Here is a 56,395-nt window from a genome sequence, read left to right as displayed (position 1 = left end):
GACCACGCCGGCGGCAATCGCGTGCCCGAGGGCGGCGGCCAGAAAATTCGATCCGCCCGGCTGGTTGACGATCACCACCTGGCGGGCCTTTTTGAGCTTTCTGAGTTTTTTCTTGAGCTTTTTCTTGCCCACGGGGCGGCTCCGGTCAGTGGACGCGCCGATCGGTCTCGTCGGTATGGGCTTTTTTGCCCGAACGGGCCTTGCCGTCATGCTTGTCACGATGGTCGCGCAGGGCATCGAGAAAAGCGTGGGTGGCGTCCGATACGGCGCGGCCGAGAGCCGAAGTGGCGTCACCCGTGGTATCGGCGAACCGGGCGCCAGCATCGTGCAGGCCGTGTTCGGCCCGCCGGCCGGCGCCGCTGTCACCAGCGCGGCGCGAAGCTGCGGCACCCACGTGATAGATGACCTCCGAGATCAGCGCGACGCCCACGGGCGAGGCCAGAACGGCCGCCAGCGCGCCGCTGCGATACTGCTTGGGAATTTTGAAGCCCAGGATTTTCTTGGGCAGCTTGTTCTTCTTTTTCTTGGCCATTTTCGGTCCATTCCTCGTGTGTGGTGGAATGGACTAACGGCCGGCGGGGGCACTTCGTTCGACCCCGCCGGCAAATTATCACAATTCAATGACAGTGCTTAACCGAGCACCGCCTTGACCGCCGCGGCGGTTTTTTCCACCACGATGTCGGCCTCCTCGCGCGAGAGGCAGAGCGGGGGCGCAAAGCCGATGATGTCGCCCTGGGGCATGGCGCGGGCGATGACGCCCGACTTGACCATTTCGGCGACGATGCGGATGGCGACCTTTTCGCTCGGGTCGAAGAAACTGGTGTTGTCGCGATCCTTGACCAGTTCGACGGCGCACAGCATGCCCTCGCCGCGCACTTCAGCGACATGGGGATGATCGGCGAGCGCGGCCTTCATCTGGGTGTTGAGATATCCACCGGTTTTCCCCGCGTTTTCCACAAGGCCCAGGCTATCGACGAGGTTGAGATTGGCGATGCCGGCGGCGGCGCCAATGGGGTGGGCGGAATAGGTCCAGCCATGGCCGATGGGGCCGTTCTCGTCGGTGCCTTGTTCGAGCACTTTCCAGAGCCTGTCACCGATGATCGAGCCCGAAAGCGGCGCGTAGGCCGAGGTCAGCCCCTTGGCGATGGTGATGATATCGGGACGCAGGCCGTAATGATCAGAACCCATCATCGAGCCCAGGCGACCGAAGCCGGTGACCACCTCGTCAACGATGAGGAGAATGTCGTGGCGGTCGAGCACCTGCTGGATGGCATCCCAATAGCCGGCAGGGGGCGGGACGATGCCGCCGGTGCCCAGAACCGGCTCGCCGATGAAGGCGGCGATGGTGTCGGCGCCCTCGCGCTCGATCAGCGCTTCGAGTTCGGCGGCGCAATGGAGGACGAATTCGGCCTCGCTCATGTTCTGGCGCGGGCGGCGAAGATAGTAGGGGGCTTCGGTGTGCAGGACCTGGGGGAGCGGAAGATCGAACTTGTTGTGGAAGCTCGAAAGGCCGGTCAATGAGCCGGTCATCAGGCCCGAGCCATGATAGCCGCGCCAGCGGGAGATGATCTTCTTTTTCTCCGGACGGCCCAGGATGTTGTTGTAGTACCAGACGAGCTTGATGTTGGTCTCGTTGGCATCCGAGCCGCCGAGGCCGAAATAAACCTTGCTCATGCCGGCGGGCGCGCGGTCGAGGATCATCTTCGAGAGCGTGATCGAGGCTTCGGTGCCGTGGCCGACATAGGCATGGTAATAGGCGAGCTCGCGCGCCTGTTGCGCGATGGCGTCGGTGATTTCGGTGCGGCCATAGCCGACATTGACGCAGTAGAGGCCCGCGAACGCATCGAGCAGGCGATTGCCGTCACGATCCTCGATATAGACGCCCTGCCCGCCGGTGACGATCCGATTGGGGGTTTCGCCGCGGGCGTGCTGGGCGAGATGGGTGGAGGGGTGGAAGAAATTTTCCCGGTCCCAGCGGTCGAGTTGATCGTTTGAAAGCATTGGTTGGTCCTTAGATTTTATTCTCGAGTTTAGTGTTCCGCGGCTGGCTCAGAGCCCCCCTCATCCGACCTTTCGCTTTCAGCGAAAGCCCACCTTCTCCCACCAGGGGAGAAGGGTATTTCGGGGCAGCGTCACGGCAAGAACCGAGGCGCTGCAACAAGAGTCCCCCTCTCCCCTGATGGGAGAGAGGACGGGGGTGAGAAGGTGCTGAGGACGTGGCGATCACGGCGCTACGCCCAGTCGCGGCAGACATATTTGACCTCGGTGAACTCCTCCATGCCCAGCCGGGCGCCTTCGCGGCCCATGCCGGATTGCTTGAAACCGCCGAAGGGGATGGGGGCGCCGGTGACCTTGGTGCGGTTGACGGCGACCATGCCGAACTGGAGCTGGCGGGAGGCGCGGTAGATGCGGCGGGGGTCCATGGTGTGGAGGTAGGCGATCAGCCCGTATTCGGTGGCGTTGGCGCGGGCGATGGCTTCTTCCTCGCTGTCGAAGGGGGAAAGCGCCGCGACCGGGCCGAAAGTTTCCTCAGCCATGATCAGCGCATCGGTGGGGACGTCGGCGAGGACGGTGGGCTGGAAGAACAAAGGTCCCTGCCCGTCCACCTTGCCGCCAATGAGGCATTTGGCGCCCTTGGCTATCGCGTCCTCCACATGGGAGACCTGCTTGGCCACGGCCTTTTCGTTCATCAGCGGACCGATATCGGGATCGGTGATGCCGGGGCCGATGGAGAGGGCGGCGGTTGCCTCGACGAAGCGGTCGCAGAAGGCCCGGTAGATGCGACGGTCGATCAGGAAGCGGTTGGCGCCCAGGCAATCCTGGCCAGAGGTGGCGAATTTGGCCTTGATGGCTTCTTCGACCGCCTGATCGAGATCGGCATCGGAAAAGACGATGAAGGGGGCATGGCCGCCAAGCTCCATCACCAGGCGTTTCACCGTATCGGCGGACTGGCGGTACAGCAGCTTGCCGATTTCGGTGGAGCCGGTGAAGGAAAGGACGCGTACGCGGGTGTCCGAAGTCCAGGGCTCGACGATCGTGGCGGCCTTGCCGGTGACGACGTTGAAGGCGCCTGCGGGAATGCCGGCGCGGGCTGCGAGGATAGCCAGAGCAGTCGCCGAGAACGGGGTTTCCGAGGAGGGATGCACAAGGCAGGTGCAGCCGGCGGCGAGCGCTGCGGCGGCCTTGCGGGTGATCATGGCCGAGGGAAAGTTCCAGGGCGTTATCAGCGCGGCGACGCCGGCGGGTTCGCGCCAGATTTCGACCTCCGCGTCGGGGAGGTGCGAAGTGACGGATTCGATATTGGGGCGCTTGGCTTCCTCGGCGAAGAATTCGACGAAGGAAGCGGCATAGGCGATCTCTCCGCGTGCTTCGGTGATGGGCTTGCCCTGCTCGGCGACCATGATACGCGCGAGGTCCTCGCGGGCGTCCATGATCAGATCGTACCAGCGGCGCAGGATGGCGGAGCGCTCCTGCGGCAGCAGCGAGGACCACGGCAGGAAGGCCTGCTGGGCGGCATCGATGGCGGCGCGGGATTGCTCGGGGGAGAGCGCGGGAATGAACCCGATGGTTTCTCCGGTTGCTGGATCGGTGACGGGGATATCCTCGCCCGTGTCCGAAGCGACCAACTGGCCCGCCACATGCGCGGCCTGGCACAGGAGTTCGGGATCGGCGAGATCGGCGGCAAGGCCGGAAGGCGCGTATTTGGCGGACAGGCTCGACATGGCGGAAACTCCAAGGAGATGACGCGACCATATCGGGGAACCGGGAGAGGCTGGCGCCAAAGTTGGGGGCGCGGAGGCGATGGTTCTGCTGGTGGAGGGCGGGTTGGGGCGAAAATTACTCTGCCTTGCGGCCGATGGCGCCCAGATGGGTGTGGGAGAAGGCGGACGCATATTTCAGCCCATACCCCAGGCTTCGGTCAAAGCCCGCGTGGGCCGCAACGATGAGGGCGATCTGCCAAAGGGGCTCGATCTCCAGGCTCCAGCCCGCACCGGCCAGGGCCAGAGGCAGAATGTAGGTGTGTACGGCATTGTAGGCGGCCGCTCCGACCCGCGCATTGATCACATAGGCGAGAAAACTGAGGTCTGGCATGAAAAAGACGATAGCGAAGAGCCAGGGATTGCCGCCGGCGAGGAAATAAACCGATGTGGCGGCGGCAAGGACCGCCAGGCCCTCGAGCCGCAGCATCAGGCGCACGCCTCCGGTCGCGGCCCCTTCCGAAGGCGAGATGGGGTTTGGTGCATCGTTCATTGGTTATCCTAGAGCCGTTCAGGATTTGATTGAATCAAATCCTTGGCTCTAACCCTTTGTTTTATCGCGTGTCCGAACCGTAAAACCGTTTCTACTTTTGCTGGATACGCTCTAGGATGCGTTAAGCTTGCAGCCCCATTTGGACGAGGGAAGCGCGGCTTTGCAGATTAGTCCTGGAGTATAGCTGAATAGTCGCGCCCGCCGCTAAAGATACCGATGATATCCACCCGGTCATCGTAGACAGAATATGCGATCATCACGTTCCGTCTATGGGCCAGCATACGGATGCCGGGGCGCAGATCCGGCCGTGATACGCCTTGGTACGGGTGATGCGCCAACGTTTCGCACAAGTCCATTAAACGACCGAGATACGCATTTGCTATTTGCGCCGAAGCCTCAGTCGCGAGGTATTGGTAAAGATCGGCCAGATCTTTGTCGGCTTCAGGTGAATAGATTACGCGATAAACGCTCATCCTTTTTGTTCGACAGTCCGCCGATGAAGCTCAGCGATCCTGGATCGCACTTGTTGAGCCGAAAAGCCGCGTTCCGGGTCAGCCTTCATGGCATCATAGGCAGGAACGACTTCATTACGAAGCCAAGCCTCCATGGCCTTTTCGCGAGCGGCCAATACCCGCAAGCCGTCGCGAATGACTTCGCTTTCGCTAGCATATTCGCCCGAAGTCACTTTGGCTTTGACCATGTCTGCCATTTCATTGGGAAGCGTGACGCTCATCTGGCGGGTGGTGCGCATGATCCCGACTCCTATGGTAGGATTAAATCCTACCATAGTTGACTAGGACTTCAAATGCCCCTTATCCCGCTTCGGCAATCGCCGTGACCGGGAGTGGCGTGTCCTTTACGGGGGCGGTGACGACGTAGGAATAGTAGCGGCGGACGCCGATGCGGGCGGCGAGGAGGTTTTCGATCAGGCGCTGATATTCTTCGAGGTCGCGGGTGATGACCTTGACCATGTAATCGATGCCGCCGCCCACCGCCCAGCATTCGACGATCTGGTCGATCTTTTTGATCGCCGCCTCGAAGCGGGTGAAATCCTCGGCCTGGTGGCTTTCGAGTTCGATCTGGACGAAAACGATGGTCAGAGGCCCAAAGGCGCGAAGCGAGATGCGGGCGCCATAGCTTTCGATGATGCCCGCGTCCTCGAGGCGTTTCAAACGCTCCCAGCAGGGGGTGGGGGTGAGATTGACGCGTTCGGCAAGCGTAGCCTTGGGTATGCGGCCCTCGCGCTGGAGGATCGAGAGGATTTTCAGGTCCCGGTCATCGAGCTTGAGTTGAGCCTTTTGAATGGCAGCGCCCCTTGCGGCTAAAAGCTGGTGCATGACGCAAAGCTATATCCGCCGGGGGGCAGGCGTCCAGCGCTCCCGGATAAAAAATATGCAGGTGCCCGCCAGCGGTTAAACCGCGGGCGCTGCGGCGGCCGCGATCCCGGCGTGACCCCGGGCAACAGGAGGCGAGGCAGAGGCCCCTACCCTGTTGCGCCTCAATTGCCTTCCAGAACCGCTTTCAAGAATTCGCGCGTGCGCTCTTCCTTGGGGTTGGTGAACAGTTCCTCGGGGGGAGCCTGTTCGAGCACCTTGCCGCGATCGAAAAAGCAAACGCGATCGGAAATCTGGCGCGCGAAATTCATCTCATGGGTGACCAGAAGCATGGTCAGGTCGTGCTCTTCGGCCAGGCGCCGGATGACGCCGAGCACTTCGCCCACAAGTTCGGGATCGAGCGCCGAAGTGGGCTCGTCGAACAGCATGATCTTGGGGCGCATGGCGAGCGCGCGGGCGATGCCGACGCGCTGTTGCTGGCCGCCGGAAAGCTGGTGCGGGTATTTGTCGGCCTGGTCGGTCAGCCCCACCATTTCGAGCAATTCGTCGGCGCGCTCCCTCGCCTCGGGCTTGGAAACGCCGAGCACCTGCACCGGAGCTTCGGTTAAATTGCGCCGCACCGTCATGTGCGGGAAGAGATTGAACTGCTGGAACACCATGCCCATTTTCTCGCGCATCCTGCGCAGATGGGCCTCGCTGGCCGGCTTGAGGCTGCCGTCGGCGGCCTTCTCGTGCCAGAGCGTTTCTCCATCCACATAAACGACGCCGCCCGAAATGGGCTCAAGGGTCATCAGGATCCGCAGCACGGTGGACTTGCCCGAGCCCGAGGGGCCGATGATGGTGACTTTTTCGCCCGGCTGAACCTCGAAATCGAGTTCGTTGATCACGGTGAACGTGTCGAAGCGTTTGACGACCTTGTCGAACTTGATGATGGGGTCGGTCATTTGAGCGGAATTCCTCTTTTGGGCAACGCGCGATCCAGAAGGCGAACGGCAGCGGAGGCCAGCAACGTCATGATCAGATAGATGCCGCCCACCATCGAGAGCGGAATGAGATAGTTGAAGGTGCGGTCGCCGATGATCTGGGCGACGCCCAGCAGCTCAAGAACGGTCACCACGGAAAGCAGCGGTACGTCCTTCATGATCGAGACCAGATAATTGCCCATGGCGGGCACGATGCGCGGAATGGCCTGGGGAACGATCACATGGGTGAAGGTACGCAACCCCTTGAGGTTGAGCGCCCGCGCGGCCTCATGCTGGCCGCGCGCCACCGCCTCGATGCCGGCGCGGTACACCTCGGAGGTATAGGCCGAATATTGCAGCCCCAGCGCCAGGGCGCCGGTCAGGAAGGCGGGGAGGATGAGGCCGTATTCGGGCAGCACGTAGTAAAGAAAGAAGAGCTGGATCAGGAGCGGCGTGTCGCGCAGGAACTCGACGATGACCGCAACGGGCCAGGAGACGATCTTGAGCGGCACCGACTTGAGCGCTGCCCAGACGAGCCCGAGCGCCAAGGCGATGGCAAAGCCGACCACCGTGGCCTGCAGCGTCACCAACAGGCCCCGCAGCAGAATGGGCAGGATGGAGATTGCGAAGGTCCAGTTGCTGGTAGTGTCCCATTCGATTCCAAACAGCATGGGGCTACCTCGCTCCTGCGCGCCAGCGGCCAACGAACCGCTCGAGCAGCTTCATCATGGCGGTCAGGACGAGAGCGAGGCCGAAATACATCAGCAGCGTCATCGTATAGATCGTCGTCGAATCCTGGGTGAAATTGCGTAACTGCTCGGCGCGGAAGGCCAAATCGGAGAGCGAAATCAGCGAGACGAGCGCGGTGTCCTTCAAATTCTGGATGGCCAGATTGCCGAAGGGTGGCATCATCTCGGGGATGGCCTGGGGCAGCGCGATGCGCCAGAGCGTCTTGCGCGGGGTGAAATTCAAAGCCTTGGCCGCCTCGTACTGGTCCTTCGAGACAGCCTCTATGGCGCCGCGCACCACTTCTGCCCCATAGGCGCCGATGTTGAGGGACAGGGCCAAAACGCCCGCCACCACGGGGGGAAGCCGCAAATCGATACCGATCGCCTGCCCCAGAACCGGCATGGCGAAATAGAGCCAGAAGAGCTGCACCAGGAGCGAGGTGCCCCTGAAGATCTCGATATAGGCGATCGATATGGATTTGATCAGCGGGTTATGGGCGAGTTTGCCGATGCCGGCGGCGAAAGCGAGAATGGCGCCCAGTATCGTCGAATAGACGGTGAGCTCTATGGTGACCCAAGCCCCTTGCATGAGGGGATTGAGATAAGCGGTCCAATCCATGGATACGGTCTCGGCTTCTTGTTCTTGTTGAGCTCAACCGGGAAGCCGGCGGGCGTTGCCGCCCACCGGCCAGATCACGTCATGCGCCAAGGCGCTTATGCTTACTCGCCGCAAAGATCGGCGGTGGTCATATCGAACGAGCGCGAGACGTCGGCGTCGGTGAAGCCGTAGCCGGTCACGACCTCTTCCCATTCGGGCGTCTGCTTGTATTCGGCCAGCACCTCGTTGACCGCATCGCGCAGTTCCTCATTGCCCTGGGCGAAGACGAAACCGCCCCAGGAACGCTGTTCCTCGCCATCGATCACCGGGTCGGTGAAGCCTTCGGCGACTTCCACCGCATCGCTCTGGCCAGCCAGCTCGCTGGCGGTGAGGCCGGTGGCGGCGTAAGCGTCGGCACGGCCGGTCGAAACCGTCGAAATGGCGTCGGCGTTGGACGAAATGGTGACGAGCTGGTTCTCGGCAACGCCGAGGGCCTGGAACATGTCGAGCTGGTTGGCGCCGGCCATGATGGCGACGGTCAGATCGGAGTTTTCGGCAAACTGCTCGTAGGAATTGAGCCCTTCGGGGTTGCCGGCCGGGACCAGCAGGCCCTCACCATAAGAGGTGTTGGGTTCCGAATAGATGACGGTCGCGCAGCGGGTGGGAATGATGGCCATTTCGGCGGCGACCATGTCGAACCGGTCGGCCTGCAGGCCCGGGATCAGGGACGAGAATTCGGTGGTGACCCACTCGATGTTTTCGATGCCGAGCTGTTCAACGATGTGCTTGGCGACATCGGGACCGGCGCCCATGGTTTCCCCGCTCACCGGATCGACATAGCCATAGGGGATTTCGTTGGCGACAGCGATGCGGATGGTGCCGCTCTCCTGAATTTCGGCGAGCGATGCGGCCTGGGCAGCCCCTGCCAGCCCGAGCGCAGCGGCGCCGGCGAGAAGGGCAGCCTTGAGAGTTTTGGAAGTTGTCTTGCGCATAACGGCTCCTGTCCTTTGAAATTTTTTCGAGTCTGTATTCAGGGCTATGCAGATGACCGGCAATAACAGCCCAGATCACCCCAAGACGGACGGCATCGCTCCCTGTGACATTGGGGAGCAAAAACCATCCGATCACTGCTGAACCAAAGCGTTCGGTTCAGTTAATGCTTGAACGAGCTCAAGGGTTGCCAACTTCTGGCCACAAGTCGAGGGGCGATGCGTCTTTTTGAGAGAGCGATGGCAGCAAGACCATCTGCCAGCGGCCGCTCAAATTGGAAGGACCGCCGGCTCGGGCGGCTGCATAGTCCTAAAGATCGAATTCGCCGGAAAAGCCCGAAACGAGGCGCATAGGCCGGCGGCGACGGGGTGTATAAAAAGTCGCTAGGGGAACCGCGCATGGCCGACGCCGTGACAATGGTTGATGTGCTGGAGGCGCGCAGGCGCATCGGTTCCCTCGTCCACCGCACTTCACTTTCCCAAAGCGCCGCGCTGACGCAACGGACCGGGCATCCGATCCTCCTCAAGAACGAGCACCAGCAACTGACCGGCAGCTTCAAGCTGCGCGGGGCGACAAATGCCGTGCTTGCGCTGTCCGATGACGAGCGCAGGCGCGGGGTGGCGGCTGCGTCCACCGGCAATCACGGGCGGGCGCTGGCCCATGCCGCCAAAGCTGCCGGGTCACGGGCGGTGATCTGCATGTCCTCGCTGGTGCCCGCCAACAAGGTGGAGGCGATCAAGGCGCTGGGGGCCGATGCGCGGATCATCGGCATGAGCCAGGACGATGCTCAGGTCGAGGTGGACAGGCTGGTCCGCGAGGAGGGACTTATAGAGGTCCCGCCGTTCGATAAGGCCGAGGTGATCGCCGGACAGGGCACGCTTGGCCTGGAGATCGTCAAGGATGTTCCCGCGCTCGACGCGGTGCTGGTGCCGCTTTCGGGCGGCGGGCTGATCGCCGGGGTGGCGCTGGCCGTCAAGGCGTTATCGCCCAAAACGCGGGTGATCGGGGTTTCGATGGAGCGCGGGGCGGCGATGGTGGCCTGCCTTGCGGCGGGCAAGCCGGTGATCGTGGAGGAGCTGGAAACGCTGGCGGATTCGCTGGGCGGCGGGATCGGGCTGGAGAACAGACATACCTTCTCCATGGTGCGCGAGTTGGTGGACGAGACGGTGCTGCTGACCGAGCGGGAGATCGCGGCGGGGATTGCCCATGCCTACAATGAGGAGCGCGAGGTGATCGAAGGGGCGGCAGCCGTGGGGATCGGGGCGATCCTGGCGGGGAAATTCGCGCCGGTCGGCCCAACTGCCGTCGTTCTTTCGGGCAAGAATATCGATATGGGCGTGCATGGGCAGATCGTCGCCGGCACGCATCCGGTGTTCGGGGAGCTGGCGTGATGGCGGAGATTCAGATCCTCACCGAAGCGGAATTGCGCGAGCTCGTGCGGCTGGATCTGGCGGCCATAGATTGCGTCGAGCAGGCGTTCCGGGCGCTGGCCGGGGGCAAGGTGGTGATGCCGCCGATATTGCGGCTCGACATCACCGATGCCAATGGCGAGGTGGACGTCAAGACGGCTTACCTGCCGGGCGTGGAGAGCTTTGCCATCAAGGTGAGCCCCGGGTTTTTCGATAATCCCAAGATCGGATTGCCCTCGACCAATGGGTTGATGGTGGTGCTCTCCGCCAGGACCGGGTTGGTCGAGGCGCTGCTGCTCGACAATGGATACCTCACCGACGTGCGCACGGCGGCAGCCGGCGCGGTAGCGGCAAGGCACCTGGCGCGCGAGGATGCGCAATCGGTTGCGATCATCGGGGCCGGGATGCAGGCGCGAATGCAGCTCGAAGCGCTGACACTGGTGCGCGACATCAATTCGGCGCGCATCTGGGCGCGGGATGCCGAAAAGGCGCAGGCTTTTGCGCGGCGGGCTTCTTCCGAGCTTGGGATTGACGTAACGGCGGCCGAAACTGCCGAGGCGGCGGTGCGTGGCGCCGATATCGTAGTGACGACGACGCCGGCCACGGAACCGCTGATACTGGCCGAGTGGATGACGCCCGGGCAGCACCTGACCGCCATGGGATCGGACGCCGAGCACAAGAACGAGATCGACCCGGCACTGGTGCCGCGCGTTGAGCTTTACGTGGCCGACAGCCTTGCCCAGACGCGGCGCCTGGGGGAGTTGCATCATGCGATCGATGCGGGGTTCGTGGCGCCCGACCAGAGATTTGCCGAGTTGGGGCAAATCATTGCCGGCAGCATGGCGGGGCGCCAGACGGCGACCGATATCACCTATGCCGATCTGACCGGCACGGGCGTGCAGGACACGGCGATCGCCGCCCTGGCCCGAACCCGCGCGCGGACGAGCGACGCGGGCACCAAATTCTCGACCTGATCGTCAGGTCTTTCCCTGGAGCGCAAAGGCAAATGCCGAACACCCGCCTGCCCTTTACCCTGCCCGAATATTACGAACGCCTGGAGGCGGTGCGCCGCGCCATGCAGACGCAGGGCATCGACGTATTGATCGTCACCAACCCCTCCAACATGCACTGGCTCACCGGCTATGACGGGTGGAGCTTTTACGTGCATCAGGCGGTGATCGTGTCGCTGACCGACGAACCGGTCTGGTGGGGGCGGCCCATGGATGCGGTGGGAGCGGAAAAGACCACCTGGCTTTCCACCGACTCCATCTACGCCTATCCCGACGATTTCGTGCAGAACCCGGAAAAGCACGCTTATGTGCATCTGTGCGGGGTGTTGCGCGACAAGGGCTGGGACGGGCGCCGCATCGGGGTGGAAATGGACAATTACTATTTCACCGCGGCATGCCTTGAAACGCTGAGGGCGGAAATCCCAGGCGTGAGCGTGGTCGATGCAACTTCGGTCGTGACCTGGCAGCGTTCGGTGAAATCGGAGGCGGAAATCGAATTCATGCGCCGGGCGGCGCGAATCGTCGAAGCCATGCATAGCCGCATCCGCGAGGTGACCCGTCCGGGATTGCGCAAGAACGAGCTGGTGGCCGAGATCTACCACGCTTCGCTTTTGGGCGCTGACGGGTATGGCGGGGATTATTCAGCCATCGTGCCGCTGACACCCTCGGGGCGCGACGCGGCGGCGGCGCATCTGACCTGGGATGATCGGGAGCTGGTCTCGGGCGAAGGCACGTTCTTCGAAATTGCCGGGTGCTACAAGCGCTATCACTGCCCGATTTCGCGCACCGTGTTCCTGGGCGAGCCACCCAAGGACATGCTCAAGGCGCAGGAAGCGGTGCTCGAGGGCATGGAAGCGGGCATGGCGGTGGCCAAGCCGGGCTATACCTGCGGAGAGATCGCCGAGGCGTTTTTCGGGGTGCTGCGGAAGTACGGCGTAGAGAAGACCTCGCGCACCGGATATTCGGTGGGGCTCTCCTATCCGCCCGATTGGGGCGAGCACACGATGAGCATCCGCCCAGGAGACCGGTCGGTTTTGCGGCCCAACATGGTGTTCCACTTCATGCCGGCCATCTGGACGCCCGAATGGGGGCTGGAGATCACCGAAACCATGCGGATCACCGATATCGGCGGGCCGGAATGCCTGGCCAATGTGCCGCGGGAATTGTGTGTGAAACAGTAGGGCATGAGCGTGTGGCGCCCCTCACCCCAACCCTCTCCCCAGCGGAGAGAGGGAGTCAGGCGGTGGCGTCCTCGGACGTGGGGTTGAACGGATCGCCGCGACAAAATTAGCCCTCGCCCTCTGGGAGAGGGCGGCCGGCAGGCGGGTGAGGGGTCGACTCGAACGAGAGAATTCTGGAGGCAATTTTGGCCCATAGACTGCTTGGCGAAACACTCGAAATCCTGGCGGACCTGATCGGCTTTCAGTCGGTTTCGTCCGAGAGCAATCTGGAGATGATCGCCTATATCAATCACCGGCTCGACCAGATCGGGACGCGGACCTATCTGACGCTCAATCCCGAAGGCAACAAGGCTAACCTTTTTGCCTCCCTGGGGCCGGCGGATATGGATGGGGGGATCGTGCTCTCGGGGCACACCGACGTGGTGCCGGTCGAGGGACAGGAATGGAGTTCGGACCCGTTTACCGCGACGCTTCGGAACCGGCGCATTTATGGACGTGGGGCGTGCGACATGAAGGGGTTCATCGCCTGCGCGCTGGCCTTTGCGCCCTATTTCCAGGAGATTGGCCTGAAACGGCCGATCCACCTGGCGTTCACCTATGACGAGGAGGTGGGCTGTCTGGGCGCCCAGGTAATGCTCAAGGAATTGCAGGCGGTGGGACGCAAGCCGGCCATGTGCATCATTGGCGAGCCGACGATGATGAAGATCATCGAGGGCAACAAGGGGTGCTGTGAATATACGACCCATTTCACGGGGCTCGAGGGTCACGGCTCCATGCCCGAGCGCGGGGTCAACGCGGTGGAATATGCCGTCCACTACGTAAGCAAGCTGCTTGAGGTGGGCGAAGCGCTCAAGACGCGGGCGCCCGAGGGCAGCCGGTTCGATCCGCCCTGGTCGACGATCCAGATCGGGAAAATGGCGGGCGGGATCGCGCGCAACATCATTGCCGGCTCGTGCTCGGTGGAGTGGGAGTTCCGGCCGGTGAACGGGGCCGATTTCACCTTCACCCACGACGAAATCAGAGGATTTGTGGAGAACGTGCTGCTGCCGCGCATGCAGGCGGTGCATCCCGACGCGGCGGTGATCACCGAGACGATCGGGGAGGTTGCGGGGCTCGAGCCGATGAGCCGGTCCGAAGCGGTGGAACTGGTGCGGGCGCTGACCGGCAATGACGAGCCGGCCGAATGCGTATCGTTTTCCACCGAGGCGGGACTGTTTCAGGAGCTGGGGATCGACACTGTGGTGTGTGGGCCCGGATCGATCGAGCAGGCGCATAAGCCCGATGAGTTCGTGGAGCTCGATCAGCTCAGCGCGTGCCTGACGATGATCGAGGGGCTGGAGAAGCAGGGGTAGGCGAATTCGCTACCGGCGGCGTATGCTGAAGCTCAGCGCCCCCTCATCCGCCCCTTCGGGGCACCTTCTCCCACCAGGGGAGAAGGGTAGTCTGTGGCAGCGCTTCAGCAAGAACTCAAGCGCAACCCCAAGCCCCCCTCCCCTGGTGGGAGAGGGGACGGGGGTGAGGGGGGCGCTGAGTTTCAGCAACCGCCCCGCTGAATTGTGTCACCGAAACGCCGGGATCACCTCTCGACCATAACGCGCGATGATTTCTTCTTCGTCGCCACTGTCGAGGTAGATGTTGAATTGGGTGACGCCGGCCGCTTCCAGGTCGCGAATCTTGGCGATGTGGTCCTCGGGCTCGCCCAAAACGCAGAAGCTTTCGACGATGTCGTCGGTGATGAAATCGAGATAGGGGTTATCGGACTGTCCGTGCTTTGAATAATCATAGCCGCGACGGGCTTCGATATAAGAGGTGAGGCTGGCAGGGACCTTGTCGGTATCGGCGCCGTATTTTTCAACGATATCGGCAACGTGATTGCCGACCATGGCCGGGAACCAGCGGGTGGCGGCGATGGCGCGTTGTCTGTCGCCGAAATAGGCGGGGGCGGCGGCCATGGAGCGATAGGCGCTCATGTCGCGGCCGGCGGCGCGGCCCGCTTCAAGGCACTGGTCGGTGAACCATCTGCACAGGCCCGGCTCGGCGATCTGGAGGACGACGCCATCGGCGCTTTCGCCGGCGGTCTTCAGCGCCAGCGGGCCATAGGCGGCGATCCAGCTCGGGATTTCGTGGCCAACGGCCCAGGGAAACTGGACGGGGTTGGGAACTTCGCCATAAGTCACCTCATCGCCGCGCACCATGGCCTTGGTCTTTTCGATGAATTCGGCGACGCGTTTGAGCGTAGCGGGCTTGTGGCCCATGACGCGGCGTGAGGAATCGCCGCGCCCCACGGCAAGATCGAAGCGGCCCCCACTCTGCTTGGCAAGCGAGCCGAACAGCGAGGCGGCCACCGACCAATCGCGCACATCGGGATTGGTGACGAGCGGACCAAAGCGCATGGATTGGGTCCACTCCATGCCCATGGCCATGGCCGGATAGGGATCACGCCAGAGAATGTGGGAATCGTAGAACCAGCAATAGGAAAAGCCGGCATATTCGGCGGCCTGGATCAGATAGCGCGCCCGATCGTGCTCAACGAAGCCTTTGAAGGTGATCCCGAATTCCATGGCCGAAGTTCCCCCTCTGAAACTGGCGAATTTGACCAGATGATCAAATTTTTTCCTGCCCGGCAAGAGCAATCGTTCAGGGGCCGTAAGCAATCATGGGGCGGCCAGAGGCGGGATTGGGAACGATGGTGGCGGTGACGCCATAGACGCGCGCGAGGAAGGCTGCATCGATGACGGCATCGGGCGCGCCCTCCCGCACCACCCTGCCCTTGTCGAGGGCGATCACGTGATCGAACCAGGCCGCGGTCAGATTGAGATCATGCATGGTGACGAGGATCGTGAGCCCCTCTTCGGCAAGGGCGCGCAGGATTTCCATAACCGCGACCTGAGCGGAGAGATCGAGATGGTTGGTGGGCTCGTCGAGAAGCAGGAGGCGCGGCTTTTGCGCCAGGGCGCGGGCGATCTGGACGCGCTGCTGCTCACCGCCCGAAAGCGTGGAAAAGCGGCGGGTGGCGAAATCCGTCATCCCCACACGCGCAAGAGCATCGGCAACGACGGCTTCATCGTCCGTCTCGGTATCGGCGGACCACAGGCCCTGATGCGGCAGACGGCCGAGCATGACGGCATCATGAACATCGATGGGTTGATCGGTGGTGACCGCCTGTTCGACGAGAGCGGCGCGCTGGGCGCGAATTTTGCGCGGCAGGGCGTGGAGGTCGTGGCCTTCGAAGGTGACATGAGCCTTGGCAGCAGGTTCGAAACCGAGAATGACGCGCAAAAGCGTGGACTTGCCCGCGCCATTGGGGCCGATCAGGGCGTTGAGGCGGCCCGGCTGGAGGGTGAAGCTGACCCCATCGAGGATCTGTTTGCCGTCTATCGCGAGGCTGGCGCTTTCGACCGCAAGGCTCATGTCGCCCGCCTGTTGCGCAGGAGGATGAGGAAAAAGGCGGGCGCGCCGATCATGGCGGTGACGATACCGACCGGAAGTTCGCGCGGGTCGAACAGGGTGCGGGCGGCAGTGTCGGTCCAGACCATGAAGACCGCGCCGGCGAGCGCGGCGAGCGGCAGCAGATGGCGGTGACGTCCACCGGCGACCAGCCGCACCGCATGGGGAAGGATGAGGCCGACAAAGCCGATGGAGCCGGAAATGGCGACGAGAACGCCGGTGAGAAGCGCGGTAGCGCCAAGCATCAACCAGCGGGTGCGTTCAACATCGATGCCAAGCACACGGGCGGCGGTGTCCCCGAAAACGAAGCCGTCGAGGATACGGCCGGAGGCCAGCAGCGGCAGGCCCACCGCCGCGAAAACCATAGCGGCAAGGCCGGTATCGGACCAGCGCATGCCCGCGAGCGACCCCATGAGCCAGGAGAGAATCTCGCGGTAGGAATCTCCGGTGGCGGTGGAAAAGATGAGGAAAGAGGTCAGCGCCGAGGCGAGGGCCGAAACCGCAAGGCCGGCAAGGATCGCCCGCGACGCGGTGATGGCGCCGAGCGCACGGGCAAGGCCGAGGGTGAGGCCCATGGCGGCAAGGGCACCGAGAAAGGCGCCGGCGGGGAGAAGCAGCGTGGCCCCGAAGAGCAGCATGGCGACGGCGCCGACCGAGGCCCCCGAGGAGATGCCGAGCAGGTATGGATCGGCCAAGGGATTGCGGGTCAGCGCCTGCATCACGGCGCCGCAAATGGCAAGGCCGGCGCCTACCAAGGCGGCCGAAAGGACGCGTGGCAGGCGAAGCTCCCAGACAATGCCCTCACGCAGGACCGAGACGGGACTGTCGGGAACGAGGCCGAGGCGGTGGGCGATGACGGCCCAGACATCGCCGGTGCTGATATCGGCGGGGCCGACCGTGACCGCGAGAGTGATCGAGAGGACCAGGAGAATGGTGAGGCCGGCGAGCCAAGCGTGGAAGCGCAGCCTTCGCAGGGCGGCGGGAGTGAGGGCGGAGAGGCCGAGCGGGGCGGCGACCATCAGTGATGGCTCCGCGTGTTCGCTCCGCGACGCAATGGGGGCCGCCCATAGGTTGGACGGACTATAGAGCCACCTGGACCCCGGTTTTTGCCAGCGGAGCGGTGGAGGCCACATCTTCTGGATTCGTGGCCGCGTTGCGGGTCCCCGGGTCGAGCTCGAGGACGACGAGGGTGAGAGGATGGAGCGAAACAATATGGTGACGCGTACTGGGGGCCGCCCAGTCGCCACACCCCCTCGTCATTGTCGGGCTTGGCCCGAGAATCCGCAACACTACCGCCACCACTAAAGAAGTTTTGCGCAGAGCAACCGAGTGCGGCGGCGACCATGGCTAGAAATCCAGCCCAGTCAGTTGGTTGGCCAGTTCCACAGTCGCCGGAACGGAACGGACGCCGGGTTCGGCGGCGGGGAACGGGATGGTGAGATAGCGCGCGTTCTGCACCGCGCTCATGTTGGCGGTGGCGGGGTTGTCGTTGAGCAGGCGGATTTTCTGATCCACCGAATTCCATTCGGCATCGACGAGGATCATCACGTCGGGGTTCTGATCGACGATGGCTTCCCAGCTTGCCGAGGTCCAGGTGTCCTGGACTTCGGAGAAGATGTTGGTGATGCCTAGAGCGTCCATGGTCATCTGCGGGCCGCCGAGGCCAGCGCCGACATAGGGCGTGGAGGTAGCCGAGGAATACCAGACGCCGGTGAGATTGGACGCCGGTTTGATCTCGGCCAGGAGGGCGCGCTGCTGATCGACCAGTTCGGCGGCACGGTCCTCAACGTCGAAGATCATGCCCATTTCGAGGATTTGGTCGAAGACATCCTCAAAGGAGAGCTTTTCGGGCGTGCCGGTCGAGCGGCAGGCGGTGGGGGCGACATAGGTGGCGATGCCAAGGGCGTGCAAGCTGTCGCGCTCGCCGGCGGCATCGGCGGCAAAGCTGCTTTCCCAGCCCCCATAGACGAAATCGGGTTCTGCTTCGAGCACCACCTCCTGGCTGGGGACGCGGTCGGCGAGGACGGGAAGAAAGGTTGCGGGCGCCCATTGTTCGGGCACGGGCCCGTCCTGGAAGCCCACGCCGACGATCCTGTCGCCCAGGCCGAGGGCGAGGAGCATTTCGGTGGCGGTGGATTTGATGGTGACGACGCGCTCTGGGGGCGCGGTGAAGGTGACGGTGGTGCCGCAGTTTTCGATGGTGAGGGGGTAGTCGGTGGCGAGGGCTGGGGTGGCAAAAAGAGCGGTTATGGCAATCGTGAGCGTTGCGCATTTGGCAAACGCTGCACCCCCCTCATCCGCCCCTTCGGGGCACCTTCTCCCACCAGGGGAGAAGGGTAGCTTTTGGCGGGTGATGGTGGAAATGGCCAGCTCAGAACACCCCTCATCCGACCTTTCGCTTTTCAAGCGAAAGCCCACCCTCTCCCTCAAGGGGAGAAGGGTAGCCTGGAGCAAGCGTTCGCGGGAAAAGCCCCCCTCTCCCCTTGAGGGAGAGGGGATGGGGGTGAGGGGTGCGCCACAAGCACCAAGGGGCGTATGGGTACTCATTTCGCAGGCTCCTTGGTCATCTCCCGCATCGCGGCCTCATAACCCTGCCGATAAGCCTCGGACGAGCCGAGGCGGAACATGTCGTCCTGGGCAGGACGGGCGAGGGTTTTGGCGCCGGGGCTATCGAGACCGATAACCAGGCGGGAGAGGCCGCGGGCGACCGCGACCGGGATGCGGGATGCCTTGCCCTTGACCAGATCGGCCGCGGCGGCGAGTTCGTCGGCGAGAACGGTGACGGTGGCGCTCAGGGGGCGGCCATTGGCATCGACGCCACCGCGTAGATCGTCGACGAGATGGACACCGGCGGCGCCGATGGCCGCGTCGGTTTGGCCGACGCGCCAGGGGCGGCCGAGCGTATCGGTGACGATGACGCCGAGGCGCTTGCCGGTTCTTTCGCGCAGTCCTGCGCAGAGAGTTTTGGCCGAGGCGTCGGGATCGCGCGGCAGGCGCAGGGCCTGGCCAGCGGGAACGTTGGAGGTATCGAGGCCGGCGGCGGCCATGACGAGGCCCTGGCGGGTTTCGACGATCTTGGTGATCCCGCCCGGATGGGCGCGTTCGGCTACGATGCGGACGGTATCCTCTTCAATCGCCAGTTCGCGTGCTTCGAGCGGGACCTGCATGCCTTCGGCCTTGGAGACAATCTTGGAGGTGACGATGAGAATATCGCCGTCGGCCAACGCCGCCTCGGGATCGATTTTTGCCATGGCATCGATCGCCGTCGTGATGAGCGCGACGAGATCGTCGCCCGGCGCAACTTCGGGGATGCCTTCGATGCCCCAGAGTGTCAGCCGCGGTGTCATTTGGCTTTCCTCAGGCGGGGCAGGACTTTTTCGGAGAAGACATCGATCCACTCCTGTTGATTGCGGCCGACATTGTGCAGGTAGATCCGATCGAAACCGAAGGCGGCGAATTTTTCGATATGCTCGAGATGTTCGTCCGGATCAGCGGAAATCACCATGCGACCCTTGAAATCCTCAGGGCGGACGAGCTTGGCCATCTGCTCGAAATCGAAGGGCGAGCGGATATCGGCCTTGGGGAATTTCATGCCGCCATTGGGCCATTCGGTCATGGCGTTGGCCAGCGCCTCTTCATAGGTGGGCGCCCAGCTTAAATGAAGCTGGAGGATCTTGGGCATGGTGTCGGGGTTCTTGCCCGCTTCGCGAGCGCCTTCGGAGAATTTTTCGAACAGCATCTCGATCTTTTCGAGGGGGGCACCGACCGTGATGATTCCGTCGGCCAGCCTGCCGGTTTTTCTGGCGTTGATCGGGCCGGCGGTGGCGACCAGGATTTCCGGCGGGATTTCGGGCATGGTCCAGAGGCGGGTGGCCTCCATCTTGTAGTATTCGCCCTTGTGCTTGGTGTCCTTGCCCCTGGCCGAATTCTCGAAAAGCTTCTTGATGAGTTCGATGGCCTCGAACATGCGGGCCGAGCGCTCGCCGGCGTCAGGCCAGTATTGGGCGAGGAAGCTTTCGTTGAGCGCCTCCCCTGCCCCAACGCCCAGCCAATGGCGATTGGGGTACATGGCGGCGAGGGTGGCCGAGGCCTGGGCAACCATGGCCGGGTGCCAGCGGAAGGTCGGTGTGGTGACGCCGGGGCCCATATCGCCCTTGGTGCGCTCACCGATGGCGGTCAGAACGTTCCAGACGAAGGCGGATTGGCCCTGCTGCGGCACCCAGGGCTGGAAATGGTCGGCGGCCATGGCGCCGTTGAAGCCTTTTTGTTCGGCGTAGGCGGTGAGTTCGACGCAGTCTCGCGGATGGAACTGCTCGAGCATTACCGCATAGCCGATCAAGCCCTCGGGTCCGGATTTGAAGACCGACATTCCGCGAACTCCCCTGTGCGTCCGAGGATTAGTCAATCACAAAGGCGGGGAGAGTGACAGAGGGTGATTTTGACCTTTTGGTAAAATTATTTGGTGGTGCTGGTTCCGTACTATCCCATCGTTATTGTCGGACCTGACCCGACAATCCGCAGCCCTTGCCAGGGGTGCGGTAGGCGTTGGAGAACCCACTTCTGCTGAAGGTGTGGGAGCCTCGCGGGTCTCCGGGTCAAGCCCGAAGACGACGAAGTGGATGGTTGGCTACCTGTGGGGGGAAATCTTGGCGTTGCTAGTCGTGAAACTCCTCCACCTGCCGGATATTGCCGAGCATGAAGGCGTCGGCGACCAGTTGCAGGGGGGAGAGGTCCACCGCGCTTTCGCCGGCAGCGAGCAGGAGGGCGAAATGGGTGTAGATGCCGTCATATTCAGTATCGGGGGCGGCAAGGTGTTCATTGCCGTCGATGGTGAGGGTAGCGCCGCCGGCCGAAAGATGGAGGGTGCCGGAGGTTGTGCGGACCGTGATGTCCCAGGTTTGCGGGCCCTCTTGGCGCCAGTCGAAATCGGCTGTAACAGGATGGCCGGTGGCGGCCAGGAAATCGATACGGGCGGCAATGGGGGTTTGGCGGTTAGAGGGGATATCGAGGGACGCGGCGGTGACGTGCACGGGCGCGGGAAGGATGTGGGTGAGGATGGACAGCGCGTTGATGCCGGGGTCGAAAACGCCCATGCCGCCGGGAGACCATATCCAGTCCTGGCCCGGATGCCAGCGGCGGACGTCCTCGCGCCAGACGATTTCGGCGGCCTCGATCGTCTTGTCGGCCAGCCATTTGCGGGCTGGCTCTACGCCCTGGGCGTAGCGCGAGTGCCAAGTGGCAAAGAGGGTAACGGCGTGACGGCCGGCCAGCGCCCCTAGCGACTGCACTTCCGCGACGGTAGCGCCGGGGGGCTTTTCCAGCAGCACGTGGCGGCCAGCCTCGATAGCCTCCACCGCATATTGCCGGCGCACCTGAGGCGGGGTGCAGAGCGCCACGCAATCGATATCGGGGCGCGCAGCGAGCATTTCTCCCAGCGTTTCATAGCTGTCGATACCGTCGAGGCGCGCATTGCGGCTGACGGTGGCGGCAAGCTCGAAATCGGGGTTCTTTTCGACCGAGGGCACATGCTGGTCGCGGGCGATCTTGCCCAGGCCGACGATAGCGATCTTTCTGACCATCAGTGAGAGTCCTTACCCACTTCGCGGCCGCGGCAGCCCTTCAAAAAGTCGAAATCGGCACCGGTATCGGCACCCTGCACATGCTCATGGAACAGACGGGCATAACCCGAGGCGGGCTTTTCGACGGGCGGGGACCAGGCGAGAAGCCGCTCGGCGATTTCGGCGTCGGGAACATCGAGATGCAGGCGCCGGTTAGGAACGTCGATCTCGATGTAATCGCCGGTTTTGACAATGGCCAAGGGCCCGCCGACGGCGGCTTCGGGGGAGGTGTGGAGGACGACAGTGCCGTAAGCGGTGCCGGACATGCGGGCATCGGAAATGCGCACCATGTCCTTGATGCCCTTGCGCAGCACTTTGGGCGGCAGGCCCATATTGCCCACTTCGGCCATGCCGGGATAGCCGCGCGGACCGCAATTCTTCATGACCATGACACAGGTTTCGTCGATATCGAGGTTCTCGTCGTTGATCCTGGCCTTGTAGTCGTCGATGTCCTCGAAGACCACGGCGCGGCCGCGATGGACCATCAGGTGCTCGCTGGCGGCAGAGGGCTTGAGCACCGCGCCGTTGGGGGCGAGGTTTCCCTTCAAGACCGCGATACCGCCATGGGAGGTGAGAGCCTGGTCGACGGGGCGGATGACCTCCGGATTCCAGTTCTTGACGTGCTCGATCTCGGCGGCGATGGGCTTGCCGGAAACCGTCAGCGCATCGCCATGGAGCTTGCCGCCATCAAGGAGCGATTTCAGCACCACCGGCAGGCCGCCGGCGTAGAAGAACTCCTCCATCAGATATTTGCCCGAGGGCATCAGGTTGACGATGGTGGGGATGTCGCGGCCCAGCCGGTCCCAATCATCGAGAGAAAGATCGACGCCAACGCGGCCGGCGATGGCGAGGAGGTGGATCACCGCATTGGTAGAACCACCGATGGCGCCATTGGTCATTATGGCGTTTTCGAAAGCCTGCTTGGTGAGGATATCGGAAGGCTTCAGATCATCCTTGACCATTTCGACGATGCGCCGGCCAGTCAGTTGCGCCATGACACGGCGGCGGCTGTCCACCGCCGGAATGGCGGCATTGCCCGAGAGCGCCATGCCGAGCGCTTCGGCCATCGAGGCCATGGTGGACGCCGTGCCCATGGTGTTGCACGAGCCGGGGGAGCGGGACATGGCCTGTTCGGCGTCGAGGAAATCGAGTTGGGTCAATTCACCCGACTTGACCATTTCGCTCATCTGCCAGAGGGCGGTGCCCGAGCCGATCGACTGGTTGCGCCAGTGGCCGTTGAGCATGGGACCGCCAGAGACCAGGATCGAGGGCACGTCGGTGCTGGCGGCGCCCATCAAAAGCGCCGGGGTGGTCTTGTCGCAGCCGGCGAGCAGCACGACGCCGTCGCAGGGATTGGCCCGGATGGCTTCCTCGACATCCATGGCGGCGAGATTGCGGTACATCATGGCGGTGGGGCGCAGGGCGCTCTCGCCGGTGGAGAACACCGGAAATTCGAGCGGCAGGCCGCCGGCCTCGTAGATGCCGTGCTTTACCCGCTGTGCGAGGTCGCGCAGATGGGCGTTGCAGGGGGTCATCTCCGACCAGGTGTTGCAGATACCGATCACCGGGCGGCCGTCGAAGAGGTCGGCGGGCAGGCCCTGGTTCTTCATCCAGGAGCGGTGATAGATATGGTCGCGGCTGGCGCCGCCGAACCAATGGGCAGACCGCAACGGGCGCGGCCATTGAGCCTTCTTGAACGTCATCCCTGCGCTACCCCTAGAGTTTGGCAACCGTGACCGGCGCGTCGGCGGGACGTGTCGTATCGATGGTCAGAGGATTTCTGAGCGGCAGGCCGAACGGAGCCGCCTCGATCTCGAAAATGTCGCCCCCCTGCGTGCGGATGTCGTCGGCGAACGACAGGGTCGCGGTTCCGAACATGTGGACGTGGATATCGCCCGGCTTGCGGAAGATCTCGTATTTGAAGTGATGGTGCTCGAGATTGGCCACGGTGTGGCTCATATTGTCCTCGCCCGATACGAACGGCTTTTCCCACAGCACGGCGCCGTTGCGGATGACGCGCGAGGTTCCCTCCACATGGGCAGGAAGATCGCCTACGAGGATTTCCGGCCCGATCGAGGCGGGACGCAGCTTGGAGTGGGCAAGGTAGAGATAGTTCTGCCGCTCGGTGACGTGGTCGGAGAACTCATTGGCCAGGGCAAAGCCGATCCGGTGCGGAACCCCCTCATAGGAGACGATATAGATGCCGGCGATTTCGGGTTCCTCGCCCGCATCGAGGGCAAAGCCGGGGGAGATGATCGGCTTACCCGGCGCGACGAGGGCGTGGCCGTTGCCCTTATAGAACCATTCGGGCTGCACGCCCGTCTTGCCGCCCTGAGGCTTTCCGCCTTCGAGCCCGAGACGGAACATCTTCATGGAATCGGTCAGGTTTTCCTCTGCGCCGGCCTTCTGGTGCATGGCGTTACGCGTTGCGGCCGAGCCCAGATGGGTCAATCCCGTGCCGGTGAGGTGCAGGCGAGAAGGCTCCTCGGGCGCGATAGGCGCAAGCATCCTGCCTTCGGCATAGGCTGCCTCAAGGTCGACAATTTCGCCTAGCCCCTGCTCTTCGATCAGGGCGGCAAGCGGCATGGCCTTGGCCATGGCGCGCTTGGCCAGGGTGAGGATCGAATCGGCGCCGAGGACGATCCTGGCCTCGTTGTCCTGGCGCATCACGACACAGTGGGATCCGCTCGTATCGACGATCTGAGAAAGCAGCACTTGGATACACTCCAGCAAGGTAAGCGGTCGGCCCGAAAATCAGGCGGCCTTGTTCTTGTTGTAAACGTCGAACAGCACCGCAGCGAGCAACACTAAACCCTTGATCATCTGCTGCCAGTCGATGCCGATGCCCATGATGGACATACCGTTGTTCATCACCCCCATGATGAACGCGCCGATCACCGCGCCAACGATGGTGCCCACGCCACCCGCCATGGACGCCCCGCCGATAAAGACTGCGGCGATAACGTCTAGTTCGAAGGTTTCGCCGGCCTTGGGTGTGGCCATGTTGAGGCGGGCGGCAAAGACCAGGCCGGCCAAAGCGGCAAGCATGCCCATATTGGCAAAGACGAGGAAGGTGAGCCGTTCGGAATTGATGCCCGAGAGCTTGGCGGCCTTCTGGTTGCCACCCACCGCGTAGATGCGGCGACCGATTGTGGTGTGCTTGGCGATGAACGAATAGCCGGCGATCAGCACCGCCATGATGATGAAGACATTCGGCAGGCCGCGCGAGGTGGCGAGCAGATAGACCAGCCAGAGCACGGCGCCGGCAATGAGGATGTTGCGGCCGACAAAGAAGGCGAAGGGCTCGTCGGGCACGCCATGCTTTGCCTCCTTGGCGCGAGCGCGGATGGAGAGCCAGACGAGGATGGCGGCGACCGCGACACCGAGCAGCATCGAGAGCAGGTGGAAGCCTTCGATGGCGGCGATATCGGGGATGAAGCCAGAGGCGATCAGGCGGAATTCATCGGGGAACGGGCCCAGCGAGCGGCCCTTGAGGATCACCATCATCAAGCCCTTGAAGACCAGCATGCCGGCCAGGGTGACGATGAAGCTGGGGATTTTCCAATACGCCACCCAATAGCCCTGGATGGCGCCGATGGCGGCGCCGATCAGCAAGCAGATGAGGGCGGCGGGGATGAAGTGGATGTTGAAATCGACCATCAGCACGGCCGAAAGCGCGCCGACGAAGCCCATGACCGAGCCTACGGAAAGGTCGATATGGCCGGCGACGATCACCAGCAGCATGCCGACGGCCATGATGATGATATAGGAATTCTGCAGCACCAGATTGGTGATGTTGACCGGACGCAAGAGAATGCCGCCCGTCGCGATCTGGAAGAACACCATGATGGCGATCAGCGCAAACAGGATGCCGTATTCACGCATATGGGTGCGGATATAGCCCAGTGAGGCGAATTGAGGTTTTTGCGCCTGGGCCGAGGATTGGGTCATGTCACTCATGGAAGCATTCCAGATACGGGGTGGCGGTCACGCGGCTTTGGCGGTTTTCAGGATCATCGACATGATCTTTTCCTGGCTCGCTTCGGCGATGGGCAATTCGCCCACGAAGCGGCCGGCGTTCATGACGTAGATGCGGTCGCAGGTGCCCAGCAATTCGGGCATCTCGGACGAGATCAGGACGATGGCCTTACCCTGGCGCGCCAGATCGTTGATGATCGAATAGATTTCGTATTTGGCGCCGACATCGATGCCGCGCGTGGGCTCGTCGAGGATCAGCACTTCCGGCTCGGCATAGAGCCATTTGGAAAGCACAACCTTCTGCTGGTTGCCGCCCGAAAGATTGACGGTTTTCTGTCCGATCCCCGAGCTCTTGATGGCCATCAGTTTGCGGTAGCGCTCGGCGACCTCGCGCTCTTTGTGGCTATCGACGACGATGCCGTTGGCGATGCCCTTGAGATTGGCGAGGGGGACGTTGTCGCGGATCGCCTGATCGAGGACGAGGCCATAGGTCTTGCGATCTTCGGTGGCGTAGCAGATGCGGTTGGTGATGGCTTTTTCAACGGTCGAGGTATCGACGGGCTTGCCGTGGAGCAGAACTTCCCCGGAAATGTGGTCGCCATAGGATTTGCCGAACAGGCTCATGGCGAGTTCGGTGCGCCCTGCTCCCATGAGCCCGGCGATCCCCACGACCTCGCCGGCGCGGACCGAAAAGCTCACATCGTCGACCACCTTGCGATGGGAGTGGATGGGGTGATGCACCGTCCAGCTTCTGACCTCGAACAGCACTTCGCCGATTTGCGGATCGCGCGGCGGAAATCGGTCGTTGAGGGGGCGACCGACCATATCGCGCACGATATCGGCTTCGGAAATTTCGGCCGTGTGGCAATCGAGGGTGGAAACCGTGTGACCATCGCGCAGCACTGTGATGCGATCGGCGACCTGGGAAATCTCGTTGAGCTTATGGGAAATGAGGATAGAGGAAATTCCCCTGCCCTTGAGTTCCACAAGCAGTGCGAGCAGGGCCTGGCTATCGGTTTCGTTGAGCGATGACGTGGGCTCATCGAGGATCAAGAGCTTGACCTCTTTGGAGAGCGCCTTGGCGATTTCGACCAATTGCTGCTTGCCCAGTCCCAGATGGGTGACACGAGTTCGCGGGGATTCCTTGAGCGAAACGCGCTGCAACAGCTCTTCGGTGCGGCGATAGGTTTCGCCCCAATCGATGACGCCATTGCTGGCGCGCTCATTGCCGAGGAAAATGTTTTCGGCAATCGAGAGTAGCGGGACGAGCGCCAGTTCCTGATGGATGATGACGATGCCGCAGCGCTCGCTCTCGGCGATGGAATGGAAGTGCTTTTCCTCACCCTCGAAGATGATCTGCCCTTCATATTCGCCGGAAGGATAGACGCCCGAGAGCACCTTCATCAGCGTCGATTTGCCGGCGCCGTTCTCGCCCACCAGTGCGTGGATTTCGCCGCGTTCGACCGCCAGATTGACGTTTTCAAGCGCGTTGACGCCCGGAAAGCTCTTGGTGATGCCGCGCATTTCGAGAATGGAGGTCATGGCCTACGCATCTTTTGCATCGGAAACGAAATGGACGCGGCACGAAACAGTGCCGCGTCCGAGGCTTGGAGGAGCCTATTGGGTGATCTGATCTTCGGTGTAGTAGCCCGAACCAATCAGAACCTCTTCCCAGTTCTCGGCGGTAACCAGCACCGGCTCGAGCAGGTAGGAGGGAACGACCTTGACGCCATTGTCATAGGTTTCGGTATCGTTGATTTCCGGCTCGGTGCCGTTGATCAGCGCCTCGACCATGCCGACTGTGACGCGGGCAAGCTCGCGAGTGTCCTTGAAGATGGTCGAATACTGATCGCCGGCGATGATGCCGGCAACCGAAGGCAGTTCGGCGTCCTGACCGGAGATAATCGGCATGGGCAGATCGCCCGAACCGTAGCCGACGCCACGCAGCGAGGAGATGATGCCGATCGAGAGCCCGTCATAGGGCGAGAGGACCGCGTGAACCCGATCGTCGGTGTAGTGGGCCGAAAGAAGATTATCCATGCGGGCCTGGGCGACCGAGCCGTCCCAGCGCAGCGTGCCGACCGTATCCATGCCCATCTGGCCGGATTTGACGACGAGGGTGCCATCGTCGATCAGCGGCTGGAGGACGCTCATGGCGCCGTCGTAGAAGAAATAGGCGTTGTTGTCGTCGGGCGAACCGCCGAACAACTCGATATTGTAGGGCGGCTCCCAGTCGGAGGCTTCGAGCCCGTCAACGAGGCTCTGGGCCTGCTGCACGCCAACGGTGAAATTGTCGAAGGTGGCGTAGTAATCGACATTTTCCGAACCGCGGATCAGGCGGTCATAGGCGATTACGTGGATGCCGTTGGCGGCGGCGTTTTCGAGCGCAGTTGTTAATGTCGTGCCGTCGATGGAAGCGATGACGAGCACATCGACGCCGCGCACGATCATGTTCTCGATCTGGGCGAGCTGGTTGGGAATGTCATCCTCGGCATATTGCAGATCGGTCTGGTAGCCGGCCTGCTGGAACAGCTCGACCATGGAATTGCCGTCGGAAATCCAGCGGGCCGAGGACTGAGTTGGCATGGAAATGCCGACGAACCCGGCCTCCTGCGCCATAGACGGCGCGGCCGACAGCGCAGTGGTCATCACCAGGGCGCCCAGCCCTGCCAAAATCGATTTCATGAATCTCTCCCTGTCAATTCGCCACGACGTGCTCGCATGGCGACCTCCCTTGCCGACGTTGACGCCGGCACTGCACAGTGATTGCATATAGTATGATTATTTGTAAAGGGCGGTTTTGCTGCAGCGCATGTTTTTCACAGGCGTTGTGGCGGGGGTGTTCAAATGACGTTTGCGTTCATGCCGGGCGGCGGCTGGATTCGGGAACAGGTCCTGAAAGGACACGCTCGGGTTGTAGGCTAAGCTGCGCGGACAACCACCGTCATTTCGGAGAGACCAACTTCAACCCTTGGTGGTTCCCAGCGCCGTCGTAGCCCTGTCGACGCCCGATTGGATGGCCTGGCGCATGGCGACGCGGGCCAGTTCGGCATCGCCGGCCACGATGGCCTCGGCAATGTTGCGGTGCAGGCGAACCGCCTTGTCGAAAGCGGCGCCGCCTTCGACGGGCGAGGAAATGGTGAAGGACGCCGTCAGGGCAATCTCGACGACGCTTGAAAGCGAGACCATGAAGGGATTGCCCGAGGCCTGAGCCACCACACGATGGAAGCCCACATCGGCGCGGGCGAAATCCTCGGCGCTCTGACCCTTGCGGGCCATGCGCTCCAGCCATTCGGTGAGCTCTTGCGCCTGCGCCTCGGTGCGGCGCGATGCGGCAAGCGCAGCGGCATCGGGTTCGACGGCCATGCGCACTTCGGCCAGCGAAGCGATGAAATCGACGCTGATGCCAGAATCGAGGTGCCAGAGCAGCACGTCGGAATCGAACATGTTCCAACGGGCGCGCGGCAGAACGCGGGTGCCGACGCGGGCCCTGGCTTCGACCAGTCCCTTGGCCGCGAGGGTCTTGAGCGCCTCACGCAGCACGGTGCGGGACACGCCGAACTGCTCGATCAACTCGGCATCACCGGGGAGAATCTGACCTTCTTGATAAACACCGCCGACAATGGCCGTGCCAAGCGTGTACATGACATGGGCGTGGAAATTGTGCGGCTTGCGGCGAGCCGGCCCTGCCGATGCTCCCGCTCCATCACGATCGTCTATTGTCCTAGTCATGTCCGTCTGCTTTCCTCGGCCGCCCAATCGAGCGGCAAAGATCGAGCATGACAAAGACGGCCAGAGATTGTCAAAATAAAAATATAATAAGATAATTTGTCGCAGGACAGGCGAATCCGCCTACCGCCGTTTCATCTGCCGCCATTTTCAGAAAAGAATCAATCCATGACACTATCGGAACCCACGCGCGCAGCCTTACAAACCAGCATCAGCGCGGCGTGGATCGCGGTAGACTGGGGCACCAGCAATATGCGCGCCTGGGCCATGGGACAGGACGATGCGGTGCTGGCGCGGACGGCGAACGGCAAGGGCATGGGGCAATTGCGTCCCGAGGCGTTCGAAGATGCGCTGATCGAAGCGGTTGGCGATTGGCTGAGCAAAGACCGCCGCATCCCCGTCATCGCCTGCGGCATGGTGGGAGCGCGGCAGGGGTGGATCGAAGCGCCTTATGCACAGGTGCCGACAACACCTATTGCGGCGACGATGACGCGGGCACCGGCGAATGATCCGCGGATCGAGGTGGTGATCGTTCCCGGCGTATGCCAGCGCCGGCCGGCGGACGTGATGCGCGGAGAGGAAACCCAGATAGCCGGCTATGTGGCGCTCAAGGGTGATCGCGGCATTATCTGCATGCCGGGGACGCACAGCAAATGGGCGGAGGTGGAAGGCGGCGAGATCAAGCGGTTTCGAGGCGCGATGACCGGGGAGATCTTTGCGTTGCTGGCCGAGCAGTCGGTGCTGCGGCACAGCGTGGCGGGGGATGAATGGGATGATGGGGAGTTCGCATCTGGCGTTGAAACGGCGCTTGAGGACCCCGCGATCCTCACGCAATTGTTCTCGATCCGGGCGCGCAGCCTATTGGAAGGCACCGGGGCGGGGGCATCGCGGGCGCGTCTTTCGGGGCTGTTGATCGGTTCGGAACTGGCCGGGACCGCCGATTTCTGGCGGCAGGCCAAAGTGTCGCTGATCGGCGCGCCCAAGCTTGCCGCGCTCTATAGTCAAGGCCTGGCGGTTGCAGGGGGAGTGGCGGAAATGCTCGATGGCGAAGACATGACATTGGCCGGGTTGTGCGCAGCGCGGCGGGCCTTGGGGGAGACAGAAAAATGAAACGCAAGTTGATTGCCATTTTGCGCGGGATCACGCCAGACGAGGCGCTGGCGGTGACCGAAGCGTTGATCGCAGAGGGGATCACCGCGATCGAAGTGCCCCTCAACTCACCACAGCCGCTCGAGAGCATCGCGGCGATGACGGATGCGTTCGGGAAAGGGGCGTTGATCGGGGCCGGAACGGTGCTGACGCCAGACGACGTGCGCGCCGTGGCCGATGCGGGCGGGAAGCTGATCGTTTCGCCCAATTGCGATCCGCAGGTGATCGAAGCGAGCAAGGCTGCGGGGCTCATGTCCTTCCCCGGCGTCTTTACGGCGACCGAATGCTTTGCTGCCCTCAAGGCGGGAGCGGATGGGCTGAAGATTTTCCCGGCATCGGTGATGGGCCCGGGCGGGATCGCGGCGCTCAGGGCGGTGCTGCCGGCCAGCGCCCCGGTTTATGCGGTGGGCGGCGCGGGGCCGGACAATTTTGCAGCGTGGAAAGATGCGGGAGCCGACGGGTTCGGGATTGGAACCGCGCTCTACAAACCCGGATTTACGGCAAGCGAGGTGGGCGAACGCTGCCGCCGCATCGTTGCCGCTTATGACGAGGTGATGTGAATGGACGCGAAAGTCTTCGACGCCCGCCCCTGCTTTCTAGGCGAAGGGCCGCTTTGGCACCCCGAGCGCGAGCAATTGTTCTGGTTCGATATAATCAACCGCAAGCTGCTGACACGGCAAGCAGGGAGCGAGCGGGAATGGACGTTCAGCGAAATCGTCTCGGCTGCCGGGTGGATCGACCGCGACCACCTGCTGGTGGCCAGCGAGAGCGCGCTGCTCAAATTCGATATCGAAACCGGTGAGCATGAGGGCGTTGCGGCACTGGACATCGGAGAGGGGCGGCGCACCAATGACGGGCGGGCCGATCCCTGGGGCGGGTTCTGGATTTCGTCCATGGGCAAGAAGGCCGAAACCGACGCCGGGGCGATCTACCGCTTCTATCGCGGCAAGGTCGCAAAGCTCTTTTCGGGGATCACCATTCCCAATGCCATCTGCTTTTCGCCCGACCGCAGCCATGGGTATTTTGCCGATACCGACCGAGGCATCGTCAAACGGGTGCGGCTGGACGCGGAGACCGGCGCACCGGTCGGAGAGCCCGAGGTTTTTCTCGACCTCGCGCGAGAAGGGCTCAACCCGGATGGGGCGGTGATCGACGCCGATGGGAATATGTGGTGTGCCCAATGGGGCGCGGGGCGCGTGGCGGTTTACGATCCGCGCGGCGCCTTCCTCAAGGCAGTCGAGATCGGAGCGCCCCATTCGTCCTGTCCGGCCTTTGGTGGACCCGATTTTTCGACGCTCTATTGCACGACGGCGCGCGAGGGCATGGATGAGGACGCTCTTGCCGCCCATCCGCAATCGGGAATGGTGTTCGTCCTCGAGGACGCGGGGCGAGGCAAGGCAGAACCGGCGGTTTTGATCTAATCGGGATAGAGCGGTACGGCGGTGTGGTTGCCGCCCTGATGGGTCGCCAGCGGATGGTCGGCGGCCGGCCATTTGCCGGCGGCGCGGACGCGTTGTTCATAGGCGTCAGCACTGTCCTTGGGCTGCCAGCCGAGATAGCGCACCGTTTCATTGGACCACCAGGCCCGCGAATTGGCCGAAATACCCCAGATGATGGGGCAGCCGAGCCAGGGCACATCGAAGACGCGCTCGACAAGGCGCCCGAAATCATCATAGCTCAACCAAGTCGACAGCATGCGGTAGTCCGTTGGTTCGGGAAAGCACGAGCCGATGCGGACGATAGCGCTCTCCTGGCCGAACTTGTCGTAATAGAATCGCGCCAGCGCCTCGCCAAAGCATTTGGAAACGCCATAAAGGCTATCCGGGCGCGGGGCGGAATTGGTATCGACATGCTCGTCCTGGCGGTAAAAGCCCACGACGTGGTTGGAACTCGCATAGAAGATGCGGGGGCGGCCATGGAGCCGGGCGGCCTCGTAGATGTTGCGCACGCCGACGATATTGGCCGAAAGAATGGATGAAAAATTCTGCTCGGCGGCGATGCCGCCCAGGTGCAGGATACCGTCGCAACCATCGACAAGGTCGCGGACGGCATTGAAATCAGCCAGGTCGCAGTGAACCAATTCCTCGTTGCTATCGGCCCGCCCCAGATCGGCGATGTCGGCCAGACGCAGGATCGAAGCGAGGTGGATGAACCGCTTGCGCGCGATTTTGCCCAGCCCTCCAGCGGCGCCAGTGATCAGCAGCCGTCTCACGGCATATTCCTCCTTTTTCGGCACCACGCACAACCGGTAGCGCCTGTTGTCTCCCGCTTCGATCCTACCACACTTTGATTTCGAGGCACTGCTGGACAGGGCTGGGCCGCGCTGGCAGGTTGCAGCCTCAAAAAAATCGGAGGAGCAGCATGACGGTTTTGGCGGCCCGAAACGGGGGACGGATTCTCATCGATCAATTGCAGATCCACGGGGTGGAAACCGTGTTCTGCGTGCCTGGAGAATCCTATCTGGCGGCCCTGGATGCGCTCTACGATTCCCCCATTGCCGTGACGGTCTGCCGGCAGGAGGGCGGCGCGGCGATGATGGCCGATGCGGTGGGCAAGCTCACCGGCAAGCCGGGTGTGTGCTTTGTAACCCGCGGGCCGGGGGCGACCAATGCCGCGCCGGCAATCCATATCGCTCGCCAGGATTCCACGCCCCTGGTGCTGTTTGTGGGACAGGTCGCGCGGGGCATGCGCGAGCGCGAAGCGTTTCAGGAGCTCGACTATCGCGCCGTGTTCGGCTCCATCGCCAAATGGGTGGTGGAGATCGAAGATCCGGCGCGTATTCCTGAACTGGTGGCGCGCGCCTTCAGCGTGGCCGCGAGCGGGCGGCCGGGGCCGGTTGTGGTGGCACTGCCCGAGGACATGCTGACCGAAACGGTCAAGGTGGCGGACGCCCTGCCCTATCGGGTGGCCGAGGCAGGGCCGCGGGAAGAGGACATCGTGGCAGTCGTTGCCGCGCTCGAAGCGGCGGAGCGTCCGCTGGCGATTTTGGGCGGCACGCGCTGGGATGCCGAAGCGGTGGGGCAGTTCGAGGCGATTGCCGCCAAACAGGGGTTGCCGGTGGCGGTTTCATTCCGGCGGCAGATGCTGTTCGATGCCAACCACCCAAATTTCATCGGCGATCTCGGGCTTGGAGCCAATCCAGCGCTGATCGCCTATGCGAAATCGGCCGATTTGGTGCTTCTTCTGGGGGGACGGCTCTCGGAGATCGCGAGCCAGAGCTATACGCTGTTCGATATTCCCGAGCCTGGAACCAAGTTTGTCCACGTCCATCCAGACCCGGAGGAAATCGGCAGTGTCTATCGCGCCGAGATCGGGATTGCGGCGTCACCGAAGAGCTTTGTCGCCGCGCTGGCCGAGCGGGTGGATCGCGGGGTGGACCGCGCCGGAACCATAGGGCCCCTGCGAGAAAGCTTTGAGGCCTGGACGACGCCAAAGCCGCGGCAGAGCAACGGCGTCGACATGGGACAGGTCATGACCTTCCTGCGCGACACGCTGCCGCCCGAAACCGTGATGACCAATGGCGCCGGCAACTACGCAACGTGGCTGCACCGGTTCTATCGTTTCACCCGCTATGGCACGCAAGCTGCCCCCACTTCGGGGTCGATGGGCTATTGTGTGCCGGCGGCAGTCGGCGCGGCGCGAATCGATCCCAAGCGTCCTGTGGTGGCCTTTGCGGGAGACGGATGTTTCCTTATGAACGGGCAGGAATTTGCGACCGCGGTGCAGTACGAGCTGCCGATCATCGTGATCGTTATCGACAACTCCATGTATGGCACGATCCGCATGCATCAGGAGCGGCACTACCCTGCCCGCGTGGTAGGAACCGAGCTCAGGAACCCCGACTTTGCCGCATATGCCGTAGCGTTTGGCGGGCATGGGGAGCGGGTGGAGCGGACCGAGGACTTCGCCGACGCGTTCGAGCGGGCACGGGCATCGGGCAAGCCGGCGATTTTACATGTGATCGTCGATCCCGAGGCACTGACGATCGACAATACGCTCAGCGCCATACGGGAGAAGGCGCTGGCGGGGCAAAAATAAAGGGGCGCCCAGGCGCCCCTTTTTTAAGGAATGTTGCCGGCTTATTCGGCCGAAGCGGCAGCCATGTGTTCCTGCGCCGAGGCGTAGAGGGCCTGCCCGTCAATACCGATGGCTTCCATATCGGCAAACCACTGGTCGATGGTGGCCTGAGCCGCTTCCTTCCAGCGGGCGGTTTCGGTTTCGTCGAGGGTGACGATGTTGTTGCCCGCCTCCTCGGCGATCTGGAGGCCCACAAGATCGCCCTCATCCATGACGCGGCCGAACATGCGGGAGGTTTCGAGACCGGAATTGGCGTCGATTACGGCCTTGAGGTCCTCAGGCAGGCTCTCATAGGTGCCGCGGTTCATCACGAACCCGAAGGTCTGGCTATAAAGACCCTGTTCTCCGGAAAAACCGATATGGTTAGTGACCAGTTCGGCGATGCGCAGCGAAGGCGTCACTTCCCAGGGGGAGGTGGTGGCATCGATGACGCCGCGCGAGAGGGCCTCGGCGGTTTCGGGAACAGGCATGCCGACCGGTTCGGCGCCGAGCTGAGCGAGCATGTTGGAGATGATGCGCGAGCCGCCGCGCACCTTCATGCCCTGCAGGTCCTCGAGCGCGGTGATGGGATTGCGCGAATGGAACAGGCCGGGACCATGAGTGTGAAGCGCGATGACATGGACGCTGGCGAACTCGTCGGCGGAATTTTCCATGACGTAGTTGTAGAAGGCGGCCGAGGAATCCTCGCCATTGGTGATGAGGAAGGGCAGTTCGAACACTTCCGATTTGGGGAAGCGGCCCGGCGTATAACCGAGCACCGTCCAGACGATATCGACGACGCCGTCCTGGGCCTGGGCAAACAGGCTGTCGGGGGCGCCGCCCAATTGCATGGCGGGGTAGAGCTCGACGGCAATGCGGCCATCGGATTCAGCTTCGACCTTTTCCGCCCACGGCGTGATGGCGCTGGCCGGAATTGTAGCCTGGGCCGGCAGGAACTGGTGCAACCGGAGGGTGACCTCCTGGGCAACACCCGCCCCGGCAACCGAGAGCGCGGCGACCGCGCCCAGCAGGATGGATTTCAGTTTCATTTCTCTCTCCCTATGAGGTGACGCGGCAACGCGTCGGATACTGCTGAGCTTCAGCCGAACAACCACACGGCAACAAGCGTGATCGGCGGGAAGACCACCAGAATTATGGTGCGAAGGATATCGCTGGCGACGAAGGGCAGAACGCCCCGATAGGTTTCGGACATGCGCACATCGCGCGCCATCGAGTTGATGATAAAAAGGTTCATGCCCACCGGTGGCGTGATCAGCCCCACCTCGACGACAATCAGGACCAGAATGCCGAACCAGACGGCGAAATCATCGGGCGCGAGGCCGAAATCGAGCGCCATCATCATCGGATAGACTATGGGGACGGTCAAAAGGATCATCGACAGCGAATCCATGACACATCCCAGCACGAGGTAGAACAGCAGCACGATGGCCAGCACCAGCCAAGGGTTGAATCCCTGGCCGGACACCCAGGAGGCGGTGGCCTGGGGGAGTTGGGAAAGCGCGAGGAAGCCGTTGAGCGCAGCGGCGCCCAGAACGATGAAGAAGATCATCGCCGTTGAAGACGCGGTCGACAGGATGACTTCGGAAAGACCCTTGCGGGTGATCGAGCGGGTAGCCAGCGCAATGAGTCCGGTTCCCGCAGCGCCAATGGCCGCAGCTTCGGTGGGGGTGAAGATGCCGGTATAGATACCGCCGATCACGGCGACGAAAACGGCAATCACCGGCCAGATGCCGGCGAGTTGGATAAAGCGGTCGCGATACGGCACGCGCGCAAGCTGGCCGCCCGAGCCGGGAGCCATGCGCACGTAAATGGCGATGACGAGCAGATAACCGATGGCCGCGAGGATACCGGGAACAAAAGCGGCCAGGAACAGGCTGGCGATGTTCTGCTCAGTTTGAACGGCAAAGATCACAAGGATGACGGACGGCGGAATGAGGATGCCCAACGTACCGCCGGCCGCGATGGCGCCCGTGGAGAGCCCGCCCGAATAGCCGTGCTTGCGCAACTCGGGCAGAGCGACCTGCCCCATGGTGGCGGCGGTGGCGAGCGAGGACCCGCAGATGGCGCCAAAGCCGGCGCTGGCCCCTACGGCGGCCATCGCCACGCCACCTTTGCGATGCCCCAGCCAGGACCCCGCCGCTTCGAACAAACGCGATGACATGCCCGAAATCCCCGCAAAGGCGCCCATCAGCAGGAACAGCGGCACGACCGAGAGCGAGGAGGACGCGAAAGTGGAATAGGTGAGATTCTTGAACTGGGCCAGAATGGGGTTGAAGCTGCCGGTGATCAGGAACGAGCCGATAACCCCCACGCCGAGCATGGCGATGCCGATGGGTACACGCAGAAAGATCAACCCCAGCATCAAGGGGAAGGAAATGAGCCCTAAAAGGACGTTGCTCATATTTCGCCTCCCACATGCTTGGGTTCGACACGACCGGTGAGCGCATTGGTGGTGGAACGGCCCAGAACGTAGATGGCGACGAGGACGAACAGCGCGGCACCGGCAAAGCCAAGCGCATAGGGCCAGCCCAGCGGAATGCGCAGCAGGAGAGTGGTTTCGCCATAGGCGAATTTGTCGAGTACGCCGAACCACAGCCGCCAGGCGATGAAGGCGGCGGCGACCAGCATCATCAGATCGGTGATGACCAATATCCAGGAATTGATCCTCTGCCCGAACCGGTCGGTAAAGAGCGTGACGACCGCGTGGCCGCGTTCGAGATGCGCCCAGGGCAGGAAGGCGAAAACCGCAAGGGCGACGCCGTTGGACGCCAATTCATAATCGCCCCAGATGGGGCGCAAGCCGGCCCAGATCAGGGCACGGCCGATGATGCTGATGGTGACCATGGCCACCACGGCAATGAGCACAGCGCCCCCGAGCCAAGCCATGAGCTTGGCCAAACCGTACACGCTTCGCCCAAGCAGCGAATGATCCTGGAACAAACATATCCTCCCTGTGCAGGCCAAAAGATGGCCGCGCACCTATCGCACTGGGCATGAGCGTTGCCCGTCGCGCCTTTTCCCAACAATAGACTATGCGCACAAAGAATTGGACGATCCGAACATTAGAGAGCGCTATCGGATCACTTCGGCGCGACGATCCATGCGAGAAATCGCTACCCTCTATTCTGTTATAGAGCATAACGTTGGCACGCAAGCCCTGTCCGGGCGGCTATCAACTTTGGACCATAGGCACGTTGCCTTTTGGCCAGATGTGGATAAGTTTTATTTCATAACAAAAGGAAACCTGCCATGTCCGCTTCCGTGACTGCCGACGCCGAGGATACGCTGCTTCGCTCCGAAGCAACGACGGAGATCGTCGGATATCGCCTGCGGCGTGCGCAGCTCAGCGTATTCCAGCGTTTCATCGCCGCTTTCGAACAGCTCAACCTGCGGCCGGCGGAATATTCGGTGCTGGCGCTGATCGCCGACAATCCCGGGCGCAAGCAGACCGAGATCGCGGAGATCCTGGGAATCAAGCGGGCCAATTTCGTGGCTCTGATCAATGGGCTCGATAGCCGCGGATTGACCGAGCGCCGAGTGGCGCGCGGCGACCGGCGGGCCAACGCCCTCTATCTGACCGAGGAAGGGGAGCGGTTTCTGGAGCGGGCGCGGGCGGTGCAGGCTGAGTTCGAGGCTGACTGCGTGGAGCGGTTGGGAGGCGCCGAGGCGCGAGATACTTTTGTGAGGATGCTCGATCGGTTGTGTTAAGCGGCGATGCCCGACCCGCTAGGGCGGGTTGCATCAGTCCGGCGATACCGGTCAAATGGGCAACGAATCGTTGTTCCTCCGGCCCCAAATCTCATGTCGCTTTTTGCCACCGCCCCTGCCCCCTTGCCGGCCGATGGGTTGGATATTCTTCGCTCGGTCTTCGGGCTGAGAGACTTTCGCGGGCAACAAAAGGCGGTTGTCGAGCATGTTCTGAGTGGTGGGGATGCGGTGGTGTTGTTTCCCACCGGAGCGGGCAAATCGCTTTGCTATCAGATACCGGCCATCGCGCGGCAGGGCGTGGGCATCGTCATCTCGCCGTTGATCGCCCTGATGCGCGATCAGGTGGAGGGGCTGCGACAAGCCGGGGTCAAGGCAGCGGCGCTCAATTCCTCACTCTCTAGCGACGAGGCGCGTGAGGTGCGGGCGGCGCTGCGCCAGGGGGAACTCGATCTGCTCTATGTGGCGCCGGAGCGGTTTTCGGCGCCGGGATTCCTCGATCTTCTGGCCAGTGTTCCGATCGCGCTGTTCGCCATCGACGAGGCCCATTGCGTAAGCCAATGGGGGCATGATTTCCGGCCCGAATATCGGGAACTGGCCAAGCTCAAGGACTTGTTTCCGCATGTGCCGCGGGTGGCGCTGACCGCGACGGCGGACCCCACAACACGCGCCGATCTGATCGAGCGGCTGGGGCTGGACGAGGCGCAAACCTTCGTTTCGAGCTTCGATCGGCCCAATATCGGCTATTCGATCACCGAACGCACCAATGCGCGGGGACAATTGCTCGATTTCCTCGCGCGGCACAAGGGCGAGAGCGGCATCGTCTATTGCCTGTCGCGCGCCAAAGTGGAGGCGGTGGCCGAGTTTCTCAATGAAAAGGGCATACCGGCCCTGCCCTATCATGCGGGACTCGACGCGGGGGTGCGGGCGCGAAACCAGGATGCGTTTTTGAAGGAAGACGCGGTGTGCCTCGTGGCGACGGTGGCCTTCGGCATGGGGATCGACAAGCCGGACGTGCGCTATGTCGCCCATCTGGACCTGCCGGCATCGATCGAAACCTATTATCAGGAGACGGGGCGTGCCGGGCGCGACGGACAGCCGTCGGAAGCCTGGATGAGCTACGGGCTGGCCGATGTGAGCCAAAGGCGGCGGATGATTGCCGAAGGCAATGCGCCCGAGGAGGTCAAGCGACTGGAAAACGCCAAGCTCAATGCCCTGCTCGGCGTCTGCGAGACGGCGGGGTGCCGGCGCCAGGCGGTGCTCAAGCATTTCGGTGAAAGCCATCCGGGCAATTGCGGCAACTGCGATACCTGTCTCAATCCGGTGGATACCTGGGACGGGACGGAAGCGGCCAACAAGGTGATGTCGGCGATCTATCGCACAGGGCAGCGGTTCGGCGCGGCGCATGTCATTGACGTGGTGATGGGGAAAACCACCGAGAAAGTCGAAAAGTTCTCGCATCAGCATCTACCGGTGTTCGGGGTGGGGCAGGACATTTCCGTCAAGACATGGCGCTCCGTGGTGCGGCAGTTGACGGCCATGGGGCTGGTGCATGTGAACCACGAGGCCCATGGGGCGCTCTATCTCGATCAGGGCGCGCGGGCGGTGTTTCGCGGGGAGCGGGCGGTGACGCTGCGGCGCGATCCCGAGCGCAAGCGGCGCGATACCAATCGGGCATTGGTGGGGGATGCAGGACTATCGAGGGAAGCGGAGGCGGTGTTCGAGCGGCTGCGGAAAAAACGCCGCGAGATCGCGAGCGCACAGGGCGTGCCGCCCTATGTCGTGTTTCAGGACACAACGCTAAGGGCCATGGCGGTGCATCGGCCGGAGACGCTGGAGGCGATGCGGGCTCTGCCGGGAGTGGGCGACAGCAAGCTCGAGCGGTATGGAGCGGCGTTCCTGGCGGTGATCGTTGAGGCGTGAGCCGCGCGGAGCCGTGCGTGTCTCCGTGCTCCGATCACCATCAATCGAGTTGGAATACCCTCTCTAGCTTTACTTCCACGGGCGAGTTGTCCGGATTGGTTTGCATGATATCGCCCATCATGGCCCACCAGCGGGCCATGATCTCGTTCTCCGGCAGGCGATCCATTGTGTGGTCGTCGGTGCGGACCAAAGTGGCGAAGAGGTGATGCGTTTCGGGGTCGAGCCAGATCGAATAGTCCGAGACGCCGGCCTCGCGCAGGAGGGCGGCGAGCTCGGGCCAGATCTCATCGTGCCGGCGGCGATACTCGGCGGCCCCGCGGGGATTGAGGTTCATGCGGAAGGCGATGCGTTCAGGCATGGAGGCTTCCTTTCTCGCACCGGACGGCGCAGGGCTGGGTCCCGGGAACACGTCCCGGGATGACGAGCGAGAGGTTAGATAATACCGCCCGAGCCGCCGGTGACGGCCGGGCGTTCGGCAGCGACCTTGTCGCGGTAACCGGATGCGCGGTAGGCGGCGATGGGGGAGATAGCGGCGCCCTTGCGGTGGCGGGCCATGGCGAGGATGGGTTCGACGTCAGTGCGGAAGGCCGATTTCAGGGTCTGGGCGGCCATGAGGGCGTCGTTGGCCTCCTGGTATTCGGCTAGGGCCGTGCGGTCGACGAGGAGAGCCTGGGCGTAGGCGCGCTGGACCTCCATGGCGGACTGCATCAGGCTTTCGATGGGGTCGGTGACGTTGTGGCTCTGATCGAGCATGTGGGCGGGATCGAAACCCTCGGCGCCGCGCTGTTCGGCATCGACAAGTTCGTTGAAGACCAAGAACAGGCGGTAGGGGTCGATCGAGCCTGTATCGAGGTCGTCGTCGCCATATTTTGAATCGTTGAAGTGGAAGCCGCCGAGCTTTTTGAACTGGATCAATCGCGCGACGATCATCTCGATATTGACGTTGGGGGCGTGGTGGCCAAGGTCGACGAGGCAGTAAGCCTGCGGGCCGAGTTCTTGGGCGATGAGGTAATTGGTGCCCCAATCCTGGACGACCGTGGAATAGAAGGCCGGCTCGTACATCTTGTGTTCGGTGAAGATGCGCCAATCGGCCGGCAGGGCTTTGACCACGTCCTTCATGGAATCGAGATAGCGCTCGAACTGGGCGGTGAAATGGGTCTGGCCGGGGAAGTTGGAGCCGTCACCGATCCAGACGGTCAGGGCTTTCGAGCCCAGCGCCTTGCCGATCTCGATGCATTCAATGTTGTGGTCGATGGCCTGGCGGCGGATGGCGGGATCGGTGTGGGAGAGGGAGCCGAATTTATAGCTCAGCGCCTGACCAGGGGCGTCCGAGAAGGTGTTGGAATTCATGGCGTCGAAGCCCAGGCGGAGGGAATCGGCTTTGGCCTTCAATTCTTTTGGGTCGGCCTTGTCCCAGGGGATGTGGAGGGAGACTGTGGGAGTGGCGCCGGTCAATTGGTGGATGACGGCGCAGTCTTCGAGCTTGTCGAAGATGTTTCGCGGCTCGCCGCGGCCGGGGAAGCGGGCGAAACGGGTGCCGCCGGTGCCTACGCCCCAAGAGGGGATCGCGACGCCGTAATTGGCGACTTTTTGGGTGATCGCTTCGATGTCGATGTCGCGGCGGGAGAGATGGTCGCCGAGGGCGGCGTAGTCGGCGGTGAGGGTGGCGGAGTGCTGCGCGTTAGCGGCGGTGATGGTTTCGGCGGCGATTTTGGATTCGGTCATATTATTCCTCCCAGTTCTAATTGCAGGAGCTGGTTCTTGGGCCAGCGCTGCGCACCCCTCATCCGACCTTTCGCCTTCGGCGAAACCCCACCTTCTCCCTCAAGGGGAGAAGAAAAGCTCCTGGCAGGCGCTACGGCAAGCCCCCCTCACCCGACCGCTTCGCGGCCACCTTCTCCCACCAGGGGAGAAGGGTAGTCGGTGGCTAAACCGACGCCAGTGCCCAAGCACTTTCAGCGCGTAAAACTCTGGGCGTTTCCTGCGTCGACGTTGATGATGTTGCCCGTGGATTTTGCCGACATGTCGGAGGCGAGGAAATAGATGGCTTCGGCGATGTCCTCGGGGAAGACCGAGCGCTTGAGGAGGGAGCGCTGTCGGTAGTGTTCCTCGAGGTCGTCGCTACTCATCTTGTAGGCGGCGGCGCGTTGCTCTTTCCATTCGCCGGTCCAGATTTTCGAACCGCGCAGCACGGCGTCGGGGTTCACCACGTTGACGCGGATCTGTTCGGCGGCGCCTTCGAGCGCGAGGCAGCGGGCGAGGTGGATTTCGGCGGCCTTGGCCGTGCAATAGGCCGAGGCGTTGGGGGAGGCGGCGAGGCCGTTCTTGGACGCGACAAAGACGACGTTGCCGCCGATCTTCTGGGCGCGGAAGAGTTTGAACGCTTCGCGGGAAACCAGGAAATAGCCGGTCGAGAGGATATCCATGTTGCGGTTCCACAGCTCCAGCGACGTCTCCTCGATGGGGGCAGAAGAGGCGAGACCGGCATTGGAAACGAGGATATCAAGGCCGCCGAATTCGACTGAGGTACCGAAAAAGCCGCGGATCACCGCCTCTTCAGAGGTGACGTCCACCAAAGCGGTGCGGACGACATCCTTGCCGAAGGCGGCGGCAAGCTCGTCCTTGGCGGCATCCAACGCCGCTTCATCGATATCGGCGATCACCACGCAAGCGCCCTCGCGAAGGAGGCGCGCGGCGGTGGCCTTGCCGATGCCCCCTGCCCCGCCGGTCACCAGCGCGATTTGGCCGGCAAGGGATTTGGGCTTGGGCATGCGTTGCAGCTTGGCTTCCTCAAGGAGCCAGTATTCGATATCGAAAGCCTCCTGCTCGGAAAGGCCCTGATAGGTGGAAACGGCGGAGGCGCCGCGCATGACGTTGATAGCGTTGACGTAAAATTCGCCGGAGATGCGGGCGGTCGCCTTGTCCTTGGCGAAGGTGAACATGCCGACGCCGGGCATCAGGTACACCACGGCGTTGGGGTCGCGCAGGGCGGGGGAATTCTCGCGCTTGCAGCGCTCGTAATAGGCAGAGTAGTCGGCGCGGTAGGCCTCGACCTGCTCGGGGAGGCTGGCGAGGACGGCATCGACGTCGGGGTTGGCGGGGTCGAAAGCGATGACCAATGGGCGAATTTTGGTGCGCAGGAAGTGATCGGGGCACGAGGTGCCCAACGCAGCCAAGGGTTCGAGGTTCTTTGAATTGACGAAGGTCAGAACCGTGTCGCTGTCGTCGAAATGGCCGACTTTGTGGCTGTCGGCCGAGATCATGCCGCGGATGGCGGGCATTAGACGCGCGGCGATGGCGCGGCGCTCCTCAGCGGGGAGCGAGGCGAATTTCTCGCCGCCAAAGGCGGGCACGGCAGCGGTTTTGGCTTCGAGCCAATCCATTGCCTTGTTGATGGTCGCGATGGTCTGCTCGTAACACTCCTTGGGCGTGTCGCCCCAAGTGAACAGGCCGTGGGATTCGAGGATGACGCCCTTGGCCTGAGGGTTGTCGAGGCAGAATTTTTCCAGCCACAGGCCGAGCTCATAGCCGGGGCGCTTCCAGGGGAGCCAGCCGATTTCGTCGCCGAAGATTTCCTGCGTCAGCGCTTTGGAATCTTTCGAGGCGGCGATGGCGATGATGGCGTCGGGGTGCATGTGATCGACGAAGGGTTTGGGCACATAGGCGTGCAGCGGCGTATCGATCGAAGCGGCGCGGGGATTGAGGTTGAAGGTGGCGTGGGGGAGATAGCCGACCATCTCGTCCTCGTGTTCGAGGCCGCGATAGAGACCTTTCAGCGCCCGGAGCTTGTCCATGTAGAGGGTGGAAAAGCCGTCGAGCTTTATGGTGCCGACATCGCCGCCCGAGCCTTTGACCCAAAGGACTTCGACCTGCTCACCGGTCAGCGGGTCCTTTTCGAAGATTTTCGAGGAGGTGTTGCCGCCGCCGTAATTGGTGACGCGCTTGTCCGAGCCCAGGAGATTGGAGCGGTAGACCAGACGCTCGGGCTCGGTCATGGACGCGGTCTTCGCATCGTCCCACAGATTGGCGATGCGCGCAGGTGCGGCGGAAGCTGGCATGGTATTCCTCCCAGAAGCCGGATCGGTCTTTTGGCTTCATAACCACATGCGGTCAGGACAAAGTCAATCACAAAACAATCAAGTTCGATCAAAATAGGTCAACTTCGTTACATGCTGATTGACAGTGATCGTTTTTGGTGATGCCATACGACCAAGGGAGGATTTGCCGGATATGCATGAGCGCGAACGCCACAAGGTCATTCTGTCCGCCGTTCAGGCGCGGCCGGTCGCGACCGTGGGCGAACTTGTGGACCTCACCGACACCTCCGAAGCCACCATCAGACGCGATATCGCGGCGCTGCATGTGCAGGGCAAGCTGCGGCGGGTGCGCGGGGGCGCCGAGGCGCTCAATCCGCCGACGCAATCGGGGCTGGTGGGGCGGCCGTTCTCGGTCAATGAATCGATCAATGCCCCCCTCAAGCGCGCTATCGCCAAGGCGGCGGTGGACCTTTGCGCGGACGGGGACTCGATCATCATCAATGGAGGTACGACCACCTACCAGATGGTGTTTCACCTGATCGCCCGGCGCTGCCAGGTGCTGACCAACTCGTTCCCGATCGCCAGCCATCTGCTGGCACATTCGAAGAATTCGGTGGTGGTCCCCGGGGGCACGATCTATCGCGAGCAGAACATCATTCTTTCGCCCTTCGAAAGCGACGTGACGCGGCATTTTTATGCCAAGCGCATGTTCATGGGGGCGCAGGGGCTGGGACGGCATGGGCTGACCGAAGCCGACCCGCTGCTGATCCAGGCGGAAATGAAGCTGATCGGGCAGGCCGACGAATTGGTGGTACTGGCCGATTCCACCAAGTTCCGCCAGCGCTCGAGCCTGATCCTGTGCCCGCTCGAAAGGATTTCCACAATCATCACGGACCGCGGCATCAGCGATCAGGATCGCCAGATGCTGGAGGATAACGGCATCAAACTCATCATCGCCGATGCCGGGGAGCGGTCGAACACGGAGGACTCTTCGTCGGTCGCCTGAGGACGATGACCGGCGCGGGAAAAGCAACCAATAAAGCTCCAGGGAGGATTTCATGAGCTTGGTTAGGACACTTCTTGCAACGACGGCGATGGCCGCCGCCATGATGGCGGTCGCCATGCCGGCACAGGCCCAGACGCGCATCGCTCTGGTCGCCAAATCGCTTGGCAACGGCTTTTTCGAAGCCGCGGCGCGGGGCGCCGAGGAGGCGGCAGAGGAAATCGGGGACGTCGAGATCATCTATACCGGCCCGACCTCGACCACGGCGGAAGGCCAGATCGAGGTGATCAACACGCTGATCGCCCAGAACGTGGACGCCATCGCCATCTCGGCCAACGATCCGGACGCGGTGGTGCCGGCGCTGCAACGCGCCATGGAGCGCGGTATCACCGTGATCTCCTGGGACTCGGGCGTTGCCCCCGAAGGACGGCAGATGCATCTCAACCCCTCGTCCAACGAGCTGATCGGGCGGATGAACCTCCAGCTCGTCGAGGCGCATATGCCCGAGGGCGAGAGCGATTTCGCCATTCTTTCGGCGACCACCACTTCGACCAACCAGAATATCTGGATCGAGGAAATGGAAGCGCAGATGGGCGATTTCCCGGATCTCAACCTGGTCACCACCGTCTATGGCGACGATCTGGCCGATAAATCCTACCGCGAGGCGCAGGGCATTCTGCAATCGATGCCCAATGTCAAAGTGATCGTGGCGCCAACCACCGTGGGCATTCTGGCCGCTTCGCGCGCGGTGGAAGATGCAGGGATGATCGGAGAGGTTTACGTGACCGGCCTCGGTCTGCCCTCGGAAATGGCGGGAGCGATCGAATCCGGGGCGACCAAGGAGTTCGCTATCTGGAACCCCGTCGATCTGGGCTATTCCGCCGCCTATATCGCTTATGAGCTGGCCAGCGAGAATGCCACGGTCGAGCCGGGCGCCACGATCTCGATCGGCCGGGTTGGCGAAATCACGCTCGACGACAATCTCGAAGCGGGCATGTCCGAGCCGTTCGTCTACGACGCGAGCAATATCGACGAGTTCAAGGACATCTTCTGATCGTCCGTTTGCAATAGCAATGCTGCCCGGCAAAAACGCCGGGCAGCGCCTTTATCCTTCAAACCGGCGAGGTTTTCGCGACGATGTCCGCCGCACCTCAGGTTGTATCGCTCGGAGCGGAGGCAACCCCGATCCTGACGATGACCGGCATCTCCAAATCCTTTCCCGGCGTCAAGGCGCTCGAGGGGATTTCGCTCGAGCTCTATCCTGGGCAAGTCACTGCGCTCGTCGGCGAGAACGGGGCGGGGAAATCGACGCTGGTCAAGATCCTGACCGGGATCTACCAACCCGACGCTGGGGAGATCGTGCTGGATAGCCAGCATGTGCATTTTTCCTCGGCTCATGCGGCGCTCGAACACGGGATCACCGCGATCCATCAGGAGACCGTGTTGTTCGACGAACTCTCGGTGGCCGAGAACATCTTTCTGGGCCATGCGCCGCGCACGCGGCTGGGGCTTGTGGACTGGAAGACTCTGCGGGCTGAGGCCGCCGATATCCTTAGTTCCATGGGCGCTCCGATCGACCCACGCGCACGGCTCAAGGACCTTTCGATCGCCAACAAGCATCTGGTGGCGGTGGCGCGGGCCATGTCGATCGAGGCCCAGATCGTCATCATGGACGAACCCACCGCCGCGCTTTCGCACAAGGAGATCGAAGAGCTGTTCGTCCTGATCGACCTGCTCAAGGCCGATGGCAAGGCGATCCTGTTCATCTCGCACAAATTCGACGAGATCTTCCGGATCGCCGACCGTTACACGGTGTTCCGCGACGGCCAGATGATCGGCGCAGGGCCGATGGCGGACACCAACCAGCGCGAATTGGTGCGCATGATGGTGGGGCGGTCGGTGGACCAGGCCTTTCCCAAGCAGGACGTGGCGATCGGGGCGACGGTTTTGGAGGTGGAAGGGCTTTCCCACCCGACCGAGTTCGATTCCATAAGCTTTACACTGCGGCGCGGGGAGATTCTCGGGTTCTATGGCCTGGTGGGCGCGGGGCGCTCGGAATTGATGCAGGCGCTGTTTGGGGCAACGCGGGTTTCGAGCGGCGCGGTGACGCTCGAAGGCAAGCCGGCGCTGGCGAAATCGGAGGCCGATGCCATCGAAAAGGGCATCGTCTATGTGCCCGAGGAGCGCGGACGGCAGGGGGCGGTCACGGGGCTTCCGATCGTCCAGAATATTTCGCTGCCCTCGCTCAAAAAAACCTCGCGAGCCGGATTTCTGGACATGGCCCGCGAATTTGCGCTGGCGCGGCAATATTCTGAACGGCTCGATCTGAGAGCCGCATCGCTCAGCCAGGAGGTGGGGACACTATCGGGTGGCAATCAGCAGAAGGTGGTGATCGCCAAGTGGCTGGCAACGAGGCCTAAGGTGATCATTCTGGACGAACCCACCAAGGGGATCGATATCGGCTCGAAAGCCGCCGTGCATGCCTTCATGAGCGAATTGGCGGCTGAGGGGCTGTCGGTAATCATGGTCTCGTCTGAACTGCCCGAGATCATGGGCATGTCGGACCGGGTGATCGTTATGCGCGAGGGGCTGATCGCCGGTGAGTTCGAACGAGCCGCGCTCGATGCCGAGACGCTGGTGCGCATGGCGGCCGGGATTGGGGATCACTGATGGCGGCGCTATCGAAACATCGCGAACTGATCCTGGTCGGGGCGATATTGGTGCTGATCGGACTGATCACGCTGCGCTATCCCCCGTTTGTCGCGCCCGGTAACCTGGTGCGCGTGTTCGACGACACCGCCATCCTGTTCATCCTGGCCCTGGGGCAGATGGTGGTGATCCTCACCCGCTGCATCGATCTTTCAATCGCCGCCAATCTGGCGCTCTGCGGGATGATCGTCGCACTGCTCAATGTGGCGTTTCCAGGTATTCCCGTGCCCCTGCTGATCGTGGCCGCCATCGGATGCGGGGCGCTGTTGGGGGCTTTCAACGGGGCGCTGGTGTGGAAGCTGGGCATCCCCTCCATCGTCGTGACGCTGGGGACGATGACCATATTTCGGGGCTCGATCTTTTTGCTCTCGCAGGGGCAATGGGTCAACGCGCACCAGATGACCGACGCGTTCAAGGCGTTGCCGCGCATGACGTTCCTCGGCCTGCCAGGGTTCTCCTGGTTCGCGATTGTCATTATTGCCGCCTTTGTGCTGTTGATGAGCCGGACGAAGCTGGGGCGCAACATCTATGCGGTGGGGGTCAATCCCACCGCCTCGGTCTACGCGGGGATCGATGTGGGGCGGACGCAATTTTTCGCCTTCATGATCTCGGGGATGGTTGCGGGACTGGCGGGGTATCTGTGGGTGGCGCGCTATTCGGTGGCCTATACCGAAATCGCCAGCGGGTTCGAACTCAACGTCATCGCCGCCTGCGTCATCGGGGGCATCTCGATTGCCGGGGGGATCGGGACGGCGGCGGGGGCGGTGCTGGGAGCGCTGTTCCTGGGGATCGTCGCCAACGCGCTGCCGGTGATCAACGTTTCGCCCTTCGCGCAGATGGCGATCTCGGGAACCGTCATCATCATCGCGGTGATCTTCAACGCCCGCGCCGAGCGCAAGAAGGGGCGGATCATTCTCAGAAAAGCGGAAGCGAACCCATGACGACGGCCAATCCGCACGCCATTCCCGACCGACTGGAAAACCGCTGGATGGGGGCACTCAAAAGCTGGGAATTCCTTCTGCTGCTGGTGGCGGTGGCGGTGTTCATCTTCAACAGCTTCGCGACGCCCTATTTCCTTACCCCCTGGAGCATTTCGGACGCCACGTTCAATTTCACCGAGCGGGCGATCATCGCGCTGGCCATGGCGATGGTGATCATTTCAGGCGAGATCGACCTTTCAGTGGCCGGCATTCTGGCGCTGGCTTCCACCGCCATGGGGGCGGCGGCGCAGATGGGGGCGGACGTGCCCTTGTTGATCGCCATCGGCCTGAGCACCGGACTGGTGTGCGGGGCGATCAACGGGGCGCTGGTGGCGGGGCTGAAGCTGCCCTCGATCGTCGTCACCATCGGCACGATGAGCCTCTTCCGGGGCATCTCTTATATCGTTCTGGGCGATCAGGCGTTTACCGACTACCCGCCGGGCTTTTCCTATTTCGGGCAGGGTTACGTCTACTGGGTGATCTCGTTCGAGCTTGTGCTGTTCCTCGTGATGGCGGTGCTGTTCGGCATTCTCTTGCATCGCACGAGCTTCGGGCGATCGGTGTTCGCGATCGGCAATAATCCGATCGCCGCGCAGTTCTCCGGGATCAGGGTGCGGCGGATCAAGTTCATCCTGTTTTTGCTGACCGGGGTGATGTCGGGGCTCGCCGCGATTCTTCTGACCTCGCGGTTGGGCTCGACGCGGCCCTCGATCGCGCAGGCGTGGGAGCTCGAGGTGGTGACCATCGTGGTTCTGGGCGGAGTTTCGATCCTGGGGGGATCGGGGAGCATATTGGGGGTGGTGATCGCCGGATGCGTGATGGGACTGGTGACCTTCGGGCTGGGACTGCTCAACGTGCCGGGAATCGTGATGTCGATCGTCGTGGGCGCAATGCTGATCACGGTGATCGCCGTCCCGATCGTCATCGGGCGCATCCGGCAGGGGCTGGCGCGCCGATGAGGCATGTCGGTGTCATCGACATCGGCAAGACAAACGCCAAATTCGCCATCGTCGATGCCGAAACGATGGCCGAAGTGGCGGTGCGCACGCGGCCCAATCGGGTGCTGAGCGGACCGCCCTACCCGCATTTCGATATCGAGGGGATCTGGGATTTCCTGCTGGCGGCGATGGGCGAACTCAACCGCGAGTACCCCATCGACGCGCTCTCGATCACCACGCATGGGGCAACCGCGGCGCTGGTCGATGGGGCAGGCGAACTGGTGTTGCCGGTGCTCGACTATGAGTTCGACGGGCCCGCTACGGTACGGGCCGAGTATGACGCTCTGTGCCCGCCTTTTGAGGTGACGCTGACCCCCCGGCTGGCGATGGGGCTTAACCTCGGAGCACAGCTTTATTGGCTGAAGCGGGAATGGCCGGAGGCGTTCGCGCGGGCGCGGGCCATACTCACCTATCCGCAATATTGGGCCTGGCGGCTGACCGGGGTGGCGGCGTCGGAGCTGACATCGCTGGGGTGCCATACGGGGCTGTGGGATTTCGAGCGCGGGAGGTTTTCGTTGCTGGTCGAGGCCTTGGAGATTGGCGGAAAGCTGCCGCCGATCCGGTCGGCGTTCGATGCGCTGGGGGCAATCGGGTCCGAGGTTGCCGACCGGACGGGGCTGGCGGAAGGAACGCCCGTTCATTGCGGCATTCACGATTCCAACGCTTCGCTGCTGCCGCATGTGCTGGAGCGGACGCCGCCGTTTTCAGTGGTTTCGACCGGAACCTGGGTGGTGGTCGCCTCGCCCGGTGGAAAGATCGAGATGCTTGATGCGGAACGCGATTGTCTCGCCAATATCGACGCACTTGGCCGCACGGTGCCCTCGGCGCGGTTGATGGGGGGGCGGGAATATTCGCTGCTGACAGGTGACAGGACCGAGCCGCACGACGCCGGGACGGTCAAGACGGTGCTGGAGAAGGGATTGATGCTGCTCCCGACCGTGCAAAGCGGGTCGGGGCCGTTTCCCGGGCGGGCGGCGCGGTGGACTAGGGGCGCCGAGACGGCGGATGCGCCGACGCGGCATGCGGTGATCTCGTTTTACCTGGCGCTGATGACGGCGGAATGCCTGACCCTAACCGGAGCGGAGGGCGAGATCATCGTCGAGGGCCCCTTCGCGCGGAACTTCGATTATCTGGCGATGCTGGAGGCAGCAACGGGGCGGGCCGTGCTTGCCGATGGACGGAACGCAACGGGGACAAGCATCGGTGCGGCGTTACTGGCATTAGGCAAAGGCGCAAGGCCGCGCGGCCGTTCTGAGAGACGGGAATTGGGCGTTGCGGAAGCAGGGGCCTTGCGCGAATACGCGCGGCGTTGGCGGAGCACTTGCGCAAGCTAACTTGCAATATATATTGTTCTTGCAATTTCTAATGCAAAAACGTATGAGAGCGGACAGGAGGAGCCATGTCCATTCTCGAACGTGTCCAGTCGGTGGCCGAAAATCTCACGCGGGCAGAGCAGAAGCTCGTGCGCGAGATCATCGCCAAGCCGCGCGACGTGGCGTTGGGGACGGCGTCGAGCCTAGCACAGCGAATCGGGGTGCATGAAGCCACCGCATCGCGATTGGCCAAAAAGCTCGGGTTCGAGAGCTATGCCGGGTTTCGCGATGCCATCCGGGACGAATTCATCGTCAAGACCGACCCCGCGTTGCGAGTCCGCAATACGCTGGAGGCGGCGCAGGGCGGGGATCTGCTTTCCGAACTGATCGCCCGCGAGATTGAAGCGTTGGGCAATCTGCCCAACTATATCGATGCACGACGGATCGAGCAGGCGGCAGAAGTGCTGATCCGGGCACGGCGGGTGTTCATCTTTGCGCGCGGCAATGCAGTGACGCTGGGCGTCATGCTCGAAAAGCGGCTTTTGCGTATGGGGCTGGATGTGGAGATCCTTTCCGGCGACAGCCGCGACCTCGCCGAACAGGTGCTGCGGATGAGCGATGAGGATGCGTTGATCGCTTTCGCGTTCCGGCGGCAGCCCCGGCACTATGCGGCGCTGGTCGAGCGTGCCCGAGTAGTCGGAGCGACCTCGATCTCGATTTCCGGTTCGCTGGGACCGGCACTGGCGCCGGCGCCTGACATGCTGCTTTCTGCCCCACGGTCAGGTTCAAACGATAGTTTCCAGACGCTGACCGTGCCGATGGCGATCACCAATGCCCTGGTTCTGACCATGGCGCAGAAGGACCAGACCAAAGCGCTCGAACGGCTGGAAACGCTGGGTGAATTGATCAACGAATTCGAGTCTCGCTAGGGACACGGAGCGGCGGGTGGAGGACCGCCGAGTTCGCATGGCAAAATTCTGCAAGTAAACTTGCATGTCATACGAATGTTGCAAATACATGTGCATTAACGCGGGCCGGCAAGCACCGGCTCCACCCACTGGAGGACCATCAATGACCCTTAAGTATCTTCTGGCCACCACAGCCTTGGTCGGCCTTCTGACCACTCCCTCCCTTTCCCAGGATCTCGACGCCATGACCGCCGAGGAGCTGCTGCCGCTCGCCCAGGAAGAAGGCACAGTCACCGTCTATTCTTTCACCAGCCGCATTGCTGCGGTAGAAGCCGCATTTGAAGCTGCCTATCCCGGCATCGACCTGGTCGGTTATGACGCGAGCTCGACCGAGCAGATCGCCCGCCTGCAGGCGGAAGCTGCCGCCGGGATCGCTTCGGCGGACGTCGTTTATATTTCCGACGCCCCGGTCGTTTTGACCGAACTGCTCGATCAGGGGCTGATCGAGGGCTATGTGCCGCCGCGCGTTTCCGAGCTGCTGCCGGAAGAATTCAAGAGCCCGCTGCTGTCCCAGCGCCTTTCGACCAAGGTGCTGATGTACAACGAAGAAGCTCACCCCGATGGTGCGCCGGTCGACAATCTCTGGGACCTGACCACCCAAGAGTGGACCGGCCGGGTGATTATGGTTGATCCGCTCCAGCGCGGCGACTATCTCGACCTGATGGTGGAAATCGTTCTGCGTTCGGACGAGATGGCCCAGGCTTATGAAGCCGAATTCGGCGCCCCGATCGAACTCGACGCGGGCAATGAGAATGCCGGCATGCAGTTCATCGCCGATCTTTTCGCCAATGACGTCGTGTTGGTCTCCTCGACCGACGACGTCAACGCCGCCATCGGCTCGATCGGCCAGCCCAACCCGCCGATCGGCTTCACCTCGTACTCCGACCGTCGCGATAATGAGGATGAGGGCTGGGCGCTGCAGGTGGCCAATGAAGTCGAACCGTCCAACGGCATCATCTTCCCGGCTCTGCTGGCGCTTTCGGCCAACACCGAACATCCGGCCGCGGCCCGTCTCGCCATCGACTTTTTGATGGGTGACGACAGCGAAACCGGCGGCGAAGGCTTTGCGCCGTTTTATGTGCCCGGCGACTATGCCACGCGCACCGATATCGTGAGCCACCCGGACGCCGTGCCGCTGGAAGACTTCATCGCCTGGCGCATCGATCCAACCGCGACGGCTGAAATCCGCCAGGAGATCGCCGACTTCATTCTGGTGCTGCAGTAAGCTTTTCTCCTCCCCCGGCGAATGATCGCCGGGGGAGATCTCCTCATGAGACCGAAATAATGGCCACTTCTTCATCGATCGCCGGCCGGGGGCGGATTTCGCTACCGCAAGGCCTGGTCCTCAAGGTCTGCGTTCTTGCCGTTATCGGCGTTTTGATCGCCGGGCCGCTGCTGCGCATCCTGTTCGAAACGTTGATGCCCGGAACGGTTGCTGCATGGAGCGACGTGGTGATCAGCCCACTGTCGCGGAACCTACTCTGGGTGCCGCTGGGCAATACGCTGATCCTGGGATTTGGCGTTGCCGCAGGATGCGTGTTGATCGGCGGATTTCTGGCCTGGCTGGTGGTGATGACCGATATTCCGTTCCGGCGGACGATCGGATTGATGGCCACCCTGCCCTTCATGATTCCGAGCTTTGCCACGGCGCTCGCCTGGGGCTCGCTGTTCAGGAACGGACGTGTTGGAGGCCAGACCGGCTTCCTCGAAGGCCTGGGCCTATCGGTACCCGATTGGCTGAGCTGGGGCATGATACCCACGCTGATCGTGTTGATCGCGCATTATTATTCCCTGGCCTTCACGGTGATTGCCGCAGCGCTGGCCACGGTCAATTCCGATCTCGTGGAAGCCGCGCAGATGACCGGCGCCAAGCGCGGTCGAATCCTCATGGGCATCATCCTGCCCGTGGCGCTGCCGGCCATCGTGTCGGGCGCCTCGCTCACCTTTGCGGGGGCGGTTTCCAATTTCGCGGCCCCTGCCCTTCTGGGCCTGCCGGTCAGAATGCAGACCATGGCGACGCGGCTGTTCGGGATGATCGAGATCGGCCAGACGGCCCGCGGCTATGTGATCGCCATTCTGCTGATCGTTGTTTCGGCCTTTTTCCTCTGGTTCGGCAACAAGGTGATTTCCGGCCGGCGCTCCTATGCAACGATCACCGGCAAAGGCGGGCGCGCCAAGCGGTTCACGCTGGGCGGCGCGAAATACCCGCTGTTTGCCATCGCCACGATCATCTGTCTTCTGACCACCGTGGTGCCGGTGGTCATCCTCATCGCCTCGTCATTGGCTCCAAGTTCGTCGGCGCTCTTTTCCAACTGGACGCTGCACTATTGGATGGGCGCTTCCAATCCCTCGATCGCTCAGGGACAGGCAGGTGTTTTCCACAACCCGTTCATCGTTTCGGCGACGACCACGACGCTGGGACTCGGAGTTGTGGTTGCGATCACCGGCTCGGTGCTGGGGCTGATGGTGGCCTTTACGTTGGCGCGTTACCGCACCGGGTTCCTTTCAGGGGTCATCAACCAGATCTCGTTCCTGCCGCTGCTGGTTCCGGGCATCGCGTTCGGCGCGGCCTATATCGCACTGTTCGGCGCACCGATCGGGCCGTTCCCAGCGCTTTACGGCACATTCGCGCTGCTGGTGATCGCTGGCACCGCCTACCTCGTGCCCTTCTCGGTACAGACCGGCCGCGCCGTGATCCAGCAGGTTTCCGGCGATCTCGACGAGAGTGCGCGACTGACGGGGGCGGGGTTCTTCCGGCGCATGGCTGCAATCACCGTGCCGCTCGCCAGCCGTGGGCTGGCGGCCGGGGCCTTGATCATCTTCGTCAAGATCGTGCGCGACCTTTCGCTGGTGGTGCTGCTCTTTACGCCCACCACACCGCTGCTCTCGGTGCTCGCCTATCGCTATGCGTCCGAAGGGTTCACCCAGTTCGCCAACGCGATCACCGTCGTCATCCTCATCATCTCCATCGCCGTGACGCTGCTGGCCAACCGGCTGCAGGCGAAATCGCAGCCCTGGCTCAAGAATTAGGCCCGCCATGATCTCCATTTCCAATCTCACCAAGAGTTTCGGCGATTTCGATGCCGTCAAATCGGTCAGCCTTTCGGTGCCCAAGGGCTCGTTCCTCGTTCTTGTCGGCCCGTCCGGCTGCGGAAAATCGACGATGCTACGCATGCTGGCCGGGCTGGAAACACCAACCGCAGGAACCATCACGTTTGAAGGCAACACGGTTTCGGACGGCGATAAAAACTGGACCATCGAGCCGGCGCAGCGCGACACGGGACTGGTGTTTCAATCCTATGCCCTCTGGCCGCATATGACGGTGGCGGGGAATGTTGAATGGCCGCTCAAAGTCGCCAAAATGGCGGCGGCGGAGCGCAAGGCGCGCGTGGCCGAAGTGCTGACGCTGCTCGGGATCGAGAAGCTCGCCACCCGCTACCCCAACGAGATTTCGGGCGGACAGCAGCAGCGCGTGGCGATTGCCCGGATGATCGCGCCCAAGCCGGGAATATTGCTGTTCGACGAACCGCTCTCGAACCTTGATGCCAAGCTGCGCGTGGAGATGCGCACCGAATTACTGCGGGTGCATCGGGCGACAGGGGCGACCTCAATCTATGTGACGCACGACCAGGTGGAAGCCATGACCATGGCGAGCCATGTGGCGGTGCTGAAAGATGGCGAGGTCGAACAATTCGGGACGCCCGAGGAGTTGGTGGCCAATCCACAGACGGCGTTCGTCGCAACCTTCGTGGGCACGCCTCCGGCAAATCTGGTGCCGGTGCGACCAGTCGAAGGTGGGATCGAATTTGCCGGAACGGTGCTGCCCAAGGGGTTTGATCTTGAAGGGGCGGCGCAGGCTATGTACCGGCCCGAAACGCTTGGGGTTTCCCACACCCAGAGTCAGCGGACGCTGGCGCTCGATTTTGCCGAAGCAAGCCCGGTGGCCGGCCGGATCATGGTGACCGGCACGCGTGGCGACCTGCGGCTGACGGCGGTTGTGGACAAGGCGCCGAAATTTGCGCCCGGCGACACCGTTCATTTCCTGTTGCCGGAAAAACCCGCCGCGCTCTTTACCCCCGCCGGGGAGATCATGGCATGAAGCGTGTGATGATCGTGCGGCATGGGGAGTCTGAGTGGAACGCCGAGCGCCGCTTGCAGGGGCAAGCCGATATCGCGCTCTCCGCGAAAGGCCGCGCACAAGCAGAGGCACTAAAACCGGTAATTGCGGGGCTTTCGCCGGATCGGACGATCTGCTCGGACCTCGAGCGCGCTCACGATACGGCGGGGCTTTTGGGCAT

At 62.6% G+C, this 56,395-nt stretch carries 53 protein-coding genes (2 of these 53 cut by a window edge); 21 read left to right on the top strand and 32 right to left on the bottom strand.

What is annotated here, in order from left to right; all coding sequences use genetic code 11:
- The 12 genes from NO932_RS02915 to ehuB all read right to left on the bottom strand — a co-directional run.
- Positions 1–132: the 5' portion of a hypothetical protein gene (locus NO932_RS02915; protein WP_309209545.1), read on the bottom strand. The gene continues 222 nt to the left of window position 1, outside the view; only the first 132 of its 354 coding nucleotides appear in the window; its start codon is at positions 130–132; the stop codon falls past the left edge of the window.
- A 13-nt stretch (positions 133–145) separates the two neighbouring features.
- Positions 146–532, bottom strand: a complete 387-nt coding sequence (locus NO932_RS02910; RefSeq protein WP_309209544.1) for a hypothetical protein — start codon at positions 530–532, stop codon at positions 146–148.
- Positions 533–630: 98 nt separating this feature from the next.
- Positions 631–2,001: an aspartate aminotransferase family protein gene (locus NO932_RS02905; protein ID WP_309209543.1), complete on the bottom strand. Its 1,371-nt coding sequence runs from the start codon at positions 1,999–2,001 to the stop codon at positions 631–633.
- A 230-nt stretch (positions 2,002–2,231) separates the two neighbouring features.
- Entirely contained in the window at positions 2,232–3,722 is a 1,491-nt protein-coding gene (locus NO932_RS02900) for an NAD-dependent succinate-semialdehyde dehydrogenase (protein WP_309209542.1), read from the bottom strand.
- Between the two features lie 115 nt (positions 3,723–3,837).
- Entirely contained in the window at positions 3,838–4,251 is a 414-nt protein-coding gene (locus NO932_RS02895) for a DUF4260 domain-containing protein (protein WP_309209541.1), read from the bottom strand.
- Positions 4,252–4,418: 167 nt separating this feature from the next.
- Positions 4,419–4,724: a type II toxin-antitoxin system RelE/ParE family toxin gene (locus tag NO932_RS02890; protein WP_309209540.1), complete on the bottom strand. Its 306-nt coding sequence runs from the start codon at positions 4,722–4,724 to the stop codon at positions 4,419–4,421.
- Positions 4,721–5,002: a type II toxin-antitoxin system ParD family antitoxin gene (locus NO932_RS02885; RefSeq protein WP_309209538.1), complete on the bottom strand. Its 282-nt coding sequence runs from the start codon at positions 5,000–5,002 to the stop codon at positions 4,721–4,723. Before NO932_RS02885 ends, NO932_RS02890 begins: the two co-directional genes overlap by 4 nt.
- A gap of 61 nt (positions 5,003–5,063) precedes the next feature.
- Entirely contained in the window at positions 5,064–5,588 is a 525-nt protein-coding gene (locus NO932_RS02880; protein WP_309162737.1) for an Lrp/AsnC family transcriptional regulator, read from the bottom strand.
- Between the two features lie 161 nt (positions 5,589–5,749).
- Positions 5,750–6,529 carry an ectoine/hydroxyectoine ABC transporter ATP-binding protein EhuA gene (ehuA, locus tag NO932_RS02875; RefSeq protein ID WP_309209536.1) on the bottom strand — a complete coding sequence of 260 codons (780 nt, stop codon included), beginning with the start codon at positions 6,527–6,529 and terminating at the stop codon, positions 5,750–5,752.
- Complete coding sequence (gene ehuD / locus NO932_RS02870; RefSeq protein ID WP_309209534.1) at positions 6,526–7,218, bottom strand: ectoine/hydroxyectoine ABC transporter permease subunit EhuD; 693 nt, start codon at positions 7,216–7,218, stop codon at positions 6,526–6,528. Before ehuD ends, ehuA begins: the two co-directional genes overlap by 4 nt.
- Before the next feature lie 4 nt (positions 7,219–7,222).
- The gene (ehuC, locus tag NO932_RS02865; protein WP_309209532.1) at positions 7,223–7,894 is read right to left on the bottom strand and encodes an ectoine/hydroxyectoine ABC transporter permease subunit EhuC; all 672 of its coding nucleotides are present in this window, start codon (positions 7,892–7,894) and stop codon (positions 7,223–7,225) included.
- Between the two features lie 101 nt (positions 7,895–7,995).
- Positions 7,996–8,865 carry an ectoine/hydroxyectoine ABC transporter substrate-binding protein EhuB gene (ehuB, locus tag NO932_RS02860; protein WP_309209530.1) on the bottom strand — a complete coding sequence of 290 codons (870 nt, stop codon included), beginning with the start codon at positions 8,863–8,865 and terminating at the stop codon, positions 7,996–7,998.
- 396 nt (positions 8,866–9,261) lie between these two features.
- Between ehuB and eutB the strand changes: the two genes are divergently transcribed.
- The 4 genes from eutB to argE all read left to right on the top strand — a co-directional run bounded on the left by eutB (position 9,262) and on the right by argE (position 13,815).
- The gene (gene eutB / locus NO932_RS02855; RefSeq protein ID WP_309209528.1) at positions 9,262–10,254 is read left to right on the top strand and encodes a hydroxyectoine utilization dehydratase EutB; all 993 of its coding nucleotides are present in this window, start codon (positions 9,262–9,264) and stop codon (positions 10,252–10,254) included.
- Positions 10,254–11,246 (top strand): ectoine utilization protein EutC, encoded by a 993-nt coding sequence (gene eutC, locus NO932_RS02850; RefSeq protein ID WP_309209526.1) that lies wholly within the window; start codon positions 10,254–10,256, stop codon positions 11,244–11,246. The genes eutB and eutC overlap by 1 nt, the downstream gene beginning before the upstream one ends.
- Before the next feature lie 32 nt (positions 11,247–11,278).
- Positions 11,279–12,463 carry a M24 family metallopeptidase gene (locus NO932_RS02845; RefSeq protein ID WP_309209524.1) on the top strand — a complete coding sequence of 395 codons (1,185 nt, stop codon included), beginning with the start codon at positions 11,279–11,281 and terminating at the stop codon, positions 12,461–12,463.
- Positions 12,464–12,648: 185 nt separating this feature from the next.
- Positions 12,649–13,815, top strand: coding sequence for an acetylornithine deacetylase (gene argE, locus NO932_RS02840; RefSeq protein WP_309209522.1), 1,167 nt, complete (start codon positions 12,649–12,651; stop codon positions 13,813–13,815).
- 207 nt (positions 13,816–14,022) lie between these two features.
- Here argE and NO932_RS02835 read toward each other — a convergent pair whose 3' ends face one another.
- The 13 genes from NO932_RS02835 to NO932_RS02775 all read right to left on the bottom strand — a co-directional run bounded on the left by NO932_RS02835 (position 14,023) and on the right by NO932_RS02775 (position 29,238).
- A complete protein-coding gene (locus NO932_RS02835) occupies positions 14,023–15,024 on the bottom strand; it encodes a TIGR03842 family LLM class F420-dependent oxidoreductase (RefSeq protein WP_309209519.1) in 1,002 nt (333 codons plus the stop codon).
- 76 nt (positions 15,025–15,100) lie between these two features.
- Positions 15,101–15,874, bottom strand: coding sequence for an ABC transporter ATP-binding protein (locus NO932_RS02830; RefSeq protein ID WP_309209517.1), 774 nt, complete (start codon positions 15,872–15,874; stop codon positions 15,101–15,103).
- The gene (locus NO932_RS02825; RefSeq protein WP_309209515.1) at positions 15,871–16,929 is read right to left on the bottom strand and encodes a putative F420-0 ABC transporter permease subunit; all 1,059 of its coding nucleotides are present in this window, start codon (positions 16,927–16,929) and stop codon (positions 15,871–15,873) included. Before NO932_RS02825 ends, NO932_RS02830 begins: the two co-directional genes overlap by 4 nt.
- A gap of 328 nt (positions 16,930–17,257) precedes the next feature.
- On the bottom strand, positions 17,258–18,316 hold the full coding sequence (locus tag NO932_RS02820) for a putative F420-0 ABC transporter substrate-binding protein (protein WP_309209513.1): 1,059 nt from the start codon (positions 18,314–18,316) through the stop codon (positions 17,258–17,260).
- 137 nt (positions 18,317–18,453) lie between these two features.
- A complete protein-coding gene (gene cofE, locus NO932_RS02815; RefSeq protein WP_309209511.1) occupies positions 18,454–19,257 on the bottom strand; it encodes a coenzyme F420-0:L-glutamate ligase in 804 nt (267 codons plus the stop codon).
- Positions 19,254–20,279: a TIGR03557 family F420-dependent LLM class oxidoreductase gene (locus NO932_RS02810; RefSeq protein WP_309209509.1), complete on the bottom strand. Its 1,026-nt coding sequence runs from the start codon at positions 20,277–20,279 to the stop codon at positions 19,254–19,256. The genes cofE and NO932_RS02810 overlap by 4 nt, the downstream gene beginning before the upstream one ends.
- A 286-nt stretch (positions 20,280–20,565) precedes the next feature.
- A complete protein-coding gene (locus NO932_RS02805) occupies positions 20,566–21,489 on the bottom strand; it encodes a Gfo/Idh/MocA family oxidoreductase (RefSeq protein WP_309209508.1) in 924 nt (307 codons plus the stop codon).
- Complete coding sequence (gene araD / locus NO932_RS02800) at positions 21,489–23,231, bottom strand: L-arabinonate dehydratase (protein WP_309209507.1); 1,743 nt, start codon at positions 23,229–23,231, stop codon at positions 21,489–21,491. The genes NO932_RS02805 and araD overlap by 1 nt, the downstream gene beginning before the upstream one ends.
- Positions 23,232–23,244: 13 nt before the next feature.
- Entirely contained in the window at positions 23,245–24,243 is a 999-nt protein-coding gene (gene araD1, locus NO932_RS02795) for an AraD1 family protein (protein WP_309209506.1), read from the bottom strand.
- Between the two features lie 39 nt (positions 24,244–24,282).
- Complete coding sequence (gene mmsB, locus NO932_RS02790; protein WP_375142870.1) at positions 24,283–25,479, bottom strand: multiple monosaccharide ABC transporter permease; 1,197 nt, start codon at positions 25,477–25,479, stop codon at positions 24,283–24,285.
- A gap of 36 nt (positions 25,480–25,515) precedes the next feature.
- Positions 25,516–27,048, bottom strand: a complete 1,533-nt coding sequence (gene mmsA / locus NO932_RS02785) for a multiple monosaccharide ABC transporter ATP-binding protein (protein WP_309209502.1) — start codon at positions 27,046–27,048, stop codon at positions 25,516–25,518.
- Between the two features lie 75 nt (positions 27,049–27,123).
- Entirely contained in the window at positions 27,124–28,191 is a 1,068-nt protein-coding gene (gene chvE, locus NO932_RS02780) for a multiple monosaccharide ABC transporter substrate-binding protein (protein ID WP_309209501.1), read from the bottom strand.
- Positions 28,192–28,470: 279 nt separating this feature from the next.
- Positions 28,471–29,238, bottom strand: coding sequence for a FadR/GntR family transcriptional regulator (locus tag NO932_RS02775; RefSeq protein WP_309162760.1), 768 nt, complete (start codon positions 29,236–29,238; stop codon positions 28,471–28,473).
- A 165-nt stretch (positions 29,239–29,403) separates the two neighbouring features.
- On the opposite strand from NO932_RS02775, the gene NO932_RS02770 reads away from it, so the two are divergent.
- From NO932_RS02770 to NO932_RS02760, 3 genes are read left to right on the top strand one after another with little or no spacing between them, the layout of a single operon-like run.
- The gene (locus NO932_RS02770; RefSeq protein WP_309209500.1) at positions 29,404–30,345 is read left to right on the top strand and encodes a 2-dehydro-3-deoxygalactonokinase; all 942 of its coding nucleotides are present in this window, start codon (positions 29,404–29,406) and stop codon (positions 30,343–30,345) included.
- Positions 30,342–30,944 carry a 2-dehydro-3-deoxy-6-phosphogalactonate aldolase gene (locus tag NO932_RS02765; protein WP_309209499.1) on the top strand — a complete coding sequence of 201 codons (603 nt, stop codon included), beginning with the start codon at positions 30,342–30,344 and terminating at the stop codon, positions 30,942–30,944. The genes NO932_RS02770 and NO932_RS02765 overlap by 4 nt, the downstream gene beginning before the upstream one ends.
- Positions 30,945–31,805 carry an SMP-30/gluconolactonase/LRE family protein gene (locus NO932_RS02760; RefSeq protein WP_309209498.1) on the top strand — a complete coding sequence of 287 codons (861 nt, stop codon included), beginning with the start codon at positions 30,945–30,947 and terminating at the stop codon, positions 31,803–31,805.
- Here the strand turns inward: NO932_RS02760 and NO932_RS02755 are convergent.
- On the bottom strand, positions 31,802–32,596 hold the full coding sequence (locus tag NO932_RS02755) for an NAD(P)-dependent oxidoreductase (RefSeq protein ID WP_309162764.1): 795 nt from the start codon (positions 32,594–32,596) through the stop codon (positions 31,802–31,804). The genes NO932_RS02760 and NO932_RS02755 overlap by 4 nt on opposite strands.
- A gap of 149 nt (positions 32,597–32,745) precedes the next feature.
- Between NO932_RS02755 and NO932_RS02750 the strand changes: the two genes are divergently transcribed.
- Positions 32,746–34,422 (top strand): thiamine pyrophosphate-binding protein, encoded by a 1,677-nt coding sequence (locus NO932_RS02750; protein ID WP_309162765.1) that lies wholly within the window; start codon positions 32,746–32,748, stop codon positions 34,420–34,422.
- 41 nt (positions 34,423–34,463) lie between these two features.
- On the opposite strand, the gene NO932_RS02745 is transcribed toward NO932_RS02750, so the two are convergent.
- Genes NO932_RS02745 through NO932_RS02735 form a run of 3 tightly spaced genes read right to left on the bottom strand, consistent with a single transcriptional unit; the run spans position 34,464 to position 37,347 of the window.
- Positions 34,464–35,489: a TRAP transporter substrate-binding protein gene (locus NO932_RS02745; RefSeq protein WP_309209497.1), complete on the bottom strand. Its 1,026-nt coding sequence runs from the start codon at positions 35,487–35,489 to the stop codon at positions 34,464–34,466.
- Positions 35,490–35,539: 50 nt separating this feature from the next.
- Positions 35,540–36,862, bottom strand: coding sequence for a TRAP transporter large permease (locus NO932_RS02740; RefSeq protein ID WP_309209496.1), 1,323 nt, complete (start codon positions 36,860–36,862; stop codon positions 35,540–35,542).
- Complete coding sequence (locus NO932_RS02735) at positions 36,859–37,347, bottom strand: TRAP transporter small permease (protein WP_309209495.1); 489 nt, start codon at positions 37,345–37,347, stop codon at positions 36,859–36,861. Before NO932_RS02735 ends, NO932_RS02740 begins: the two co-directional genes overlap by 4 nt.
- Positions 37,348–37,710: 363 nt before the next feature.
- Between NO932_RS02735 and NO932_RS02730 the strand changes: the two genes are divergently transcribed.
- Both NO932_RS02730 and recQ read left to right on the top strand, forming a co-directional pair.
- Positions 37,711–38,169, top strand: coding sequence for a MarR family winged helix-turn-helix transcriptional regulator (locus NO932_RS02730; RefSeq protein ID WP_309209494.1), 459 nt, complete (start codon positions 37,711–37,713; stop codon positions 38,167–38,169).
- A 93-nt stretch (positions 38,170–38,262) separates the two neighbouring features.
- The gene (gene recQ, locus NO932_RS02725) at positions 38,263–40,089 is read left to right on the top strand and encodes a DNA helicase RecQ (protein ID WP_309209493.1); all 1,827 of its coding nucleotides are present in this window, start codon (positions 38,263–38,265) and stop codon (positions 40,087–40,089) included.
- Positions 40,090–40,129: 40 nt separating this feature from the next.
- Here recQ and rhaM read toward each other — a convergent pair whose 3' ends face one another.
- The 3 genes from rhaM to NO932_RS02710 all read right to left on the bottom strand — a co-directional run bounded on the left by rhaM (position 40,130) and on the right by NO932_RS02710 (position 44,147).
- Complete coding sequence (gene rhaM / locus NO932_RS02720) at positions 40,130–40,447, bottom strand: L-rhamnose mutarotase (RefSeq protein WP_309209492.1); 318 nt, start codon at positions 40,445–40,447, stop codon at positions 40,130–40,132.
- Positions 40,448–40,521: 74 nt separating this feature from the next.
- Positions 40,522–41,814, bottom strand: coding sequence for an L-rhamnose catabolism isomerase (gene rhaI, locus NO932_RS02715; RefSeq protein ID WP_309209491.1), 1,293 nt, complete (start codon positions 41,812–41,814; stop codon positions 40,522–40,524).
- Positions 41,815–42,044: 230 nt separating this feature from the next.
- Complete coding sequence (locus NO932_RS02710; RefSeq protein WP_309209489.1) at positions 42,045–44,147, bottom strand: bifunctional rhamnulose-1-phosphate aldolase/short-chain dehydrogenase; 2,103 nt, start codon at positions 44,145–44,147, stop codon at positions 42,045–42,047.
- A 172-nt stretch (positions 44,148–44,319) separates the two neighbouring features.
- Between NO932_RS02710 and NO932_RS02705 the strand changes: the two genes are divergently transcribed.
- The 11 genes from NO932_RS02705 to NO932_RS02655 all read left to right on the top strand — a co-directional run.
- Positions 44,320–45,132, top strand: coding sequence for a DeoR/GlpR family DNA-binding transcription regulator (locus tag NO932_RS02705; protein ID WP_309162776.1), 813 nt, complete (start codon positions 44,320–44,322; stop codon positions 45,130–45,132).
- Positions 45,133–45,184: 52 nt separating this feature from the next.
- Positions 45,185–46,183, top strand: coding sequence for a rhamnose ABC transporter substrate-binding protein (rhaS, locus tag NO932_RS02700; RefSeq protein WP_309209488.1), 999 nt, complete (start codon positions 45,185–45,187; stop codon positions 46,181–46,183).
- Positions 46,184–46,266: 83 nt separating this feature from the next.
- Positions 46,267–47,799 carry a sugar ABC transporter ATP-binding protein gene (locus tag NO932_RS02695; protein WP_309209487.1) on the top strand — a complete coding sequence of 511 codons (1,533 nt, stop codon included), beginning with the start codon at positions 46,267–46,269 and terminating at the stop codon, positions 47,797–47,799.
- Positions 47,796–48,779, top strand: a complete 984-nt coding sequence (locus tag NO932_RS02690; RefSeq protein ID WP_309210975.1) for an ABC transporter permease — start codon at positions 47,796–47,798, stop codon at positions 48,777–48,779. Before NO932_RS02695 ends, NO932_RS02690 begins: the two co-directional genes overlap by 4 nt.
- Positions 48,776–49,777 carry an ABC transporter permease gene (locus tag NO932_RS02685; protein WP_309209486.1) on the top strand — a complete coding sequence of 334 codons (1,002 nt, stop codon included), beginning with the start codon at positions 48,776–48,778 and terminating at the stop codon, positions 49,775–49,777. Before NO932_RS02690 ends, NO932_RS02685 begins: the two co-directional genes overlap by 4 nt.
- Complete coding sequence (locus NO932_RS02680) at positions 49,774–51,150, top strand: FGGY-family carbohydrate kinase (protein WP_309209485.1); 1,377 nt, start codon at positions 49,774–49,776, stop codon at positions 51,148–51,150. The genes NO932_RS02685 and NO932_RS02680 overlap by 4 nt, the downstream gene beginning before the upstream one ends.
- Before the next feature lie 65 nt (positions 51,151–51,215).
- The gene (locus tag NO932_RS02675; RefSeq protein WP_309209484.1) at positions 51,216–52,058 is read left to right on the top strand and encodes a MurR/RpiR family transcriptional regulator; all 843 of its coding nucleotides are present in this window, start codon (positions 51,216–51,218) and stop codon (positions 52,056–52,058) included.
- A gap of 142 nt (positions 52,059–52,200) precedes the next feature.
- Positions 52,201–53,322, top strand: a complete 1,122-nt coding sequence (locus NO932_RS02670; RefSeq protein WP_309209483.1) for an ABC transporter substrate-binding protein — start codon at positions 52,201–52,203, stop codon at positions 53,320–53,322.
- Between the two features lie 59 nt (positions 53,323–53,381).
- On the top strand, positions 53,382–55,127 hold the full coding sequence (locus tag NO932_RS02665) for an iron ABC transporter permease (RefSeq protein ID WP_309209482.1): 1,746 nt from the start codon (positions 53,382–53,384) through the stop codon (positions 55,125–55,127).
- A 7-nt stretch (positions 55,128–55,134) separates the two neighbouring features.
- A complete protein-coding gene (locus NO932_RS02660) occupies positions 55,135–56,196 on the top strand; it encodes an ABC transporter ATP-binding protein (protein WP_309209481.1) in 1,062 nt (353 codons plus the stop codon).
- Positions 56,193–56,395, top strand: partial view of a histidine phosphatase family protein gene (locus NO932_RS02655; protein WP_309209479.1) — the 5' portion only. The gene runs 403 nt beyond the window's last position; the window shows 203 of its 606 coding nt (coding positions 1–203); its start codon is at positions 56,193–56,195; its stop codon lies off the right edge, out of view. Before NO932_RS02660 ends, NO932_RS02655 begins: the two co-directional genes overlap by 4 nt.

This window comes from Pelagibacterium sp. 26DY04, from assembly GCF_031202305.1.
Classification (GTDB): Bacteria; Pseudomonadota; Alphaproteobacteria; order Rhizobiales; family Devosiaceae; genus Pelagibacterium.
Note: the sequence above shows the minus strand (reverse complement) of the source record. Positions and strands in the feature narration are given on the sequence as shown.

What these genes read in the sequence shown, in the direction of transcription:
- NO932_RS02735 (WP_309209495.1), bottom strand. Translation starts at nt 37,347, where the DNA reads ATGGCTTGGCTCGGGGGCGCTGTGCTCATTGCCGTGGTGGCCATGGTC.
- NO932_RS02810 (WP_309209509.1), bottom strand. Translation starts at nt 20,279, where the DNA reads ATGTCGGTCTTCAAATCCGGACCCGAGGGCTTGATCGGCTATGCGGTA.
- eutC (WP_309209526.1), top strand. Translation starts at nt 10,254, where the DNA reads ATGGCGGAGATTCAGATCCTCACCGAAGCGGAATTGCGCGAGCTCGTG.
- ehuA (WP_309209536.1), bottom strand. Translation starts at nt 6,529, where the DNA reads ATGACCGACCCCATCATCAAGTTCGACAAGGTCGTCAAACGCTTCGAC.
- NO932_RS02825 (WP_309209515.1), bottom strand. Translation starts at nt 16,929, where the DNA reads ATGGTCGCCGCCCCGCTCGGCCTCTCCGCCCTCACTCCCGCCGCCCTG.
- NO932_RS02770 (WP_309209500.1), top strand. Translation starts at nt 29,404, where the DNA reads ATGACACTATCGGAACCCACGCGCGCAGCCTTACAAACCAGCATCAGC.
- mmsA (WP_309209502.1), bottom strand. Translation starts at nt 27,048, where the DNA reads ATGACCTCCATTCTCGAAATGCGCGGCATCACCAAGAGCTTTCCGGGC.
- NO932_RS02685 (WP_309209486.1), top strand. Translation starts at nt 48,776, where the DNA reads ATGACGACGGCCAATCCGCACGCCATTCCCGACCGACTGGAAAACCGC.
- NO932_RS02680 (WP_309209485.1), top strand. Translation starts at nt 49,774, where the DNA reads ATGAGGCATGTCGGTGTCATCGACATCGGCAAGACAAACGCCAAATTC.
- ehuC (WP_309209532.1), bottom strand. Translation starts at nt 7,894, where the DNA reads ATGGATTGGACCGCTTATCTCAATCCCCTCATGCAAGGGGCTTGGGTC.
- NO932_RS02730 (WP_309209494.1), top strand. Translation starts at nt 37,711, where the DNA reads ATGTCCGCTTCCGTGACTGCCGACGCCGAGGATACGCTGCTTCGCTCC.
- cofE (WP_309209511.1), bottom strand. Translation starts at nt 19,257, where the DNA reads ATGACACCGCGGCTGACACTCTGGGGCATCGAAGGCATCCCCGAAGTT.
- NO932_RS02835 (WP_309209519.1), bottom strand. Translation starts at nt 15,024, where the DNA reads ATGGAATTCGGGATCACCTTCAAAGGCTTCGTTGAGCACGATCGGGCG.
- NO932_RS02910 (WP_309209544.1), bottom strand. Translation starts at nt 532, where the DNA reads ATGGCCAAGAAAAAGAAGAACAAGCTGCCCAAGAAAATCCTGGGCTTC.
- NO932_RS02775 (WP_309162760.1), bottom strand. Translation starts at nt 29,238, where the DNA reads ATGACTAGGACAATAGACGATCGTGATGGAGCGGGAGCATCGGCAGGG.
- rhaI (WP_309209491.1), bottom strand. Translation starts at nt 41,814, where the DNA reads ATGACCGAATCCAAAATCGCCGCCGAAACCATCACCGCCGCTAACGCG.
- NO932_RS02695 (WP_309209487.1), top strand. Translation starts at nt 46,267, where the DNA reads ATGTCCGCCGCACCTCAGGTTGTATCGCTCGGAGCGGAGGCAACCCCG.
- NO932_RS02670 (WP_309209483.1), top strand. Translation starts at nt 52,201, where the DNA reads ATGACCCTTAAGTATCTTCTGGCCACCACAGCCTTGGTCGGCCTTCTG.
- NO932_RS02890 (WP_309209540.1), bottom strand. Translation starts at nt 4,724, where the DNA reads ATGAGCGTTTATCGCGTAATCTATTCACCTGAAGCCGACAAAGATCTG.
- NO932_RS02905 (WP_309209543.1), bottom strand. Translation starts at nt 2,001, where the DNA reads ATGCTTTCAAACGATCAACTCGACCGCTGGGACCGGGAAAATTTCTTC.
- ehuB (WP_309209530.1), bottom strand. Translation starts at nt 8,865, where the DNA reads ATGCGCAAGACAACTTCCAAAACTCTCAAGGCTGCCCTTCTCGCCGGC.
- NO932_RS02805 (WP_309209508.1), bottom strand. Translation starts at nt 21,489, where the DNA reads ATGGTCAGAAAGATCGCTATCGTCGGCCTGGGCAAGATCGCCCGCGAC.
- recQ (WP_309209493.1), top strand. Translation starts at nt 38,263, where the DNA reads ATGTCGCTTTTTGCCACCGCCCCTGCCCCCTTGCCGGCCGATGGGTTG.
- ehuD (WP_309209534.1), bottom strand. Translation starts at nt 7,218, where the DNA reads ATGCTGTTTGGAATCGAATGGGACACTACCAGCAACTGGACCTTCGCA.
- NO932_RS02660 (WP_309209481.1), top strand. Translation starts at nt 55,135, where the DNA reads ATGATCTCCATTTCCAATCTCACCAAGAGTTTCGGCGATTTCGATGCC.
- NO932_RS02765 (WP_309209499.1), top strand. Translation starts at nt 30,342, where the DNA reads ATGAAACGCAAGTTGATTGCCATTTTGCGCGGGATCACGCCAGACGAG.
- NO932_RS02880 (WP_309162737.1), bottom strand. Translation starts at nt 5,588, where the DNA reads ATGCACCAGCTTTTAGCCGCAAGGGGCGCTGCCATTCAAAAGGCTCAA.
- eutB (WP_309209528.1), top strand. Translation starts at nt 9,262, where the DNA reads ATGGCCGACGCCGTGACAATGGTTGATGTGCTGGAGGCGCGCAGGCGC.
- NO932_RS02845 (WP_309209524.1), top strand. Translation starts at nt 11,279, where the DNA reads ATGCCGAACACCCGCCTGCCCTTTACCCTGCCCGAATATTACGAACGC.
- chvE (WP_309209501.1), bottom strand. Translation starts at nt 28,191, where the DNA reads ATGAAATCGATTTTGGCAGGGCTGGGCGCCCTGGTGATGACCACTGCG.
- mmsB (WP_375142870.1), bottom strand. Translation starts at nt 25,479, where the DNA reads ATGACCCAATCCTCGGCCCAGGCGCAAAAACCTCAATTCGCCTCACTG.
- NO932_RS02750 (WP_309162765.1), top strand. Translation starts at nt 32,746, where the DNA reads ATGACGGTTTTGGCGGCCCGAAACGGGGGACGGATTCTCATCGATCAA.
- NO932_RS02705 (WP_309162776.1), top strand. Translation starts at nt 44,320, where the DNA reads ATGCATGAGCGCGAACGCCACAAGGTCATTCTGTCCGCCGTTCAGGCG.
- NO932_RS02900 (WP_309209542.1), bottom strand. Translation starts at nt 3,722, where the DNA reads ATGTCGAGCCTGTCCGCCAAATACGCGCCTTCCGGCCTTGCCGCCGAT.
- NO932_RS02710 (WP_309209489.1), bottom strand. Translation starts at nt 44,147, where the DNA reads ATGCCAGCTTCCGCCGCACCTGCGCGCATCGCCAATCTGTGGGACGAT.
- rhaS (WP_309209488.1), top strand. Translation starts at nt 45,185, where the DNA reads ATGAGCTTGGTTAGGACACTTCTTGCAACGACGGCGATGGCCGCCGCC.
- NO932_RS02740 (WP_309209496.1), bottom strand. Translation starts at nt 36,862, where the DNA reads ATGAGCAACGTCCTTTTAGGGCTCATTTCCTTCCCCTTGATGCTGGGG.
- rhaM (WP_309209492.1), bottom strand. Translation starts at nt 40,447, where the DNA reads ATGCCTGAACGCATCGCCTTCCGCATGAACCTCAATCCCCGCGGGGCC.
- NO932_RS02885 (WP_309209538.1), bottom strand. Translation starts at nt 5,002, where the DNA reads ATGCGCACCACCCGCCAGATGAGCGTCACGCTTCCCAATGAAATGGCA.
- NO932_RS02675 (WP_309209484.1), top strand. Translation starts at nt 51,216, where the DNA reads ATGTCCATTCTCGAACGTGTCCAGTCGGTGGCCGAAAATCTCACGCGG.
- NO932_RS02830 (WP_309209517.1), bottom strand. Translation starts at nt 15,874, where the DNA reads ATGAGCCTTGCGGTCGAAAGCGCCAGCCTCGCGATAGACGGCAAACAG.
- NO932_RS02665 (WP_309209482.1), top strand. Translation starts at nt 53,382, where the DNA reads ATGGCCACTTCTTCATCGATCGCCGGCCGGGGGCGGATTTCGCTACCG.
- araD (WP_309209507.1), bottom strand. Translation starts at nt 23,231, where the DNA reads ATGACGTTCAAGAAGGCTCAATGGCCGCGCCCGTTGCGGTCTGCCCAT.
- NO932_RS02895 (WP_309209541.1), bottom strand. Translation starts at nt 4,251, where the DNA reads ATGAACGATGCACCAAACCCCATCTCGCCTTCGGAAGGGGCCGCGACC.
- NO932_RS02745 (WP_309209497.1), bottom strand. Translation starts at nt 35,489, where the DNA reads ATGAAACTGAAATCCATCCTGCTGGGCGCGGTCGCCGCGCTCTCGGTT.
- NO932_RS02760 (WP_309209498.1), top strand. Translation starts at nt 30,945, where the DNA reads ATGGACGCGAAAGTCTTCGACGCCCGCCCCTGCTTTCTAGGCGAAGGG.